Origin of the sequence: Sorangium sp. So ce295 (genome assembly GCF_051527405.1) — a bacterium.
Lineage (GTDB): Bacteria > Myxococcota_A > Polyangia > Polyangiales > Polyangiaceae > Sorangium > Sorangium cellulosum_B.
The window spans coordinates 173015-230685 of the sequence record NZ_CP150324.1 but is presented as its reverse complement, the minus strand read 5'-3'; the positions used below and the strand labels follow the sequence as shown (position 1 = coordinate 230685).

The following is a 57671-nucleotide window of genomic DNA, read 5'->3' as shown; positions in this document are numbered from 1 at the left end:
AGATCGTCCTGGCCTCGAACCGCTTCTGGCCGGAGGCCTCGGCGAGCAGATCGGCGGTCTCCTGGGTCAACGCGATCGCCTCGGACCAGTCGCGCGGAACCTGCGGCTTGCCGGCGGCCTCGATAAGGAATCGCCCTTCCTTCGCCGAGAGGCCCTGATCCTTGACGTAATACGCCTCGATCCACGCGTCCGGGTGCGCGTAGGCCCACAGCTGGGCCCTGGCCCGCCACTTCGCATAGTCGACCAGCGCGGCCGCCTTGTGAGCGTCCTTGAGCACCTCGGCGCGCACATGAAGGAAGCCCAGGTTGTCGCGGACGCCGTGCGCGATCGACGAGGCGCCCTCGGCGCGGTACTCGTTGAGATAACGCAGCAGGGTGACGCCGGACAGCGGCGCGACGTCGACCTGGCGGCTGGTGAGCGCCTCCTTGAACTCGGTGCTCCCGAGCTGGACGAGCGTCACGTCCTTCTGCGACAGCCCGGCCTTCTTCAGCACGCGCAGCACGAGCGCGCCCTGCGCCTGCCCCGGCGAATACGCGATCTTCTTGCCGCGGAGGTCGTCGATGGACGCGACCTGCGCGCCCGGCGCGGTGGCCAGATCGTAGATGGGCTTCTCCCGGACCTGCACGGTGAGGATCTTCACGTCGACCCCGGTGAAGGTGGCGTGGATGGGCGGCGTGTCGCCGACCGCGCCCGCGTCGAGCACCCCGGCGCGGAACGCCTCGATGGTCTGCGGTCCTCCGCTGATGTTCTGCCAGTCGACGCGGAAGGGCAGCCTGTCGATGTCGCCGGAGAGCTGGAGTTGCTTCTGCACCGTCGGATCACCGATGCTGAGCCGCGTCTCGCGCGGAATCTCGGCCGGGATCGGGGCGTCCGGGGCGAGCGTGACAGCGGCGCTCGCCTCGCCGTCGCGCTTGCACCCGGACGAGGCAATCAGCGCAGGAAGCGCGGAGAGCGCCGCGAACGTCGCGAGTGAGCGAATCCTGTCGATGAACGAGCGCAGATGGACCTCGGTGCGCGGCTGGAAGCGGTGCCGTTTCGCGGATGCCCAGGCGCCGCCCTGCCCGCCGCCCAGCCGGCGGGGGAGAGGAGCGCTCGGGAGACGCCGGGATGGGCCTCGCCGAGCCGATGGCTCGCGGCCCGTCCTCGGGATCGTCTCGCCCTGACCAGCAACGCCCATGCCGCCGCGCCGCTCGCCCGTGGACGGCGCCGTCCAGCGGCCCGCGCCCGCCGTCGCGCGGCGCCCGACGGCCGCGGGGCGGCCGGGCCAAGGCCGCGTTGCTTCCCCAGCAACAGCCGGTGGTGATCCGCTGCTCCGGCGCGAGCACGGCCAGCCTCCCTCCGGCGGGGGCAGGCGCGGAGGGGGCGGCCCGCTACCGCGCCGCGGCGGGGGCCTCGCGCCGCCCCTGGACGCCGAACGCGTCGAGCAGGTAGTCGCGGAAGGCGCGGATCTTGGACGGCAGGAAGCGCGTCCCCGGGTGGACGAGGTACAGGGAGGCGGCGCCGTGGATCGCGTAGTCCTTGAGCACGGGCACGAGCCGCTTCGCGTCGAGGTCGCCCCGCACGTTGATCGCGGGGACCAGCGCGATCCCGCCCCCGGCCAGCGCGACCTCGCGGCAGAACGAGAAATCGGAGGCCGAGATCGCCGCGCGCACCCGGAGCTCCGCGCGATCGCGGCCGTCGCGCGCGCGCGCCGACAGCGCGATCGTCGCGTGCCCGCGCGCGGTCTGGGCGAGCAGCAGCCGGTGCCCCGCGAGGTCCTCCGGGCGGCGCACCGCCCCGTGCTTGCGGAGGTAGGAGGGCGCCGCGAACAGGCCGACCTCGATGTGCTGCAGCTTGTGGGCGATGAGCGACGAGTCCGGGAGGCTCGAGGTCGCGCGCAGGGCCACGTCGACCTGGTGGGCGTCGAAGTCGAGGAGCGCCTCGGTGAGCAGCAGCTCCAGCGAGATCTCGGGGAAGCGCTCCGCGAAGCCGGCCGAGAGCGGCGCCAGGATGCTCAGCCCGAGATCGAACGGCGCCGTCACGCGCAGGTGCCCGCGCGGCCTCGAGCGCGCCTGCTGCACCGCCACGTTCGCGTCCTCCAGCAGCTCGAGCGCCCGGCCGACGCGCATCCGGTAAGCGAGGCCGTCCTCGGTGGCCTGCACGAGCCGCGGGCTGCGGCGGAGCAGCTCCGCCCCGAGCGCGTGCTCCAGGCGCGTGATGCGGCGGCTGACGCTGCCCTTCGTCTCGCCCAGCGTCCTCGCGGCCGCCGTGATCGATCCGAGGTCGACCACCAGGCAGAAGGCCCGCAAATCGCTCACATTCGCGTCGATCGTTTCCGTTTCTGCAACCTGGCGTTTCATTTCAGGGTCATTGTACCACTCCCGGAAACGACCTAGGGTGAACTCATCATGGATCGCCGGGCTGCATTAAGGCTCCTCCTTGCCGCGGGCGGGGCCGCACCGATCGCCGGCGCCTGCGGGCGCTCGACGTCGACCGCGCCCGGCGCGGCTCCGGCGTCGAGCGCCACGTCCACCGCGGCCGAGAGAGGTTCGATGTCCGACACCCAGCACAAGGCGCGCGAGGGGCGCATGCCGGCCCTGTTCCTCGCGCACGGCTCTCCCTTCCTGCTCGACGATCGCGCGTGGGTCGCCGAGCTCGCCGCCTGGGCGCAGGCGGTGCCGCGCCCCACGGCGATCCTCATGATCTCGGCCCACTGGGTGGACGCGCCGGTCACGCTCGGCGCCACCGAGGCCGTGCCCCTCGTCTACGACTTCTACAACTTCCCCGAGAAGTACTATCAGGTGACGTACCCCGCGCCCGGCGCCCCCGCGTTCGCGCGGCGCGTCCGGGAGCTGCTCGGCCCGCTGGGTCCGGTCGCCGAGGCTCCTCGCCGCGGGCTCGATCACGGCGCTTATGTGCCGCTCGTCTGCATGTACCCGGACGCGGACGTCCCGGTGCTCCAGATCTCTTTGCCGACGCTCTCTCCAGCTCCGCTCCTCGAGATGGGGCGAGCGCTCGCGCCGCTCCGCGACGAGGGGGTGTTGATCGTCGGCAGCGGTTTCTTGACCCATAACCTCCGCGCGGCAGACTGGCGCGGAGATGCGGTCGCGCAGCCCTGGGCCACGGAGTTCGACGCATGGTGCGCCGAGGTCCTCTCTCGCCGCGACGTGGGCGCGCTCATCGAGTACCGCGCCCGCGCGCCGGGGGTGCGGATGGCGCTCCCGACCCACGAGCATTTCGTGCCGGTCGTCGCCGCCATGGGGGCGTCGATCGACGTGAGCGAGCCTGTGCAGTTCCCCATCACGGGGCTCACCTATGGCTCGTTCACGAAACGTTCTGTGCAGTTTGGCTGACCAATAAGGAGATTGTCTCTCATGTTCACCGCTCGTTTCGCTCGCATCGCCCTCCCCGCCGCCCTCTTGCTCTCGCTGGCAGGGTGCGAAGATCCGACCAAGGACAAGCCCAAGGCGACCATCTCGACCGCCGTGCCCGCGCAGACCCAGGCCCCCGCCGCGCCCTCGGGCCCCGCCGAGACGCTGCCCCTCGACGTGGCCGCCTCGACCATCGGCTTCGTCGGCTCGAAGGTCACGGGCAAACACGAGGGCAAATTCGAGAAGATCTCGGGCTCGATCACGCTCGCCGGCGGCAAGGCCGCGGGCGGCAAGCTCACCGTCGAGGCCGACGCGTCGTCGGTGAAGAGCGACGCCGAGAAGCTCGACGGCCACCTCAAGTCGCCGGACTTCTTCGACGTCGAGAAGTACCCGAAGGCGACGTTCACCTCGACCGAGATCAAGGTCGGCGGCGAGAAGGGCGCGACGCACACCATCACCGGCGAGCTCGATCTGCACGGCGTGAAGAAGACGATCACCTTCCCCGCGACCATCACCGAGGGCGCCGATGCCGTCTCGGGCAGCGCGGAGTTCGTGATCAACCGCAAGGACTTCGGCATCGTCTATCCGGGCAAGCAGGACGACCTGATCCGCGACGACGTGCTGCTGAAGCTCTCACTCAAGGCCCCCCGCAAGCAGGGCTGAGCGCCGGCCGGACAACCGGGCGCGCTGCCCGTGGACACCGCGCTCCGACGACGCAGGTGCCATGGCGGCGCGCCGGCGTGCGAGACGCCGAGCCATGACAGGGTGCCCCTCCGCTCAGCTACCGCGATCCTGCCGCGCAGCGAAGCGGCGCCGGGTTAGCCGACGCGCTCGCCCAGCACCACCGCCACATCGTCCTGCAGGTTGCCGGACGGAAGAGTCACCGCCTGGATCAACGCCTCGACCGCCGTAGTCACGTCGCCCGTACGCGCAAGAGCGTTGATGGTCGCAAGCGACGTGTACTTCAGCAGGCCGTCGGTTGCGACCAGGAGGCGCCCCGAGAGCGGCTGGCGGGGAATGATCGCGGGCCTGCACGCGCCGCTGCCGACCAGCGGCTTGCGGCGCTGCCCCGCCGTCAGCTCGATCGGTCCGCCGGGCGTGACGAGGAGCGCACCAGAGTCCCCCACGCTGGCGCCCCAGAGCTCGCCTCGGCTCACCTGGACCACGACGAGCGTCGTCTCGCCACATCTGGGCTCCGCTTCCAGCTCACGGTCGAGCTGGCTGAGGCGCTCGCACCAGCCGTCCGGGTCGAGCTCCGTCTCGGCGCCGAGCGCCGCCATCGCGCTCGTCGCCGAGCGGGCGGCGGCCGCACCGCCCGAGAGCCCGCCCGCCCCGTCGGCGATGACCACGGTCCACCGATCGCCACGGCAGCTCAGCTCGAGGCGATCCTCGTTCGCACTGCCTGCCACGCGGCGTGACCAGAAGCGCATCCAGCCAGAGGAAGGTTCGAGCCGCTCGGGCTCGCCGCCGACTTCCGAGAGCGTGATCTCTATCGCATGAACAACATTGTCCCGGAACCAGAGGGCCGCGCCGTCGCCAAGGCCGCATTTCGAGCAGCCGCTCTCGACGAGCCCGGGGACTGTGACGAGCCCGCCCACGTTCTTTCCATCATCGCTGAGCGGCGCCGGGCGCCCCGGCGGATCGAACCAACAGATTCGGTCACCGATCCTGTACTCGTGCTGCCGGCAGTAGCCATACTTGTACTGGACGCGCCACTCCTGGAAATATCCACAGCTGGGGCAGTCCGCTCGGGCGATGACGATGTCGAATAGTCCCATGACGCTTAGTTTGGCTAACTGATCACGGATGTCTCTCCACCAGCATCGCCGTGTGCGCGAAGGAAATCAGCTATTCCGGGTCCTCGGCGCACAGCCCTGGCGGATCGGTCCACCGAGCGAGCCCCATGCAGCCTGTCCGTCACGCTCTCGGCCCCGAGGCCACCACCCTGTCCGACAGCTTGATCCAGATGCCCGACATGCGAACAAGCTCTCATCACCCCTCGAGCTGTAGCCTGTCATCATAGGGCCACAGATCATCGTGCGGCTTCATCGTGAAGATGAAACAGCGGTTGGTGAGCAGCTCGACGCGCTCCTCCCGCGTCAGGCCATCGTCATCTTCGACCGTTGACTCCAGCGTGCCCAGGTCGCGCTTACCGTCGACGTTGTAGTACAACCTCTGGCCCACGCGATAGTCCCTGCGGAAGGCGGTGCGCCACTGCGAGTTGCTGCCCCAGCCATGGGAGAGGTCCTGCTGGGGGCGGTTCTTCCGCCGGTACGCCCAGTACATGGTAGATGACTCCGCGACGTCCTTGCGGATGATCTCGCGGCCGCCGCGCACGCGCGCTCCGGCCCGAGAGAAGAGCATGTCACCGAGCATCAGGCACGGCCAGGAGCAGCTGACGAGCGATACCGGCTGACGGCGGTCGTCGGCGTACTCGACCGCGACGATCTCGTGATGGAACGGCGAGAACGAGGACGCCTGGACGATGGTGAGCCCCAGCGCCTCCGCGAACGCGACATACTCGGCCTGCGAGATCAGCGGCCCCGGCCAGTCCGATCCGTCCGCCGTCCCGCGCTGAAATCGCAGCAGCAACGTGTCATTGACGCGACTCAAGGCATACAGCCGCCACAGGTCCTCGACGTCCACGGACGGGATGGGGCTTCCGCGCCGGGAAGCGAAGGAGCAGAGCCAGATCCGCTCGCCGGCGCTCGCCGCGAGCCAGGGCGCGAGCACGTCCGGGTAGAGCGAGCCACCGTCGTACTCGAGGAGCGAGTCATAGAGCTCACGGTAGCATGCTTGTGCGCTGTGCATTGCGTTCCTCGATACCCCTGGCGATACTGTCGTTCAGGTGCCGGTGCCAGGCCGAGCGTGGCGTAGGAGGGCGTCATCCGCGACGGCTTGTTGGCAGCGTCACCGGCCTCACGTAGGCTCCTGTTCTCGCGGGCCAAATACTTCGTCTATGCGGGCTTGGAGTAGCCTCTTGGCGTCGTCACGAAGCGGCTCACCATGAGCGCTGATAAGATGGCGAAACGGCAGGTCGGCGAGGCGGCGAAAATCAGGAACATCGGGTGTACACGCCTCTCGCCAGGTCGCGGGGATGTTCGCCGCACCGATCAACCCTTGAGCGAGGAACAGCGCGCCTGTTTCATCGGAAAAGAATGGATCGACGTGTGACCAGTTCTGGACGGCATCACAGGTAATGAGGATCCCGCCCTCCCGCGGGAGCAAAACGGCGGCTTCAGGGAACCGCGACGTCGTGAACACGAATACGATGCCTCCGTGAGCGGGAAACGGGCCCCCTGCCGCGAGCGCTCGGTCGGCAGGTCGGCCGTCGGCCGCGGCTGACTCGGGGAGCGCCCACAGGGTGGCGCCGTAACGATCGCGATAGAAGGGATCATCTCGGCCGTGGAACGCGCCGAGCCGCACGATGTGGCGGACCTGGCCGAGGGCGTCGAGCTGGCGCAACCCTTCCTCGGTCAGTCGCACGGTGTTCACGAGCGTGAGCTCTCCGTCGTGTCGGAGCACGGTCATCGTGCGGCTCGTCTGGAGATCGATCCCGGCGTGGTGAGTCCTGTTCGTACCCACGACGTAAAAGACCTCTGGGAATGCGCCCTGTACCTCGCCATGCGGCCATGCGGGGCTGTACTCGAGCATCTGGAAGGCTCCGGCGAATGATCTGGCGCTCAGCGGGGGCGCGAAGCGCTGCCCGATGGAACACCTTGTTGAACTGCGTCTTCGGTCAGAGGGGTCAGCTCCCTGGTCATCATGATCCGCGGCGAGACGTTGAACCCCTGCCCCTCATACAAAGCGATCGCTCGCTGATTGTCCGGTCGCACCATGAGATGGACGGCGTTCACGCTGCGCTCCCGCAGGTGTTGTACGGTCGATTCCAGCAGGGTCCGCCCGAGGCCCCGCCGTCGTGACCCAGGCTCCACGAAGATTTCTGTCACGAAGGCATCACGCCCCGCGAACTCAAGATCATACCCGAACGTGGCCAGGCTATAACCGACGAGGGGGCGACGCGCGCCGACACGCGCAACCAGGATCAGCCCGAGGTCCTTGTCGTTGAGCACACGGTGCAGAGCGGGAATCATGGCCTCGGGCCTCCAGGGGATGCCCTCGGCCTCGTTGAAGGCGACCATCAACGGAAGGATGTCGTGCGCGTCTTCACTCCTGGCAAGGGCTATTTCTTCGAGCTCTTCCATGTTCGTTCACCCGCTCCGCTGTCTTGGTCCGCATGGCGCCGCGCCTCGGCCGGGCCACGCCTCCTGAGCTGTCCGCACGTAACCGATACTACAGGGGTCTGCGGATTCTGTCAGGCCGAGCCTTGCATCTGCCGAGCGCGGTCCTTCCGCGCCACGATCGTGCTCGCCGCGCCGGTCTTGGCCAGGGCGTGAGAACGATGCGCGCATGCTCTACAGCGACGTCTCTCGACACGCCCTCTGCCTGCTCGCAGCCGTCTCCGTCTCCACGCTCGTCGCCGGCTGCGCCGATGACGAGGCCTTGCCTCCGCACGAGGGCGATCCGGTCTGCACCGGCTGGGGCGACGAGGCGCCTGCCGACGGCGTCCTCGAGCTGCCCCGCCCGACCGGCCCGCACCCGGTCGGCACGCAGATCCGCGCCCTCACCGACAGCGCGCGTGGAGAAGAGGCGACGGAAGATCCCGACGACCGCCGGGAGCTCATGGTGCAGCTCTTCTACCCGGCCGATCCCTGCGGCACAGGGCAGATCGCGCCGTACCTGTCGCCGGAGGAAGGCGACAGCCGGCGCACGACCGGCGGCCTCCCGGCCGAGGACGGCTTCGAGGCGCGCATCCTCACGCACGCGCGCGTGGGCGTGCCGGTCGCCGGGGGCGGCGCGCCCCACCCGGTGCTCCTCTTCTCGCACGGGTTCGGGATGCTCCGCGCCGACTACACGAGCCTCCTCGAGGACCTGGCGAGCCACGGCTTCGTGGTGGCCGCCATCAGCCACACCTACGACACCGAGCTCACGGTGTTCCCCGACGGCCGCGCCGTGCCCTTCGGCTCGGTCGTCCTGACGCCGACGATGGACGCGTCGGAGGAGGAGATCGAGGCCTTTACTCAGGCGATGGGCGAGCACGTCGCGGTCTGGGCCGACGACGCGCTCTTCGTGCTCGACGAGCTCACAGCCGCCGCGCAGGACGACCCGGGCGGCCTGCTCACGGGCCGGCTCGACCTCGAGCGGATCGGCGTGCTCGGCCACTCCTACGGCGGCGCGATGGCCGCCGAGGTATGCGCCCGCGACGACCGCTTCGACGCCGGCCTCGACATCGACGGCAGGCTCTTCGGGCCGCAGGACGGCGCCGGCGGCAGGGGCCTCGCGCAGCCCTTCTTCATCATGCTCGCGGCGGACCACCCCGACGATCCGAGCATCGACGAGACCTACAACGCGCTGAACGGCCAAGGCTACCGGGCGCGGGTCGAAGACGCCGCCCACCTCACGTTCTCGGACCTGCCGATCGTCGTCGAGCACTTCCTTGGCGAAGGCGTCCTCCCGGAGCTGCTCGGCACGCTCGATCCGGCCCGCGCGGTCGAGATCACGAACGCGTACACGCGCGCCTTCGTCCAGGCGCACGTGCGCGGCGAAGCGGCCCCGCTGCTCGGCGGCCCCTCACCGGAGTACCCGGAAGTGACCTTCGAGAAGCGGCCCTGACACCGAAAGAGCCTGCTGAGCCCGCCCGTCCATGCGCCGCGCCCGCCCGTCGCGGCCCCGCGCCCGCTCGCCGGCCCCGCGCCCGCTCGCCTGGGCGCTCTGGAACGTCGAAGATGTCAACCCCCCATGTCCGCGGTACACCCACGTCGTGGGCGCTGTAGAGTCGATCCCCGGAGATCGCCGCCGTCCTCAAGCCCCTGGAGAGGTTCATGCTGACGAAGCTCAACGAGCGTGAAGCCGTCGCGTCCTGCGAGCGCTGCTGGGAGCAGGAGATCGTCCCCGCGCTGCACGACTACATCCGCATCCCCAACAAGTCGCCCGCCTTCGACCCTGCCTGGCGCGAGAACGGCCACATGGACAGGGCGGCGTCGCTCATCGCGGCCTGGTGCGAGGCGCAGCCGATCCCCGGGCTCACGGTGGAGGTGGTGCGCATCGGGAACCGCACGCCGGTGATCCTGATGGAGGTGCCGGGCACGCGCGACGACACGGTGCTGCTCTACGGGCACCTCGACAAGCAGCCCGAGATGACGGGGTGGCGCGAGGGGCTCGGCCCCTGGGAGCCCGTGCGCGAGGGCGACAAGCTCTACGGCCGCGGCGGCGCCGACGACGGGTACTCGGCCTTCGCGTCGCTCGCGGCGCTGCGCCTCCTGCATGAGCAGGGGATCCCGCACGCGCGCTGCGTGATCCTCATCGAGGGCTGCGAGGAGAGCGGCAGCCCGGACCTGCCGGCCTACATCGACGCGCTCGCGGGGCGCATCGGCAAGCCGAGCCTCGTCGTGTGCCTCGACTCCGGCTGCGGCAACTACGACCAGCTCTGGACCACGACGTCGCTCCGCGGGCTGCTCCAGGGCACGCTCGACGTGAACATCCTGCGCGAGGGCGTCCACTCGGGCGTGGGCAGCGGCGTGGTGCCCTCGAGCTTCCGGATCCTGCGGCAGCTCCTGTCGCGCATCGAGGACGAGCGGACCGGGCGCGTCCTCGTGGACGCGCTGCACGTGCAGATCCCGGAGGAGCGCGCGGCGCAGGCGCGGGCCGCGGCCGACGTGCTGGGCGAGTCGGTCGTGTGCGAGCTGCCGTGGGTGAAGGGCGCGTGCCCGGTGACCGGCGACACGGCGGAGCTCCTCCTGAACCGCACCTGGCGCCCCGCGCTCTCGGTGACGGGCGCCGACGGCCTGCCGCCCATCGCGGGCGCGGGCAACGTGCTGCGCCCGTTCACGAGGGCGAAGCTCTCGATGCGCCTGCCGCCCCGCCTCGACCCGAGGAAGGCGGCGGCGGCCCTGAAGGAGGCCCTGGAGAAGGACCCGCCTTACGGCGCGGAGGTCCGGTTCCACGTGAGCGAGCCGTCGGCCGGGTGGGACGCGCCGGCGACGGCGCCCTGGCTCGAGGCGGCGGTGCGCAAGGCGTCGAAGACGTTCTTCGACCGGCCGGCGATGGGGATCGGCGAGGGCGGGACGATCCCGTTCATGGCGATGCTGGGAGAGAAGTTCCCGGAGGCGCAGTTCCTGATCACCGGCGTACTCGGACCGCAATCGAACGCGCACGGTCCGAACGAGTTCCTGCACCTCGGCATGGGGAAGAAGCTGACCTGCTGCGTGGCGAGCGTGATCGCGGACCACGGGGCACGCGGGCGCTGAGGGGCGCGGCGGCGCGCTTCGCAGACGCGCGCGACCGCGGCGGGGGCGGTCGCGAACGGGAGCCCGCGCGCGCCGCCCGTTGCCACACTGTTGCCACACCGTTGACACACCGCCAAAATCGCCGTGTGCTGGTGCCGAGGAGAACATCGTGATGGCACAATTTCGATATGCCGCGCTCTGCCTCGCTGCGCTCTGCGCGGCAGGCTGCGGTTCGAGCGACGAGCCCGGAGATACGGGCACGCCGGGCTCGGGCGCGACCACCACGTCTCAGAGCTCGAGCTCGAGCTCGAGCTCGAGCGGCGCAGGCGGCGACCAAGGGGGGACGGGCGGCGGGACCGCGACGACGACCGTCGTGGTGAACGAGATCTCGGCCAAGGACGGCGACTGGATCGAGCTCGGCAACCCGGGCCCGGGCTCGGCCGACCTCGGCGGGCTCGGCCTGTGCGACTCCGACGACAGCGGAGAGCCCAACACGGCCGACGCGCTCAGGTTCCCCGAAGGCACGCAGCTCGCCCCGGGCGCGTACCTGCTCATCGTCGGCGACCAGCTGCCCGAGGACGGCCCTGGGCCCCACACCGCGTGCCTGCAGGACGGCGGCCCGAGCAGCTGCTTCTACACGACCTGGAAGGTGAGCTCCTCCAGAGGCGAGACCGTCTACCTCATCTCCGAGAGCGACCAGGTGCTCGCCGAGTTCAAGTACCCGATCGAGGCCGCAGCAGATGGGGAGACGTGGGGCAGGTTGCCCGACCTGACCGGCGAGGGCGCCGTCACGGCGCCGACCCCTGGAGAAGAGAACGCGGCGCCCTAGCTCGGCCCGCTGGGAATCCGGAGAGAGAGAGAGAGTCAACGCAAAGGCGCAAAGACGCAAAAAGGAAAAGGAATGAGTATGGGACATCTTTGCGTCTCTGCGCTCTTGGCGCCTTTACGTTCAACTCTCTCTCTGCACCGAACCGCGATGCGCCTGTCACCGACGTCCGCGATCGAGATCCTCCGCGCCCCGCTGCCGCTGCCGGATCGCCTCCGGGCGTCGCGTCCGGACGGCGGGCCTGCACCAGGCGCCTTGGCGCGCTGGGCGGCGCCGGCGCTCTCGCTGCTCCTGTCGGCTTGCGGGGCATCGGATCCACCGCCGGTGCGGGAGACGGGCTGCCCTCGTTGCACCGGGGCCGCGCGGGTCGGCGCGCTCCCGAAGGGCGACATCGACGAGTGCTCCGGGGTCGTCGCCAGCGGGCTGCACCCGGACACGCTCTATGTTCACAACGACCACGGCGATGACCCCCGCTTCTTCGCGATCGGGTTCGGCGGCGCGCTGCGGGCCGAGGTGACCGTGGCCGGCGCGGCCGCGGTCGACTGGGAGGACATCGCGCGCGGGCCCTGCCGTTCGGGCGGGGGCAGCTGCCTCTTCCTCGCGGACATCGGCGACAACGACGGCGAGCGCGACAGCTATACGATCTACGGCGTGCCGGAGCCGGACACGCTCGGAGGAGGGCCGCTCGCCTCGACCGCCGAGGTGTTCGTGCTCTCGTACCCCGACGGAGACCACGACGCGGAGACGCTGCTCATCCACCCCGCCACCGGAGCGCTCACCGTCGTGACGAAGGTCAACAAGGGCACCTCGAGCGTCTACGAGCTGCCTGCGCTGCCCGCCGCGGGCGCGCCGGCGACGCTCGTCCGGACGAGCTCCATCGAGCCGCCCGCCGGGAGCGCGCGCTTCACCAGCGGCGACGTCCACCCGGACGGCACGGGCGTGCTGCTGCGCACCTCATCCCACGTGTTCTACTACCCCATGACACCGGATCAGACGGTGGCGCAGGCGCTGGCCGAACCGCCCTGCGTGCTGCCGTCGCCCGACGAGGAGCAGGCCGAGGCGATCACGTGGGTTCCCGGTGGATGGGACTACGTGACGGTCGGTGAAGGGAAAGAGGAGCCGATCCACCGCGTGTCCTGCCAGGCGCCCTGAATGGCACCCGAGGTGCCGAGTCCGCGCCGGTCGTTGCTCGCGGCCCGATGAGGACACGGCTTCTCGGTGAACGAGGCTTTCGGTATCCTCATCCTCCTTCCACCACCGAGTCCGCAAGGAGGACCCTCATGTCGCAACACAGGAAGGCTGCGGCCGCGCTGCTCGCCATGGCGCTGCTCGATGCCGGCTGCGCGTCCCCCGAGCAGGACACGCCCTCCGGCGCGACGGGCGGCGGATCCACCTCGGTCAGCTCCGCGTCCAGCGCGAGCGGCGGAGCGTCGTCGAGCGAAGCCAGCAGCGCGTCGACAGGCCAGCCGCCCGTCAATCCGGGCGAGGTCGACTGCCGCACCCCCGGTGACGGGAAGACCACCCTGGCCTTCGTCAACAAGTGCGACCAGCCGCTCCAGTTCCTGGGGAGCAGCATCGACGGTGGGGAGCTCGGCCCGGGGCAGTTCGCGTGCCGCGACGTGGGCACCAGCGAGGAGCCGCTGTCGTCCCTGCGCTACTGGGCATACGCCGGGTCGGACCCCGGCGGCGGCCGACACACGCTGGCCGAGATGACCCTCAACACCGATTTCAACGACTTCGATTGGTACAACATCAGCCACGTGGACGCGCACAACCTCCCGATGGCGATCGTGCCCGTCGGCCTGCCGGACTGCCGGACGCTGTCGTGCCCGACGAGCCTGCTCGCAGCGTGCCCGGAGGTGGGTCGCTACAAGGACGCGGGCGGCGCGACGATCTCCTGCGTGAGCCCTGACCGGGACGATCCCGCGAACCCCGTGGCCGCGTACTTCGAAGAGCAATGCAAGGACGCGTATTCGTGGTCCGGGGATGATCAGGAGTCGATGGCCGCCTGCGCCGGAGAAGACTACGATATCGTGTTTTGCCCCTGACGTGCTCCCTCACGTCGCGTGCTGCACCCGCACGTCAGGGCCGGCGCACCGCGGATTGGCACCCGAAAGGCCGCTCAGAGGGTGATCCAGAGGCCGGCGAATACGTGCTCGCCGCGGGGCGCCGGGCGGGTCACGGCACCGCGTGGCCGTCGACCCGGAGCTGGAACAGGAAGTACGGCGGGATGCAGGCGCCCTCGCCCGAGCTCGTCCTGGCGCACACGTAGTCCTCGCGGCAGGGCGCCTCGCTCGAGCAGCGCCGCAGGCCCGCTGGGGTGACGTGGCGGCTCAGGCACTCGGTGAACACCGTCCCGCGGGCGAGGCAGCGGTTGAACGGGTCGAGCACGGCGATGGCGCCGCAGACGCCCTCCTCCGGGAGCGCGACGCAGCTGCTCGTGCACATGCCGCCGGGGAACCCGACGGGGCTCGTGTTGCACACCGCCGCGAGCGGGCACGCCCCGCGCTGCGCCGCCGCGACGCGATCGCGGTGCGGGTCGGCGTGGGGGACGACGGCGCCGACCTGGCACGGATCGCCGACCTCCGGCGCCGCCGGCAGGCAGACACCGACGGTCGCGCGGTCCTCCTCGGGCGCGTCGTACGCGGAGCACACGAGCCCTTCCGCGCAGGCCCAGGCCGCGAAGCTCGGGTCGCCCAGCCCGCAGCGCGCGCCGTACCCGCCGCGCGCGCCGTCGCCTCGCTCGGGATACGGCACCTCGTCGTCCGGGGCGGCGCCCCGAGCGATGGCCTCGACCACCGCCCGCCGGCGCGGGAGATCGCCCGCGAGGTGCGCGGACTCGACGGTGAACAGCGCGTCGTGGACGCGGCCGGGGGGCTCCTGCCCGAGCAGGTGGAAGCCGGCGACGGACCCGCTCTGGTGGCACCCGGGGCAGGTCATCTGGTCGAGCCGCCGGAGCAGCCCCTCCGGCGAGCGGACGCGCGAGAGGCCGCCGAAGTCGACGCCCGCGAAGTCGCGCGGCTCGAACAGGACACGGAAGGGCCGGTTGGCGCGGCGCGCGAGCCCGTGGGGCGTCGCCGACAGCGCCTTCGTGGCGAGGAACTCCTCGGGCAGGAGCGCGGTCCCCTCGTCGAGGCGCGCGAGGTTCTCGGGGGCCGATAGCCACGCGCGCAGCCGCTCGCGCCGCGCCGGGTCGCGCGAGAGCCGGGCGACGTCGGGGGTGTTCTCGAGGGCGAGCGGCGCGTAGCGCCCGGCGCGGGCGTCCCAGCGGAAGGCGCGGAGCACGTACTCCGCGTGCCCGCCGAGGTCCGGGCGCACGGTGGAGGGCCAGCGGACGCTCTGCAGGTTCACGACGAGCCGCGCGAGGTGCGCGCGATGGGCGGCGCCCGGGGCGAGCGGGCCCTCGGGCGAGGTGAGAAAGCGGACGAGATCCGGCCCGGAGAGCGCGCCGGCGCGCGACCAGGCCTGCGCGAGCCGGCGGCACGAGCGCGCGTCGCCGGCGGGCGCGAGCAGCTCGAACGACGCGGTCATCGGGAGGCGCGAGGCGGCGGCGGGGGCCGGCGTGGCGACGGAGGCGCCCGCAGCGGACGTGGCGCCTGCCGCGCCGCCCGGGGTCTTCGCGGCGTAGGCCAGCCGGTACACGAGGCGGGTCTCTCCACAGGCGGAGGCGTCGAACGGGCGGCGATCCATCCGGTTCACCACGCCGATGAGCTCGAAGCGGGCGCCCTCGGCCGAGAGCCACCGCTCGTCGAAGAGGCGGTGCGCGTGGCGCGCGATGCTCGTCCCGCTCCTCGGATCGGCGCGCTGGACCTGCCGCAGGTCCTCGGCGAGCACGCGCGCGATCGAGGCGAGCTCGGCGGTGCGGGAGAGCGCGGAGAGCGAGGCCGGCGCGCGCGGCGCGCCCGTGAGCACCGAGCCGAAGTCGAGGCCCGCGGCCTCGAGCTCGGCGAGCACGGCAGGGTCCGTGAGGAGCAGGAGAGGCCGCGCTTGCGGCGGGGTTCCCTGCGGCGCGGCGGCGGGCTGCGGCCCTCCCGCGGCGAAGCCGCCGGAAGCGGCCGGAGAGGGCGGCGCGGCGGGCGGCCGCCCCCCTGCCCTCCCGACATCCTGGCGCGCCGCGGAGGGCCCCTCGGATGGCCACCACGAGCACCCGGCGATGCCGGCGCTGGCCACCAGCGCGGCGAGGGCGAGGGCGTGACGGAGGCGGCGGGGGCGCACGCTGCCAGGCTACACCGGCGCGCGCCGCGACGATCTCGAGGCGATCTTGACGGAGCGAGCAAACCGAGCCGGGTCGCGGTCGACGTACCCACACGGCGTGTGGATACTGTTCCCCATGCAGCACGCCGCGCTCGCGCGCCGGCTCCGCCACGTTCGCGCGCCTTCCCCGCTCCACTTCCCGGAAGAGGCCCTCGTGCCGGAGACCAAGCGCCACCTCGAGATCAGGACCCTGCTCTATGTCGTGCTCAAGACCTTCGCGGATCGCGCGTCGATCGGATCCGACCAGTTCGTCTACTGGTCCGCGTCGGATCCGAGCCGGTGTCTGGCGCCGGACGCCTTTGTCCGGCTCGACACCCCTGACACACCGTTCGGCTCCTGGAAGACGTGGGAGCGTGGTGCCCCTGAGCTCGCCGTCGAGATCGTGAGCGAGCACGACTCGGATCCGCAGACGTGGGCCGACAAGCTCCGCAAGTACCATGAGCTCGGCGTGCTGGAGCTCGTCGCGTTCGATCCTGACGCCGCGCCAGGAGAGCGGCTGCGGGTCTGGGATCGCATCGACGACGATCTGATCGAGCGCGTCGTCGAAGGGGAACGCAGCCCATGCACCGTGCTCGATCTGCACTGGGTCATCGCCCCTGCCGCAGGCCAGCCGGCGGCGCTCCGTCTCGCCCGCACCCCCGACGGGGCGGAGCTCGTCCCGACCCCTGAGGAGGCGGCGCGACGCCGCGCCGAGGCCGAGCAGGCCCGCGCCGAGGCCGAGCAGGCCGCCCGCGCGACGGCGGAGCGGCGCATCGCCGAGCTCGAGGCCGAGCTGCGCCGACGAGGCGGCTGACCCCGTCGGGTGAGGGGAAGCGCTGCTGACGCCCGGCAGAGGTGCGAGGAAGCGCTGCTGACGCCCGGCAGAGGTGCGAGGAAGCGCTGCTGACGCCCGGCAGAGGTGCGAGGAAGCGCTGCTGACGCCCACGGGTCATCGGGGCCGTCGGGCGCGCGCAGGCGCGGAGGGCGCCTCGATCCAGCGGCGGAAGAGGCGGGCCTCGCCCGGCGGGAAGAAGGCGGTGGGCGGCACCTCGGCGTGGTAGCGCCGGAACGCGGCGCTGAAATCCGCAGGATCGCGGTCGAACCACGCCTCGGCCTCGGGCGAGCCGCGCAGGAGCCGCTCGAAGCGCAGCCGCGCCACGAGCAGCGCCGACATCCTCACGCCGTCCTCGTCCGCGCCGAGCAGCGCCTTCCGGAGCGCGGGCGGCAGCGCCGGATCCTCGGCCGCGGCGCGCAGCGCGGCCACGGGATCCTCGGCGGTCATCGCGCGGGCCACGAGCGCTTCGTAGCGCGCGTGCGCCTGCGCCCCGCTCAGCCGCGCCGGCCGCGCCGCCGCGCCCTCCGCTGCCCCGCCGCGGGCCTCCCCTGCCCCGCCACGGGCCTCCCCTGCCCCGCCACGGGCCTCCCCTGCCCCGCCACGGGCCTCCCCTGCCCCGCCGCGGGCCTCCCCTGCCCCGCCGCGGGCCTCCCCTGCCCCGCCACGCGCCGCGCGCCCCGCCGCCCCGCCGCCGGCCGCCTGCGTCACCCGCGCCTCCCGCGCCGGCCGAGCGCGCGCCGCGCGCGGCGGAGCTCCTCCCGCACGGCGGCCGCGTCGTCCGCGCCGTGCACCGTGCCCTCCATGCGCTCGAGGGTCACCCCGCGCAGGTTCGGGCAGCGCGGCGCGACCTCGTCCAGGAGGCGCCACACCGGCTCCGGCACGGCGTCGTCGTGGCCGTCGAGCCGCAGCACCCGTCCCGAAGGCAGCCAGCCCGGATCGCTCGGGCCGCCGCCGGAGAGGTGGATCTCGATCACCCGGGCGAGATCGAGCCGCGCCACGTACTCGGCCGGATCGAAGCCGAAGTTCTCCGCCATGGTGTGGACGTTGTGCAGGTCGAGCAGCAGGTGCGTCCGCGGCGCCCTCAGGATGCGCTCGAGGAAGCGCGGCTCGTCCAGCGGATTGCCGAGCACGAAGTAGCTGACGCTGTTCTCGACGCCGACGTCCTCCACGACGTCCTGCATCGCCCGGAGCGCGCGGCGGGCGACCGCGGCGCTGTGCGCGCTCATGGGCATCGGGAGCGGCAGCCCGGCCGAGAGCCCGGCGGGCGCGCTGATCCCGAGGTGATCGGTGTACCAGCGGAACCGGAAGATCGCGTGGTCGCGCCGGAGGGCCGCGAGCCAGCGGGCGCGCCGGCCCGCGTCGGCGGCCGAGGCGCCGCCGAGCGACCAGCCGACGCCGTGGGCGACGAACGGCCGGTCCGACCGGCGCGCGAGCTCGGCGAAGCGGCGGTGAAAGCCGTTCTCCTGGAGATCGGCCTCGGCGGCGTCCGGCACGCGCCAGAGCGTCTCGGGCGCCACCTCGTAGTAGTCGGCGTCGCGCAGGATCACCTCGGCCAGCAGGTCGAGGAACGCCGCGTCGGGCTGGAGCGTGAGGCCGACCGGGATCAACGCGTGGATGCCCCGCGCCCGTCGATCGAGAAGAAGTACAGGAAGCGCCGTGACTTGGAGGGCACGTGCCCCATGCCGCAGGCCATGAGCCCGCTGTCCTTGGCCCCCTCGACGTCGATCCCGCAGCCGCTGGCGATCGCCCACTGCGCCCCCGCGGGCGGCGCCTTCACGAGCCGCGCGCGCACGCTCGCGGCCCGGGCCTCCACGTCGCGCGCGTCGGCGCCAAGGCCCTTCCGGAGCAGCGCCCCGAGCGCGCCGATCCGCTGCGCGGCGATCGTGTCGTCGTGCTTCAGCTGCTCCTCCCGGCCCCCGGACGCCATGCGGCGCATTCCGTCGTAGCTCGGGAGCGCGACGTCGAGCTGCGTCGCGACGACAGGCACCTTGTCGGTCCTGACAGCCACCATGAGCGGCTCCCCGTTGCCGGCGCCGGGCACGAGCTTCTTCAGATCGGCCATGGTCGCGCAGACGACCTCGACGCCCGCGAGCGGGGCGAGATCCCCGTCCGCGCCGAAGTTGAGCAGCTCGCCGAACGCGTGGCCGCGCTCCCACTTGGCGCTGTCGTCGGCAGGAATGACGAAGACGAGCAGCGCCCTGCTCGCCTGCCGGGCGCGGCGGAACGCGGCCGAGACCTGGACCAGCGACCCCGCGGCGGCCACCGGCTTGCCCGTCTCGTCGCACGCGGCGCCATCGCCGAACGCGTCGCGGATGAACGCGGGCCACGCGGTGGCCGCGAGCCCTGCTGCAGTCGCTCCCAGCAAATGCCTGCGCTTCATGGTCACTCCTCACCGCCGTTCCCGAGCAGCCCGCTCTCCGCCTCGCCACGCCCCGAGGGCTCGGGCGCGAGTGGCGCGAAGGCCTCCCAGCCCAGCTGCATCAGCCTATCCCGATCCCGGCCCAGCACGATCGGCGCCGCCCCCGCGGATCGCAGCGTCACGCGATCGCCCGCGGCCGAGTAGTCGCCGGTCGCGACCACCTCCCCGGTGCAGCGGTCCTCGAGCGTGAAGCCCCCGGACGCGTCCAGGAGGAGCGTCCGCAGCCCCGCGGCGTAGAGGCCGACCAGCTCTGCCTCCGCGCTGCCAGGCTCCAGCGCGCCGCCTCTGGCGGCCGCAGGCACCGCGGCGAGCGCGTCCAGGGCGTCCTGCGCCGCCGAGGGCGCGAACGCGGCGGGATCGCCGGGATCGCGCTGCGCGTCCGGCAGGGCCTCGAACACGCCCTCGGGCGGATCGAGGAAGGAGCCACGCTCCAGCAGATCCGGCGCTGTGAGCGTCCACATGCCGTCGCGGCGCGGGGAGATCTCGCCGCCGACGAGCGCCGCGAGCGCCGCCGCGGCCGCTTTGCTCGCGTGCAGCGTCAGGCGGTCGTCCCGCGCCTCCTCCCCCAGCGCGAGCCATCGGATCTCGCCCTCGACGCCGCGGACGTGCGCGAGCATGCCCCCGCGCAGCGCGATCCGCTGCGCGCCCTCCGGGCCGCGCAGCACGGCCGTCTCTTCCACGTCGAGGGCGACCGGCAGGATCGGCGCGCCTTGCCAGCCGTCGCTGGCCACGGTCCAGCGAGCGCGCGCCGCGGGATCGAGCAGCACGTACGCGGTCGCGTCCGGAGCGTCGATCGGCTGGGCACACCCGGCGGAGAGCAGCGCCGGACAAAGAAGGGAGAACGCAAGGAAGAGACCACGACGTCTGGGCATCGGGCGGAACCTCCGGGGAGCTGAGACGCCCCACGGCGATGAAAGTTTCATCGACCACGAGGGCCGCGCCCAGCCCGTGATCGCCCGGGGCGAGCCCCGAGCGGCGAGGGGCACGGCCCTCCGCTTCACCTCCACGCCGTGCATCGGTATAACGAGGTAGCCATGAGCGCCGACCCGTCAGGCCTGAGACGGCCCAGGCACCCGATCCCCGAGTTCGTCAAGACCGCGCTGAACGAGCGTGGCCTGATGAATGCTTACAAGGCGCGCCCTGCCTACCAGCAGAACGATTATATCGGTTGGATCAATCAAGCAAAGCGGCAGGACACCAGGGAGAAGCGCCTCTGCCAGATGCTGGATGAGCTCGAAGCCGGCGGTGTTACCATGAACATGAAGCATCCGGCATCGGAGAAGACGTGAGTTATCCCGCGGAAGGAAACAGCGAGTCCATGTTGGCCTACGTGTTCTGGCACTGGAGGCAACCGCAGGCCGCCGCGGGCGAGTACGAGCGCCGGCAGCGCGCCTTCCACGCGGCGCTCGCCCGAGCGCCCGCGCCGGGCTTTCTCCGGTCGTTCAGCGTCGGGCTCTCCGGGGCCCCGTGGGCGGCCGGCGGCGGCGACGTCTACGAGGACTGGTACCTCGTGCAGGATTTCGGTGCGCTCGGCGCGTTGAACGAGGCCGCGGTCTCCGCCAGCCGGTCGGCGCCGCACGACGCGGCGGCCGCGCTCGCCGGCGGCGGGGCCGGGGGCCTGTATCGCCTGCGGGGCGGGGTTGCGCTGAACGCGCCCGGCTACGCCCACTGGTTCGGCAAGCCCGACGGCGTGTCCTACGGTGAGCTGTTCGCCCGGCTCACGCCGATCCTGGAGCAAGCGAGCGCCGGCCTGTGGATGCGCCAGATGGTGCTCGGACCCGGCCGGGAGTTCTGCTTGCATGCGGCGACCTCCGTATCGCTGCCCGCGCCGTTCGATGCGCTCGTCCTCCCGCTCCGGCCAGCCTGGCCGGCGCTCGACGACACGGGCATGACGCCGGCGCGCTGAGGAAAGCCGCGACGCCGCTCGAGGGGGCGTTCGATCGCGTCTAACTCGAGCTCTTCTCCCTCGTGCGGCGGGCCCTTGTCGACCTCGGCATGCCCGAGTCGCTCGTCGCGCTGGCCCGCTGATACGACAGCGCCCGACAGCAGCGAACAGCACGAGCGCTCCGAGGGAGGCTTGCCGACGTGCTCCCGCGTTCCGTGTACACTACGCGCCATGAACCGCTTCCTGCTGATGAGTGTGCTTGCTTTGTCCGCGTGCAGCCCCGAAGCTCGGGACTTCGCTCCTGGGAGCTCCGACGCCGCGAGCTCGGGGACCTCCGGCGGGGGCGGAGGCGTCGCCGTGGCCGCGGCGGGGACCGGAGGCGACGACGCGCCCGGCTGCCAGGATGGCCTGTCCTTCTGCGGCGGCGCCTGCGCGGACAGGACCTCCGATCCGGAGCACTGCGGCGCTTGCGGCCATTATTGCCTGGGAGCGCCGTGCGTGGCGTCGCGCTGCCAGCCCCTCCTCCTGGCGTCGGGCGGCGTCGAGCCGACGGACATCGTGGTCGACGACACCACGGCGTACTGGGTCGATCCCGTCGCTCGACAGGTGATGACGGTGCCTGTCCGCGGCGGCAATGCGGAGTTCCTCTTCATGGGAGACCCCCCCTTCGCCCCCCAGAGCATCACGCTCGACCCCTCCAGCCAGATCTATTTCACCGACTCAGGCCTCGAGATCATCATGATGGCGACGTACGAGGGCGATTCCACGGTCCTCGCGGACGGACAGACATACCCCATGGGCATCGCGGTCGACGCCGAGAACGTCTACTGGACGAGCGCCGACCAGGGCACCGTCATGAAGGTGCCCGTCGCGGGCGGCGCCCCGGTCGCGCTCGCGGAGGGGCAAGACTCGCCGCTCGGCATCGCGGTCGACGCGACCCACGTCTACTGGGTGAACGAAGGAGGCACGGTGATGAAGGTGCCTGTCGCGGGCGGCGCCCCCAGCGCGATCGCGGACGGGCAGGTCAAGCCGCAGGACATCGCCGTGGACGCCGCCGCCGTCTACTGGACCAATGACGGAGGCACCGTGATGAAGGCTCCGCTCGAGGGCGGCCCCCCCTTCGCGCTCGCGGAGGGGCAGCGCAACCCGCGGAAGCTCGCGATCGACGCCGAGAGCGTCTACTGGACGAACGACGACGGCACCGTGAAGAAGGTGCCCATCGGAGGCGGCGATCCCGAGACGCTCGCGACGGGGCAAGATCATCCGCTGGGCATCACCGTGGACGCGACAAGCGTCTACTGGACGAACAGCGCCGCAGGTACGGTGATGAAGCTCCCGAAGTGACACCCCGCTTGCCAGGGGCCCGGTTCGAGCGCGACGATCGGCGCCTCCATGAAGCGCGCCGCCCTCCTCCCGATCGCCCTCGCCACCGCGTGCGCCGGCCCCCCGGCCCCCCAGCGCGCTCCCGTCGCGCCGCTGCCCGCGGCGCCGCGCCCCGCCGTCGCCGCGCCCGCGGTCGTGGCGGCGCAGCCCGCGAGCGCGCCGGCAGAGCTCACCTTCGTGCTGAGGATCGCCCATCCGAAGCGGACCTGGGCGAACGCCGCGCAGCTCGTGCCGAGCAGCGCGCTCATGTTCACCATGGGCTCGACGGAACCCACGCGCGTGCTCGAGGGAGCGGTGGGCCCGGACCTCGCCGGGATCGTCGATCTCGACAGGCCGATCGACGTCGCCTTCCTGGGCACCACGGGCGCTCACGCCGTTGCCTCCCTGTCGGTCGCGGAGCAGGAGGTGCCGCGGCTGGCCGATCGCTTCGTGCTCAAGGAGCTCGAGGAGCACCCGGGCCTGTTGCGCGTCGAGCGCGCGCGTGACGCCGATCCCGACGAGGAGGCGCCGCCCTGGGCCTGCGCCTTCGATCCGGGCGAGCGGCGGGACGGCGCGCGCCTGCTCTGCGGCGAGGACGTGGAGGACATCGAGGCCGCCGCGGCCTACCTCGTCCAGGTCGTGGCCCGGGAGCCGCTCGACGCGGACGCGCGGATCGAGCTCTCGGATCGGACCCTCCGCCAGGCCGTGGAGGAGGCGAGCGCCGCGGACGAAGCGGACGAGGACGACGGCCGCGCCGGGGCGCTGGGCGAGGAGCTCGCCGCGGGGTTCCTGCGCGACATCGAGCGGTTGAACGTCGACCTCACGTGGGGCCGCGCGGACATCGAGGTCGGCCTCACGCTGCGCTTCGCGGGCCGGCGCTCGCCCCTCACGCTGGCCCTCGCGCCGGCCGCCGCGCAGGACGCCGCGCCGCCGCCGGCGTTCTTCCGCCTCCCGGCCGACACGGCGGTCGCCTTCCACACGCAGGGCGCGTCGCGCGCCGAGCTCACCCCGCTGCGGGAGGCCGTCTTCAAGGCGCTGCGCGACGACATGATCGACGACGGCTACGACGGGACGCGGCTCGATCAGGTCCTCGCTCGCCTCGAGACCCTGGCCCTCACGGGCGGCCCCCTCGTCGTCGGCGCGGGCGCGAACGGCGCGGCAGCGGAGAAGGCGCTCGCGGCCTACCAGCGCGACAAGGGCGCGCCGCGCGCGCGAAAGGCGGCGCGCCTCGCGCTCCAGGGGTGGGTGCTGGCCTCGGTCGAGGAGCCGGCGCAGACCTGGATCTCCGGGGTGAAGGAGCTCCTCCAGCGCGGCGATGAGCTCGACAGGTTCAAGCGGAGCGCGCCGAAGGACGGAAACACCGCTCAGGCCGCGGGCAAGCCGAAGAAGGACGACGAGGACAAGCAGAGCACGACGCACGCGATCGTCCGCGCGCCAGCCTCGCTGCCCGCGGGGACGCTCCACGTCGAGCTCCGCTCCAAGCCGCTCACGAAGGACGCCCCGCCCGCGCACACGACCCACCTCTATGTCGTCCCCGCCGGCCAGCGGACGTGGCTCGGGACCAGCGAGGACGACGCCGCCCTGGTGGCTCGGCTGCGCGTCGCGGTGGATCCGGCGCGCGACGAGGGCACGCTCGGCGCGGCGCCGGACATGGACGTGCTGCGGAGGCGCGGGACGCTGGCCGGCGGGCTCTTCTCGCTGGTCGGCTTGACGCTGCTCGCGGCGAACGGCGACACGCCCGAGGCGCTGGACGAGGCCGCCAGGGATCTCGCCGCGCTCGCGGCGCTGCCGGCGCGCGGCGGGGTCGCCGTCCCGCTCGCCGTCACCTCCGAGGTGCTCGGATCCGGCGCGGCCCGCGTCGACGTCCGCGTACGGCTGACCCACGCCGGGATCCAGGACGCGATCGCGCTCCTCGCCCGCTGACGTCGACCCACGGCGCGAGAGGCCCGGACCGCGCTCGTGGCAGCGTCACATCGAGATGTTGATCGTGGGCGACTGGTCCGTCGTCCAGGCGCTGACGCCCGGGAAGTAGGTCGTCTCCTCGTCGCCGCCCCGGGTCGTGTGGATCTGATACCGGCGATTCGCTCCGCAGTTGAAGAGCGCCCCATAGACGACCGATTTCGTCTGACCGGCGCCGACCGACTCGGACGAGGTCTTCGCGAGCTTGTCCCACGTGCCGCCGGACACCTTCACCTTGCTCTCGTCCCAGTCGACCGTGAACGGCCGACTGCCGGAGTTGTGCACGCGCACCGTGATCTGGCAGCCGGCCACCGCGTCGTTCGGCGCGCTCGCGGCGATCGCGGCGCCGATGGGCAACGCGAGGGCAGCGGCGATCAAGGTCCGGCGAATGAGCACATGTCGTTCGAACATCATGGCGAGTTCTCCTGGGGTGGCGCTGCCGTCGATTCATCTCGACGGCTCGCTCGCGCAGGGACCTCAGCAACCGGCAGGCCAGAGGCGAACTCGCGCCGAACCGCGAAGATTGAGCCTCGTCTCGGCCGCGCGCCGCCCGCCTCCGCTGCGCGGAGGTGCTCGCGCCGCGCCCTCGGGCGCCTGCACGCGCCGCTGGCCAGGAGCGCCGCGGGTGACACATCGCCACGAGGGTGTCACGTGACACCCTGTGGCAGGTGAGCCAGCGGCCCGGCGCGCCTCGCCGTCAGCCCCACCCCTCCAGCACCAGCTTGCCCACCGCCTGCCCCGACTCGATGCGGGCGTGCGCGGCGCGCAGGTTCGCCGCGCTGATCCGGCCGAAGTGCTCGCGGCGCGTCGTGCGGACCCGCCCCTCGTCGACCCACGCCGCCACGCGCGTGAGGATCGCCCGCTGCGCGGCCATGTCCGCGGTCTCGTAGAGGGACCGCGTGAACATGAGCTCCCACGCGAAGGTCGCGCTCTTCGACATGAGCTTCCCGAGATCGAGGGGCGCCTTCGCCTCGACGATCCCCACGATGCGCCCGCGCGGCGCCACGAGATCCGCCATCGTGTCCCACCACGCCTCGGTGCTCTGCGTGTTGAAGATGAGCTCCACGTGCTGTATCCCCGCGGCCTCGAGCTGCGGACGGAGCGGCGCCCGGTGGTCGACGAGGACGTCCGCGCCGAGGGAGCGCGCCCACGCCCGGCTCTCCTCGCGCGAGGCGGTCGCGACGACCCGCAGCCCTGCGGCCTTGGCGAGCTGCACCACCATCGAGCCCACGCCGCCGGCGCCGCCGAGGACGAGCACGGCGCTCCCCGCGTCGCGCCCCTCGGGGTCGACGCCGAGGCGCTCGAAGAGCCCCTCCCACGCGGTCAGCGAGGTGAGCGGCAGCGCCGCCGCGTCGGCGAACCCGAGCGACCGCGGCATCGGCGCGGCGATGCGCTCGTCGACGAGGTGCACCTCCGCGTTGCTGCCCGGCCGCGCGATGCTGCCGGCGTAATAGACCTTGTCTCCCGGCCGAAACACGGTGACGTCCGCGCCGACCGACTCGACGATGCCGGCGGCGTCCCAGCCGAGGACGCGCGGCGGGTTCTCGACCCGGGGCTTCGGCGCGCGGACCTTCACGTCGACCGGGTTCACGGCCACCGCGCACACCCGCACGCGCAGATCGCGCGGCCTCGGCGCCGGCTCCGGCAGCTGGAGATCGAGCAGGCTCTCGGGGTGCTCGATGGGAAGGTAGCGGTGGACTCCTACGGCATGCATGGTGTTGCTCCTCTGCGGGACCGGCAAGAGGCCCCGTCACGCGCCGCAAGGTGACCCTCGCCGGCGCGACGGACAATCCACCCGCGGCGACGAAGATCTGTGAACGCCGTTCACAGATCGCCCCGGTCGCATCCTTGCCACTGCCTCTCTCCGAAGGTACCATCTGTTACTGCTACGGCATGCGAAGAGGCTTACTCCCGTTTCTCTTGTTCATGAGCGCTGGCCTCGCGTGCCAGCCGGTGCCCTCCGGGTCGGACACGGGCGTCGAGGAGCCGCTCCCTGACGATGGCAGCGACCCCGACCCGCTCTGCCCCGGCCCCGTCGAGCCGGACACGAAGAAGGCGGCCCTGCCTTCTTCCTTGCGTGGGAAAGCCGCCCAACCTACTTCTTGGTGCGAGAGCCGTCTCCGCTCGAACAGCTCGAGGAGATCACCATGCCATGGTATGTCTATTTCGCGTACTTCTTCGGTGGGGCGTTCCTCGCCAATGCGCTCCCCCACCTGATCGCCGGCGTGTCCGGCCAGCCGTTGCAGACCCCGTTCGCATCACCGCCGTTCAAGGGGTTGTCGCCGCCGGCGGTGAACGTGGCCTGGGCGCTGGCCAACCTCGCCTTCGCGTACCTCTTGCTTGTGCGCGTCGAAGCCCTCGACCTCCGGAGCTGGTCTGACGTGGGTGTCTGCTTTCTCGGGTTCGGCGCCATGGCCCTCCAGTGTTCTCGTTCTCTCGCTCGCCTTCGCGAGCAGGCCCTCCCCTGACCTGCCCCGTCGCGAGGCGGTCCCACAGGAGCTCGGCGCACCGCCTCTCAACGTGCGTCGTCAGCGCCGCGCACGAGGATGACGCGGGTCTTCGACAGCCCGTCGTGCAGGCCCACGGGCGCGTCGCCCCGCTTCAGGAACGTGAACGCTTCGAAGGGGATGAACCGGCACAGGGTCCGGATCGCGATCCGACCGAGGCCTGCGCGGCTGCCGTCCTCCATCACGACCCGCGTGCCCGTGACGAGCTTGCCCAGCGTGGCGCCGAAGATCGCCTCCATCGAGACATAGTACGCGAACATCATCACGAGACCGAGCAACGTATCGTTGACCTGCTCGAACACCTCGGCGCCGCCGAGGAGCCCCAAGATCGCGCCCGCGAGGAACGTGAACAGCATCGATCCCATGTAGTCGACGATGAGGTTCGCGAACCGCCGGCCGCCGCTCGCGAGCCGCAACCGCGAGCGCTCCTCCGGTTGCAGCGCCGCGGGCGCGTCTGCCCTGGGTGCTTCGTAGGGGTTGTAGCTCTCGGCGGGCTGGGCGGTCGGAGAACTCATGAGACCTCTCGATGCGGGTTGGGTGACGTCGCGGCGCAGCGCTCGAGGGCAGACTGCCCCCGGAGTCGACGCGCCCAACCGCATGCTACGCCCCGCAGGCGACGGCGTGAAGACAGCCCCTTCGGCCCGGCGATGAAGGAACGATCAAACCGGACACGCTTTTCGGAGCGTGGACGGATCGCAAGGGCGACCGGCGGCGCGGCGCCGGATCGAGCTCACCGCCGAGCACGAAGTCGACGCTCCCCGCTGCCTTCGTCCTACACGGCGTCCCGGCCAGCGGAGAGCACGAGCTCGTCGGCCTCGCGGAGGGAAGCAGCCAGCCTGCGGCTTCAGAGATTGATGACCAGCATGGTCACGGCTTCGCCGTCGTCGTACACGATGTCGGGCCTTTCGTCCCCGTTGAGGTCGCCGACACCGAGAGACAGGCCCTCCCGGCTGTTCGCCTCGTCGAAGGTGTGATCTTCGCCGAACGCCGTCCCCTCGCTGACGACCAGGTGGATCACGCCGTCCATGGCCCAGTTCGCGACGACATCGTCTCTCCCGTCACCGGTGAAGTCGGCCATCGCGGTCCTGGCATGGTGATTCGCCGACACCTGGTGCTCGGGCCCCTGGGTGAAGCCGCCCGCGCCGTCGCCGACGAGCACGCGCAGCCTCCCGTCGAGCATGGCCACGACCAGGTCCTGGTCGCCATTGCCGTCGAAGTCCCCGACGGACACCGACGACGCCTTGGAAGGCATCGCGAAGGCGGTCGGTGAATCGAGGCCCCCCGCCCCGTCTCCGAGCCAGACGCTGACCTTCCTCTGGTCCCAGTGAGCCGCCGCCAGATCCTCGTTGCCGTCGGCGTCGAAGTCCCCCACGGCGAGCGCAACCGGAGAGTCGGCGGGCACCGTCGCTGCCGCCACGAACCCGCCCGCGCCGTCCCCCAGGAAAATGGTCACGTCCGAAGCACCGCCGGATGCGAGATCTTGATGCCCATCCCCGTTGAAATCCGCGGTCGCCAGACAGAGCGCGCTCGCCGGATCGATCTCGACCGCGGGCAGAAACGTCGCTCCCGGCCCTCCCACGGCGAGCGACAGGCCCCACACCTCCGCCGCAACGTCGGGATCGCCATCCTCGTTGAAGTCGGCGACGACCGCCGCGGCGTAGTAATCCCTGGGCGGCAGCGCCCAGACGGGCTCTTCCAGCCGCCCCGTCCCCTTGCCGCGCATCACGCCCAGCCCCTCGCCCGAGCCCCCGCCGACATTGCCGAGGAGGACGTCGGCGCGGCCGTCCTGATCGGCGTCGCGGACGAAGATCTCGGTCAGGCTGCCGCCCTCGAGGGGCTCGGAGACGCGGACCTTCTTGACCGAGCAGACCGCGTTCAGCGGCGATTGGCTCGGGTTCGGGACGAGGCGACAGGTATCCTCGGCGTCGTAGACACCGTCCCCATCCTCGTCGAAGAACCTGTCGATGTCCGGCACCTCGGCGGTCGAGCCCAGCTCCTCGAGCCGCTCGCCCAGGAGATCCTTCACTTCATAGCGATCCAGCGCCGAGGCCGCGCCGGCGAGCTCCGCGACGAGCGCGGGGTCGAGCGCGCCGTCGCTCGCCAGATCGAGCGAGAGCTGATTCACGAGCTCCTGCATCGTCGCGTCGACAGAGCCGTGCTCACCCGCCTCGAGGAGGGCAGCCTCGAGCACCACGGCGCCGACGGCGAGGAGGTACGCATTGGCGTCGCCGTCGCCCCCGAGAGCGTTCATCTCGACGCCGCCCGCGTGGGGGTCGAAACCTGCCGGGCCGATGCCGAGCGCTGCGCGGAGCTCACCCTCTGCCTGCTCGACCGCAGCCGCGAGATCCCCGCTGCCCTCGGCGAGCCGCCTGGCCCGCTCGTAGCCGAGGTGCGTGATCAGGTTGACGTACGCGGTCTGCTCCGGCGCATCGCCGGCAACGTCGAACAGCGCGCGCAGCGTCAGCGGGGCGCCCGAGAGGCGGCCGGTGACCTCGTTGTAATAGAACCCTTCGCTCACGATCGAGACCGGACCGGGGTGAGCGAGAGCCACTTCAAAATGTCCAAGGTCGTCGCCCGTCGCCGTGATGAACGTCTGTCCCGTCGGGGTCAGGTCATGACCGAGGACCGAGATCACCACCGACGAGCCGACCACGAACGGCCCCTTCTCGACGGCTCCCGTGAGCTGCACAGGCCCCGCGCCGCCCGTCCCTCCCCCGGTCGCGCTGCTGCTCGCGCCCGCGCCACCCGTCCCTCCCCCGGTCGCGTTGCTGCTCGCGTCCACGCCACCCCCGGTCGCGCTGCTGCTCGCGCCCGCGCCGCCCGTCCCCGCCGCGCTGCCGCTCGCGTCCACGCCGCCTGTCCCCGTACCGCCGGCGGGCGAGCCCGTCGTCCCGCCCGCCTCCGGGCTGGAGGGCGCTGTTTCCCCACCGCATGCGCCCAGCAACGCAGAGACGGCAACCGCAAACAGGGCGCGATTCGACCTCATCGTCATGCTCTCAACCTAGCATCGCAAGCAGCGAAGCGTCGCGATGGCCGCCAGTTACCGCCGCCCCCCGCCGCGCGACGAGCTCTTTCCCGGCGTCGCTGTCGCCCGTGACGCGCGGGGCATCCTTCCGCGCGAAGAACGCTCCCGGCCGAGCGAAATCCCAATAGGCTCACGAGTCCGCGGGCATTGTAGGGCTGACGGAGACGTGGCGAACGCGGGCGTCCGGAGGGCGTTCCGGGTGTCAGCCGTGCGCCATATCTATTGAGGCAGGAAAAATACGACCATGACAAAGCGCGTGAGCCGAAGAATTTTCCTCCGGGGGCTGGGCGGAGCTTGCGTCGCAGCGCCGTTCCTCGGCTCGATCCTCGACCGCTCCGTGATGGCGCAGCCGGCCACACCACCGAAGCGGCTGATCGTGATGTACACGCACTATGGCTGCATCACGACGCGGTGGTTCCCGAAGAAGTCCCACGGCCCGCTCACCGCCGCGGACCTCGAGTCGACGACGCTCAAGCACCTCGCGCCTTACGTCGACAAGCTCCTCATGCCCCGAGGCATCCGCGCGATGAACGAGTGGACCGCGACGATGGTTCGGGGGCAGGGGAACGATGAAAACACGCAGGTGAACGGGTCGTACTTCACTTGCCACCCGGTCACTCCCAACAGCAACGACCCGTTCAGCTTCAACACGGCGACGAAGTTCTACGCCTTGCCGACCGGTCCCTCGCTGGACCACGTCATCGCACGGCAGCTCAGCCCGCAAGGAACTCCGTTGCTCATGAACACGATCGGTGGGAATGACAACTCTCAGTCGGCGATCTCCTACTCCGCCGCCGAGACCCTCTTCAAGGGCCTCGACGCGCAGCAGGCCTTCAGCAGCCTCACGGGCCTCTTCGAGGCGGGGAAGCCGACGTCTCCGGACACCTACGCGGCGATGCGCGGCAAGAGCGTCCTCGACATCGTGAGGGAGGATCTGCAGACGCTCGAGCGGTTCGACATGAGCCGTTCCGACAAGCAGAAGCTCGCAGCCTGGAAGGAGCTCCTCCACGCGACAGGAAACGTTGTGGTCCCTTCGCAGTGCAACACGTCCCTCGCCACGGCGCTCGGCGTGACGCAAGAAAACATCGACCTGACGAGCACGGTCTCGTACTCCGAGAAGCTGACGCAGCGAATCTCGGACAGCCTGGACGGAGCCGACCTCTATTCGAACCTCGCCGTGCTCGCGGCGGCGTGCAACGCGAACCCCGTCATCTTCCTGAAGTACCCCGCGGCTTACAGCTTCAAGGGGCTCGGCCTGACGCAAGAGGCCGCCGGTCTCGCGAGTCGCCTGGACCACGCGGGCATGACGGGCACCTGCGTCCCCGGTGTGATCGACATGATCCTCACGATCGACGACTACTATGCGAGGAAGTTCGCCCACCTCGTCGGGCAGCTGAACCGTATCGACGAGGGCGACGGGACGCTCCTCGACAGCTGCGCGGCCGTCTGGTTCCAGGACGCGTCGGACGGCTGCGCCCGCAACCTCAACAACCTGCCGATCATCCAGGCCGGCAGCGCCGGCGGCTATTTCAAGACCGGCTGGGCCGTGAACGTCGATGACGGCTCGCCCGATCTCACGACCGGCAACAGCGAGATCACGTGTGCCGACGGCACGTCGGACCGGGTCGACGCGATCTCCCAGGAGACGGGGACCGATCCGTCGCTCGCCAACGCGCCGATCAACAAGTACTTCTGCAGCCTGATGAACGCCCTCGGGGTCAAGGCAGGCCCGGATGGTTTCCCGGCAAAGGGCGGTTCGGCGCCGGTGACCCACTTCGGCATGTACGACCGGACGGAAGACTTCATCGGTGGCGGGACCAATCCCCCCACCATCCACGATCCAGGCGAGTTCGCCGCGCTCAGGGCAAACTCCTGAGCGGTCTCCCTCGTCTTCATCGGCCTCGGGACCGCCGTGCTCCCCGAGCCCTCCAGCGACCGCGCCGACGCCCCCGGAAGCCGTAGGCACCCAATCGCTGATCGATCTCACCCCCTGAGCGTCCTACCTCGAGCGCTGCTGGAGCCGGCCCGGCAGGCGCTCGCGCCGAGAGCACGAGCTCGTCCACCTCGCGGATGGAAGCAGCCAGCCTGCGGGTTCAGAGATTGATGACCAGCACGGTCACGGGCTGGTTTCTGCGCGAGCTGCGGGAGCGATTCGGCCTCAGCGGCGAGGAGCTGAGCAAGCGATTCGGCCGGACGCCGAGCAGGGTGAGCCGGCGGCTAGCGCTGGTCGCGGAGCTGCCGGAGTCGGTACACGCGCACGTGCGCGCGGGCTCGATCGGCGCGCTTGCACCGTGACATGTCACGCCGGAAAACCCTCTCCGCGAGCGACGTCGCCGGTCGCTGCGCGCCCGGCTCCGGAGACATCGACACGCTTCGCGGTCTCGGGCATGGTCGAGACCGATCACGTCGTCTCCCCCCTGGCGCCATAACCCTGCGATGGGGTGGCCCCATGACCCTGCGACGTGGCAGCATGCATGCAGGCAGCATCGCGTTTGGATTTCTTAGCCCCACACGCCGCCGAGGTTCTCTTTCCCTTTCCGCCCCGAGACCGCGGTCTCTGGAAACCGATGACTCAAGGAGGAGCGCCATGATGCGTTTCGATTCCCCGTTCCAGCGCTGGCTGTTCATCTTGTCTACCTTGCTCTTCTGCGGGGTGCTGTCCACGGGCGGCGCCGGCTGCGCGCTGGGCCCCGAGCCGCCCGCGGGCGACGAGCTCCGGCTTCGCTTCCCCGACCACGCGCTGCAGATCCTCGGGGGCGGCGAGGCATTCGTCGCGGTCGACCGCGGCTTCGCGCTCGCCTCGACCGTCGGATTGGCCGGCGACGGCGAGATCGAGGCCTCGCTCCAGCGACGCGGCGGGCTGCACGCCGCGCTGCCGGCGCGCGGCGAGGGGGAGATCCGGTTCCATCTGCCCGGCGGCTTCGAGGCGCGTGTGCGCGAGATCGGCGCCGAGGGCGAGGGCGTTATCGCCGAGCAGGCGGTGGCGTTCCGGCGCGAAGGCGGCACGTCGTTCTGGTCGGCGATCGAGGAAGGCTACGAGGAGTGGCTGCTGCTCGACGCGGGCGTCGCGCGCGCGGGCGCTCCCGCGGCCGCGTGGGAGGTCGCGGGCGCGACCCTGAGGCAGCAGGGCGACGCCGTCGAGGTCGTCGACGAGTTCGGCGCGCCGCGGCTGCGCGTGACGGCGCCGGCCGCGTTCGCGCGCGGCGGTCGCCCGATCGCCGCGCGCCTCGCGGTGCGCGGGGCGACCATCGAGCTCTGGGCGGACGCGGGCGGCGAGCCCGCGCTGGTCGACCCCGTGTGGGCGCCGGCCGGCGCGATGAGCACCGCGCGCCACGGGCACTCTGCAACGCTGCTCCAGCACGGCGACGTGCTCGTCGTGGGCGGGTACAACGGCGCTCTCCTGGCGAGCGCCGAGCTCTACAGCCCGAGCACGAACACCTGGTCATCCGCCGGATCGGTGGCCGCCGCCCGCCGCTACCACACGGCGACACGGCTGAACGACCACAGGGTGCTCATCGCGGGCGGAAACGGGGCCTCGAACGCGCCAGTCGCGAGCGCCGAGCTCTACGACCCGAGCACGAACACCTGGTCGACGGCCGCGCCGATGGCCGCTTCGCGCGAGGGGCATACCGCGACGCTGCTCAACGATGGCACGGTGCTGGTGACCGGCGGGCTCACCGCCGGCAACACCTACGTGGCCAGCGCCGAGATTTATAATCCCGCGACCGACACCTGGTCGGCGGCCGCACCGATGACCCAGGGCCGTGGCGAGCACACCGCGACGTTGCTCACGAGCGGCAAGGTGCTCGTCGCGGGCGGGCGCAACGGCTCCTACCTCTCGAGCGCGGAGCTCTACGATCCGAGCACCGGCGCGTGGTCGTCGGCTGGATCGATGAGCACGCCCCGCAATCAACACGCCGCGGCTCGGCTCGCGAGCGGCAAGGTGCTCGTCACGGGCGGCTACAACCCCTCCTCCAACAAGCTCGCGAGCGCCGAGATCTTCGATCCGGCAGCACCCTCGTGGACGGCGGCCGCTCCGATGGCTGCCCCCCGCACCGGACACACTGCGACGCTGCTCTACAATGGCGACGTGCTCGTGACAGGAGGGGCCACCGGCATCACATCGACCGCGACCGCCGCCCTCTACAATCCGGCGGCCGATGCGTGGACCTCGGTTCCAGCGATGAGCGACGAGCGCAGCGGGCACACCGCGACGCGGCTCGGGAACGGCAAGGTGCTCCTCGCGGGCGGCCTGGGGTTTGGAATCTTCACGAACGTGTACCTGTCCAGCGCAGAGCTCTATGCCGATCCGACCACGACGTGGGCTGCCACGACATGGACGATGGTCACGCCGATGAATGACGCTCGAGCCGAGCACGCAGCGATCGCGCTCGGCAACGGCAGGGTGCTGGTGACGGGGGGTGGCCATGCGCCAGCGGCCAACCGCGCCGAGCTGTACGATCGGGTAACCAATACCTGGACAGCGGCCCCTCCCATGGCAACTGGGCGAGATGAGCACACGATGACGCGGCTCCCGAACGGCAAGGTGCTGGTCGTGGGAGGCCACGGGACGTCCGCGTCCAACGCCGCCGAGGTGTACGATCCGACGACCAATTCATGGTCGCCCGCGGCATCGCCGCACGCCGCCCGAGTCGGACACTCGGCCACGCTGCTCCTGAACGGCAAGGTGCTGGTCGTGGGTGGGTTCCTGCTCGACGCTCTCACTGCCCCAGTCGCGCTTTACGATCCGGCGAACAATACCTGGTCGCCTGCCGCGCCGGACGGCGCCACCCTCGGCAAGCATACCGCGACGCGGCTCACGAGCGGCGACGTGCTGGTCACGGGCGGTAACGGCAACGGGACGCTGTTGGCCAGGGCCATGCTCTATCATCCGGCGACCGACAGCTGGTCGCCCGCGGGCAGCATGAGCGTCCCGCGTTGGTATCACACGGCGACGTTGCTGAACAATGGCGACGTGCTGATCGCCGGAGGTGCCAACGGCCACAACTATCTGTCGAGCACCGAGCTGTATCATCCGGCGACGAACAGCTGGTCAGCCGGACCGTCCATCGGTATCCGCGCCTACCACACGGCGACGCGGCTCGCGGACGGCAGGGTGTTGATCGCTGGAGGCTATACGGGGACGTCTCAGGTGGCGACAGCCTGGCTCGTGAATTCGACAGGAACGACTTCGGCCCCCACCGGCTCGATGAACCAGGCACGAAACAGCCATACAGCGCTCCTGCTCGGGAACGGCAAGGTACTGGTCACAGGCGGAGTATACTCCGGAAGTCTGCCGAGCGCCGAGGTCTACACGCCCTGACCCCGGCGAGGCCCGCGCATCCCCGCGGGAGCGAGGCCGCGCCCCGCTCCTGTCGCTGCCCGCGGCGCTACGCGGCCAGACAAACTCATGATCGACGTCGACGACCCGTCGCCGATCACCCCAGGCCCGGGGCTTGACAGCTGGGCCCGGTCCGGGTCCATGCCGCCCGAGGAGCTGCGATCCGCCGTCACGCCCCCCTCAAACAGCACCCGCGCGATCAGCCGACGCGCGATCGGCCTTCAAGCCGGCCGAAACGTCGTCCCGCTTGCATCGGCTGCCCGTTCCTGGCTACGCGTCCATGCAAGGAGGGTCCCGATGGCAACGACCGCTGTTCTCCAGTTCCTGCCTGACTGGCAGCACGCGCAGCAGGGTCCGATCGAGCGCGGGGGGAAGCTCAGGATCGAGTATGAGCTCAGCCGCCTGTCGCGCTGCTTCGCGACGTGGCGCGGCGCCGAGATCGGCGAAATCACCGCCTACGTCCGCTTTCACCCGCGGGGCGCGATCGTGCAAGGGAGCGTCGTCGAGGAGGTGCGGGCCCCGGGGAACCCGCCCGGGCACGTCGTCGCGCACAGGCCCGCGGCCCTGGAGATCTCGGTGCCCGACGACGCGACCCAGGCGGAGATCTGGTTCCACGGTTTCTCTCAGACCAGCCGCCGGTGCGAGGCGTGGGACACGCGCTTCGGCGACAACTACTGGTTCGACGTGGGCGGCCCGCCGCCGCGGATCCCGGCGCAGCCGGTCCTCTACCGCGCGGGGGCGCAGCGGCGCCCCGACATCACGAACGTCCGGGCCTTTCGGGTCTCGAAGGTCTACGCGTTCCCGAGGCCCGCGCAGGGGCCGATCGCGGGGACAGACATCCAGATTCACCTGGACCTCGACGCGTGGGTCAGCCATTCGGCGTGGGGCGCCAGCGCATGGATCGATGTCCACGTGTTCGACGGCCACGACGCGCTCGTCCACGCCGAGACGATCCCGCTTTCGTATACCGGGTGGGGCCCGAACCAGCAGTTCAGCTTCGCCGGCAAGATTTTCCAGGGATCCACCGCGACGCCGGGCTCGGTGTCACCGCGGCCGGACGCGCGCAGGGTGCAGCTCCGGCTCTATTACGAGATCGACGGCCAGGTGTTCACGGATGGAGTCCTGCACCAGGCCGAGCTCCCCGAGGACGCGCTGCTCTGATCGGCGCCGCGCCGGCTCGCCGCGGGAGAGCGCCCCATGCTAAGAGGGCGTTGCCATGGCGAGCCGCTTCTACGTCACGACGCCCATCTATTACATCAACGACGTCCCGCACCTCGGCACCGCCTACACGACGATCGCCGCGGATGTGCTGTGCCGCTACCACCGGCTGCGCGGCCACGAGAGCCGCATGCTCACCGGCACGGACGAGCACGGCCTCAAGATCCAGCGCGCCGCCGAGGCGCGCGGCGTCGCGCCGGGCGCGCACGCCGACGAGATCGCCGCCGTCTTCCGCGCCACGTGGCCGAAGCTCGGCTGCGCTCCCGACGACTTCATCCGCACGAGCGAGCCGCGCCACAAGAAGGCCGTGCAGGAGCTCTGGAGCCGGATCAAGGCGCGCGGGGACATCTACCTCGGCCACTACGAGGGGCTCTACTGCGTCGGGTGCGAGGCCTACTATACCGAGAAGGACCTGGAGCAGCCCGGGAACGTCTGCCCGCTGCACAAGAAGCCCGCCGAGAGCGTCAAGGAAGAGAGCTACTTCTTCCGCCTGTCCAGGTACGGAGACGCGCTGCTCGATTATTACAAGCGCAACCCGACCTTCGTGCAGCCGGCGAGCCGCCTGAACGAGGTGGTGAGCTTCGTGCGCGAGGGGCTCCAGGATCTGTCGGTCTCCCGCACCACGTTCGAGTGGGGCATCCCCGTCCCCGACGACCCGAAGCACGTCATGTACGTCTGGTTCGACGCGCTGGCGAACTACATGACCGCCCTCCGGGAGCCGGAGGACAACACGCGCTTCTGGCCCGCGGACGTGCACCTCGTCGGCAAGGACATCCTGCGCTTCCACGCCGTCTACTGGCCTGCGTTCCTGCTCTCGGCCGGCTACGGCGAGGCGGAGCTGCCGCGCCAGGTCTTCGCCCACGGGTTCCTCACGTACAGCGGGCAGAAGATGTCGAAGACGCTCCGCAACACCATCAGCCCCGTCGAGGTGGCGTCCGCCCTCTCCGAGGCGGCCGCGGCGGCCCTGCCCGGCAGCCCCGGCGCGGCGGACGTCGGGGTGGACGTGGTGCGGTATTGCCTGATGCGCGCGATCTCGTTCGGTCAGGACGGCGACTTCAGCCTCCAGGACGTGCTGTCGCGGTATGGCTCGGAGCTCGGCAACGCGCTCGGCAACCTGCTGAATCGCGTGCTCCCGTTCGCCGAGGAGGTGCCCGCGAAGGGGGCCTCTGGCCCGCTCGAGGAGGAGCTCGCCGGGGCGCAGCGGCAGGCCGCGGCGGCCGCGGCGACGGCGTTCGACGCGAACCAGCCGACGCGCGCGCTCGACGCGATCTGGACGGTGATCGCCGCGGCGAACCTCTACATCGACAAGGCCGCTCCGTGGGTGGCCAAGAAGACGGACCCGGCGCGCCTCGGGACGATCATCGCGACCTTGATCGAGCAGCTCGAGGCGATCAGCGTGATGATCTCCCCCGTGATGCCGGTCGTGGCGGGCAGGATGCGCGAGCAGCTCGGGCTGCCGCCGATCGCGTTCGAGGAGGGCAGCGATCGCTGGCCGATGGCGCTCCCCTCGCGAGCGCCGGGCGAGAAGCTCCGCAGGGGCTCGCCCATCTTCCCGCGCCTCGAGAAGGAGAAAGAAGCCGAGCTGCTCGCCCGGTTCGCCCCGCCGCGACCGGACGTTGAGCCGGGGAAGGCCGATGCGAAGGCCGCGCCCGCGGCGAGCGGCGGCGCCGAGGTGGCCGCCCCGCCGGCGCGCCAGGGCAAGAGCCCTGTGGCGTTCGACGATTTCGCCCGGCTGGATCTCAGGATCGGCGTGGTCACGAGCGCTGAGCGCGTGAAGAAGAAAGACCGGCTGCTCGATCTGCGCGTCGACACCGGCGACGGCGCTCCTCGGCGCATCATCTCGGGCATCGCGGCGAGCTACGCCCCGGAAGAGCTGGTCGGCAAGCGGGTCGTCGTCATCTGCAACCTGCCGCCGCGCGACTTCGGCAAAGGGCTCGTGTCCGAAGGCATGCTGCTGACCGCCGAGGTCGAGGGGCGAGTCCGCACCGTCACGGTCGAGGACGCCGCGCCGGGCACGCCTGTGCTCTGATACCGCACGCCGGCACGCGATTCGCAACGCAGCGACACGAGGGGAGCGAAACACCGGCCTCCCCGGCCGCGCGGCGCGATCGCGATCGCAGCGCCGCGATCGTGCTTTTCGCGCCGGTGGGCAGGGGACCCCCGGGGATGCAGGTCCGCGCGCCGGGGGGCGTGCTAGAACTGGTCGATGCGCGCTTGCCTTGGCACGAGGAGGCGGTGAGCATCTCCCTGCGGGGGCGCGATGCCGTGGCCCTGGCCATGGCGGTCGCGGCGCACGCCGCGATCCTCGCCGCGCCGAGGCCGGAGCGGCCTCCGGAGGGCCCTTCCGAGCCGTCCGCGATCGTGGATGGCATCGATTTCGAGCTGGAACCACCGGCGCCCCAGGCCGCAACCACGGCGCCGGCCGGGAGCGAGCCGGAGGCGGCCGGCGAGATCGGCAAGGCCGCGCCGGCCGAGAAGGCGCAGGCGCCCGCGCCGGGCGCTGCAGCGGCCAAGGTCGCCTCGGTGGAGCGCGCTAGGCCGGCGCCGGCCGCCCCCGCCGCCGAGCCGAAGACCGCGCCGCCGGAGACCGCGCCGCCCGCCGCCGGAGCCGCCGCCCGGCCTGCGGCCGAGGCCCCCGCGCCCGCCGTCGAGGCTCCCGGCGCATCCGCGCCCTCCGCCGAGGCCCCGGCGCCCGCCGCAGAGGCCCCGGGAGCCCCGGCGACGGCGCCGCCCGGCGACGAGTACGGCGGGGCACCGCCCGCCGAGGGCGGGGGCGTCGCGCTCGCGCCAGGGCTCGGGACGCCCCTCTGGAGCGTGCCCGGCGTGCTCCCCGGCCCCGACGCGCCGCGCGCCGCCCCGACGGCCGCCCCGCGCGCTCGCCCCGTGGATCCGGCGATCGCGGGCACGGTGCTGAACGAGACGCTGCACAGCAAGGACAAGAGCGTGGGGATCAGCGTCCCCGCCGCGGGCGCTGTGGCGAGCACCCTGGCGGACATGGTCCGCTCCTCGGCCGCGCCCCTCGACGCGCGGGCCACCTTCGAGGTCAAGCTCGGCGCCGACGGCCAGGTCCTCGGCGTCCGGCTGGTGAGCGCGTCGGCCGGGGACGGCCCCACGTGGGATCGCATCGTGGACGGGGCCAAGGGCGCGCTCGCGGGGAGCGCGCTGCAGATGGGGCCTGACCGGCAGCCGGTGACCGTGACGGTCAAGGTCCAGTCCAAGGTGCAGTATCCGTCCGGCAGCAAGAAGAAGCCCAAGGCGGAGCTCGTGTGCGCCGAGGAGGTGCTCGAGCAGCTCCAGCTGGCGATGGAGGATCCGAGTCGGCTCGGCCAGCTGCGCGGCCCGGGCGACGGGGCGCCGCCGGCGGGCGACATGGATGAAGAAGAGCGAAAGAGGAGGTTCTGCATCCCTGTCGGGCTCCGCGCCAAGGGTGATCTGTCCGATATCGGGGCGCACAGGATCAACGTGGTCTCGGCGTCGTTCGCGGTGAAGCGCGAGGGCGAGCGCGCCCTGCCGCACGAGGACATCCTGCCGATCGACACGCGTGTTCCGTGGGCGCCCAAGGACCCGAACAAGACGAAGCTCCCGCCGCCCAAGAAGAAGAAGAAGTGGAAGAAGAAGAAGGAGCCTTGAGGGCCCCGGCCTGCTCACACCCCTGACGGGCTGCAAAGTGACGCTACGGGCGCCTGGGGTCGATCACGTACTCGCGCTCGCGGTACTCGAAGTAGTCGAAATCGGCTGGGCGCCCGGCACCCGACATGTCCTGGCACGCCATGCCGACGAACGCACCGGTGAAGTTGGGAAGGCCGGGCGCAGAGGCCTCGTCCGAGAGGATGCTGGCGTCCAGGTGCTCCGGGAACCAGCTCCAGTCCGCGCCGTTGAGGCTGTAGGCGAAGTAGAGCCGGTCGTGGTCGAGCTCGGCGCGCAGGTGCACGGGCGCGGTGCCCGGGATGGGGACGGGTGCGGTGAAGGCGTCCGCCATGACCCCATCCGGAATCGCCGACATGATCCGGAGATAGCGCCCGACCGTCTCCTCGTGCGAGATGTGCAGGTAATGGAACTTGCTCGCGTTGTAGTAGCAGATGAGCCCGGCCATCTGCTGATAACGCTCGGGCGCGAAGTCGACCGACGTGACCGCCGTGTAGCAGTGCGCCTGCTGGCGACGCGCGACGAGCGACTGGCGGAACAGGCTGCCGAGCGTCTCGCGGCCATAGAGCCGGAGATGACCGGGACGTGCGGTGAGGCTGAACAGCTCGTCGGGGTAGGGCGAGCGCAGCCACTGGAAGTCGATCGGCAGCTGCGGTGAATCGAAGTCCTCGCGCGCGGCTCGGGCGGGGAACGGATGCGCGGGCAGGCCGGGGGCTGGGACCTCGACGCGCGGGACACCTTCACCATCGGCCGTGCGAAGCCAGCCGTCGTCCGACCAGACCATCCTCTGGATCGCGGTCTCGCGGCCGAGCGTCGAGCGCCCGCGGTTCGGGATGGGACGGCTGCACAGGTGGACCATGTACACGTCGCCCGACGGCGTCTCGCAAAGGTCAGCGTGGCCCGCGCGCTGCAGCGCGACGTCGGCGCGAGCGCGCGAGGTCAGGATGTACGTCTCGGGGTGCAGCTCGTACGGGCCCGTGAGGTCACGGGAGCGCGCCATGGTGACGGCGTGGCCCTGGTACGTGCCGCCCTCGGCGGTGATCAGGTAGTAGAAGCCGCCGCGCTTGTAGATGTGCGAACCTTCGGTGTAGCCGATCGACGTGCCTTTGAAGATGTTCGTGACAGGCCCGATGAGCTTGCGCTCGGCGTGCGAGTACTCCTGGAGCACGATGCCGGCAAAGCGAGCGCGGCCGGGCCGGTGGTCCCACAGCATGTTGCTCAGGTACTTGCGGCCGTCGTCGTCGTGGAACAGCGAGGGGTCGAAGCCGCTCGAGTTGAGATGAACGGGCTCCGACCACTCGCCGTCGATGGTGGGGCTGGTCACCAGGTAGTTGTGGAAGTCGCGCATCGACGCGCCGGACGCCCCACCGACGGTGGTCCGGCCGTAGCGCTTCACGTCGGTGTAGATCAACCAGAACAGGCCATCCGCATACGTCAGGCACGGCGCCCAGACGCCGCACGAATCGCCGTCGCCGAGCAGGTTCAACTGGCTCGCGCGGTTGAGCGGGCGCGAGAGCAGACGCCAGTGCACGAGGTCGCGCGAGTGGTGGATCTGCACGCCGGGGTACCACTCGAAGGTCGAGGTCGCGACGTAGTAGTCGTCGCCGACGCGGACGATGGACGGATCGGGGTTGAAGCCCGGCAGGATCGGATTGCGGATGACGGGATCAGGCATGGATGAATGGCTCGCCGGCGATGGTCCAGAGGACGATCGCGCCGAGGATATCGAAAGACGAAGCTGCCGCCGCCAAAAAAGAAGAAGTGGAAGAAGAAGGAGCCTTGAGGGCCGCGTCCCGCGCCCGGGGCGCCGCCGGGCGGCCTGAAGCGGCGCCTCCCGCGGTCAGAAGCCCCAGACGAGCGGGACGACGATGACGGTGGTCGCGAGCACCAGGAGCTGCAGCGGCAGCCCCACGCGCGTGAAATCGTTGAAGCGATAGCCGCCCGGCGCGATCACCAGGACGTTCACCGGAGAAGCGATCGGCGTGGCGAACGCCGCGGAAGACGCGAACGCGACGCCGATGAGCAGGGGCTCTGGCGCGAGGCCCAGCGCCTCGGCCAGACGGACCGCGAGGGGGGCCACGAGCAAGGCCGTCGTGGTGTTGGAGAGGACCATCCCGATGGCCGAGGTGAAGAGGACGAGCAGACCGAGGACCACCGTGGGCCGCGCCCCCGTGAGGAGCTGCTCGACCGCGGACACGGCGGCCCCCATCGCCTCGGTGCGCTCCAGCGCCGTGGAGACGGGGATCATCCCCGCGATGAGCACGACGCTCTCCCAGTTCACGGCGCGGTAGGCGTCCGCCGGGCGCACGCACCGCGCGAGCACCAGGAGGACCGCGGCGAGCAGCACGGCGACCACGTTGGGCAGCCACCCGAACGCCATGATGACGAGCATCCCCAGGGTGACCCCCACGGCGGCAAGGGCGCGCCCGCGATCGACGAGCACGGCGCTCGGCGCGTCGGGCTCGGCGACGAGCACGAGATCCCGCCGCTCGTCGCGGAGGTTCCTCAGGTGCTTCTGCCGCCCTTTCACGAGGAGCGTATCGCCGGCGCGGAGCTTGAGATCGCGCAGCTCGGGCGTCGCATGGAACACCGGCAGCGATCCTCCGCCTCGGCGGATCGCGAGCACGTTGGCGCGATAGCGATCGCGGAACTTGGCTTCCCGCAGGGTCTGTCCCGCCAGCCGGGAGCGCCGCGGGAGCACGACCTCACACATGGACTCTTCGTCGGGCAACGAGAAGACGGGGCGCTCCGGGAGCGCTTCGAGCTCGAAGCGCTCCGCGAGCGCGGCGATCTTGCTGTCGCTCCCGAGCACGCGCAGCTCGTCGCCCACGACGAACACCGCGTGCGGAACGACGCGCTTGGCCAACGGGCCACGAGGCCCGTCGTGCGCGATCCCCACCACGGTCACGCCGAAGTCGGCGCGGAGGTTCGCGGCGCCGAGCGTGAGGCCGGCGAGCTTCGAGCGCGCGGTGACGCGCAAGGCGCGCAGCGACGTGCCGAGCTCGTAGTCCATCGCGAGATCGTTCAGCGTGAGCGAGCGCGGCGCGCCCGCGTCCGCCGCGTCCGCCTTGCCAGGGAGCAGGCGACGACCGAACGACACGACGTAGGCCACGCCGATCACGAGCACGGCGAGGCCTGGGACGATGAAGCTGAAGAAGCGGAATGGCTCGCGCCCCGCCTCACGGAGGGCGTCGCTCACGAGGAGGTTCGGCGGCGTGCTGATGAGCGTCAGGTTGCTCCCGAGGTGCGCGGCGAACGCCACGGGCATGAGGAGCCTCGCGGGCGCAATTCCACGCTTCAACGCGAGGGTCCCCACCACCGGCAGGAGGATCGCCACGGTCCCTGTGGAGCTCATGAAGGCGGAAAGGAGCGCCGTCGCCCCCATCACGACCACCATCACCCTCGCCTCTCCCGTTCCCGCGACGCGCTCGAGGCGGTGACCCAGCCAGTCGGCGACGCCGGTGTCCGTCAGCGCGGCCCCCACGATGAACAGGCCAGCTATCATGAGCACGGCCGGGTTGCTGAACCCGGCGAGCGCGTCCGAGACCGTGGTGACGCCGGAGAGGGTGAGCGCGAGCAAGGACATCATCGCCACGACGTCGAGCCGCAGGCGATCGCTCACGAACAGGACGATCGTGGCCCCGAGGATGGCCAGCGTGAGGGCAGCTTCCGGCATCATGCGGCGGCGGAGCCTAGCCGAGGGGGCCGCAGAGCCAACCCCCTATCGTCTCACCGCCTCACAGCGCTCACGCCACCTTCCCCTCGGCGGGTCGAGCCGGCGCGCGCGTCCAGGCGCCGCCGGAGCATGCTTCGCTGCCGCGCCGCTCAGGGCAGCTCCAGCACGAACGTGGAGGGGCGCGCGATCAGCACGTCGCACGGCGCCGAGCGCATGACGGATTCGGCCACGCTGCCCAGGAGAGCGCGCGAGATCCCCGAGCGCCCGTGCGTGCCCATGATGATGAGATCGGCCTTCCATCGCCTGGCTTCGCGGCCGATCGCGTCCCTCGCGTCGCCGCGCCGGACCGACGACTCCCACGTCACGCCGAGCCCGTCGAACGAGTCGAGGAGGCGCCGGAGGCCGGCGCGCGCGTCGTCATGGTATCGCGCCTTGTAGGCCGCGAACTCCATCGAGGGGAGGGCGAGCGCCATCCTGTCCTCGAAGGGCACGCGGTAGGCGTGGATCGCCCGGATGCGGCTCACCTCGGGGTCGATGACCTTCGTCGCGAGCGCGGCGCTCCGGAGCGCGACGTCCGAGAGCTCGACGGCGAGCAGCGGTCGCCTGTAGGCGCCGGCGGGGGCTCCTTGTACGACGAGCACGGGAGTGTCCGCGTGACGGACCGTGAGCTCGGCCGCCGACCCGAGCAGGAGATCGAGGATCGGGCGCTCCCCGCGCCTGCCGAGGACGATCAGCTCCGCGCCGTGGCTGCGCGCATGACGGATGATCTCGACGAACTCTCTGCCGACGAGCACGCTCGAGACGACCTTCAGACAAGCGTTCCCCGCGCCTCGGGCGACATCGAGGGCGCGGGCCGCGATCTCGTCGAGCGAGCGACGCGCGGCCTGCTCCGCGCTCTCGCCCTCCGCGGGCGAGGCGGGCGCCGGCAGCACGTGAACGAGGCGCAAGGTGCTGCCCGCCGCGAGGGGGAGGCGCGCGGCGCGCTCGATCGCCGCGAGAGCCCCCGGCGAGAAATCGGTCGCAGCAAGGACGTCGCCGAGGCGAGCCTCGCGGCGCGGTGTGCTCGTCGTCCGGCCGTCGCGCTGGGGGGCCGGCTCCGCCTGGGCGGGCGAGCTGGGCGGCGTCGTGGGCTTGGCGTTGGTGCGGCGCATCGGCTCGTCGCGTAAACACAGCAAGCCACGCGCCACGCGTCGCGGCCCGCCCTGCGCAGGGCGCACGTGCCGCCGAGGGCCTGCGAGGCACCGAAGACGCGGAAGATGCACCGCGCCACGTAAGGATTGCGCTCGCGGTGGCGCGGAAGAACCTGATTGGCCAGAACGGTGGTACCGGCGTCCAGGTGCCCTGGTCGATGTTCCGTCTCCCCTGACGCGAGGGGCCGCGCCGCTGGCTCGGTGGACGGCCCCGACCTGTCATCCCCGTGATGGGAGGCCGACGCTGGCAAGGTAGGCTTCCAGGGCCGGTGCATGATCGGACGACACGATGGCGCCGATATACCCGTCCGGCCGGACGAGCACCCAGTCGCCGGGCGACACGCCATAAGCAGCGCGGAGATGGCCGCCATCATCGACGATATCGCCGCGCGGCCCGACGGCGTGGATGTGAAGTCCCGGGCGCGGCTCGACGGCCGAGAGCCGGTCCGACCCGTAACCCAGCAAGGTCCACTGCGGCCCCTGGAAGAGCTTGAAGAGCCGCGTCGGCATCCCCGCCACGCCACGGACGGGCGCGTCCGGCGCTCGGCCGCCCGCGACGATGCCGCCGCTGCGTTTCGGCTTCTCCATGGCCAGCGACGATTCCGGGTATCCGAGATCGAGCTGATGCACCTCGCGACCGCGGCGCATGTCGCCTCGCTTCGCCGCGTCCAGGAGCTTCGTCGTCAGGCCGAGCGTCTCCGCGGCGATCGGCCGGCGCTCCTCCTCGTAGGTCGCGAGCAGCGCCTCCGGCGCGCCTGCCAGAACGGCGGCGAGCTTCCAGCCGAGGTTGTAGGCATCCTGCACGCTCGTGTTGAGGCCCTGCCCACCCGTCGGCGGGTGGATATGCGCGGCATCGCCGGCGAGGAAGACGCGCCCGTCCCGGTAACGGTCGGCGAGGCGCGCGTTCATCGTGTAGGCGGAGGCCCAGGAGACCGAGCGGATCACGATGTCGCCTCGGCCCGTGCGGCCCGTGACCATCGCTGTGAGGCCTTCCGCGGAGAGATCGACATCACCCTCCAGAGGAATCGGCGCCTGCAACTGGAACATATCGGTGCCGACGAGCGGGCACAGCGACATCTGCTTTTCCATCGACCCTTCGTTGAAGCGATGCCAGGCGGCCCTGCTGAGTCCCTCCAGGACGACGTCGGCGACGACCGCGCGCACCCCCAGGGTCTTGCCGGGAAAGCCGATCGCGAGCGCGTGCCGTACCACGCTGCGGCCGCCGTCCGCTCCGACGAGGTAGCGGACGCGGACGGTCTCCTCGCCCGCCGGGCCGGCGATGCGGGCGTCGACCCCCTCGCCATCCTGCTCGAAACCTTTCAGCTCGCGACTGAACTCCGGGTATTTCCCGAGCTCCGCCAGACGCTCGCGCATCACGGCTTCGGTCAGGAACTGAGGCACGAGGAGCGCCAGGCGATAGGGCTCGCCAGGCGTCGGGTCCTGAGGCTCCATGATCTGCGACTCCTCGTAGCCTCCGTCGTCGCGATAGACCCGCGGGGGTGGGTACAGGCCGCCTGCCGCAACGACGCGGTCGAGGATGCCCAGATCCTCGAACACCTCCTGGCTGCGCGGCTGGATCCCTTTGCCCCGCGAGCCGCGAAAGGGCCCGTCCTGCCTGTCGATGAGCCGGAACGCAACGCCCCGGCGGGCGAGCTCGATGGCGAGGGTCAACCCAGCAGCACCTGCGCCGACGATCAGGACATCCGTTGAAAAAGTAGATTCCACAGCGAGCTCCGCTTTGTTGGACCGCGTTTCAGATATGTGTATCATGCATATAACCGCGCCCTCCGGAGCGTCAAGGAATTTGTGCAAAATACACGCATCGCAAAAAAGAAACTCCGCGAGCTCCACGGAGCCATGGTCGATCTGGTCGCGCTCATGAACCAGCCGCAGCGCGATCAGGCGCTGCTCGCGGAGGCAGGCATCTCCCTGGATCAAGCCCTCTTTCGGCTGCTGGTGGGGATCGAGCGCTTCGGGCCGATCGGCGTGGTCGAGCTCTCGAACCGAGCCGGGCGCGATTACACGACCGTCAGCCGCCAGGTCGCGAAGCTCGAGAGCCTGGGGCTGATCGAGCGTCGACCGAGCCCGGCCGATCGTCGCATCCATGAGGCGGTGATCACCGACAAGGGGCGGCAGATGACCGACGCCTTGGACGCCGCGCGTCAGAGGATTGCGGCCCCTATCCTCGCCACGTGGAGTGAGGAGGACTTCAGCGACCTGGTGCGCCTGATGCGCCGGTTCGTGGACGACTTGATGGCGCAGTCAAGCGGAACGGACAAGACCTGAGGTGGTCGCAGGCCTCCTGCGGCGCCGCCTTCACCCGGGGCACGGCGTGTGCGCCCCCGCGGCGTGCACCGCGGCGCGCCTCCCCGGCTCGAAGCGGATAGGCAATCGCGCCGGACCGTGCACGATGATCGCCTTGCGCGGCTCCCACGGCTCGTCGCTCGCGAGCCGGAGGCCCTTCAGCCGGCAGAGGAGATCCGGCAGCGCGATCCGCGCCTCCAGGCGCGCCAGCGCCGCCCCGATACAGAAGTGGATACCGTGGCCGAACGCGACGTGCGGGTTGGGATCGCGCCCGATGTCGAAGCGGCCAGGGTCGTGAAATTGATGCGGATCCCGGTTTGCGGAGCCGATCACGGGCAGCACCAGCTTCCCGGCCGGGATCACCTGGCCGTGCACCTCGACGGCGCGCCTCGTCTCGCGGAACACCATCTGCAGCGGCGAGCGGTGGCGCAGGACCTCCTCGATCGCCGAGGGCAAGAGCTCGGGCGCCGCCCGGAGGCGGAAGAGCTCCGCCGGGCTCTCGAGGAAGCACATGATCGCGTTGTCGATCAGGTTCGTTGTCGTCTCGGTGCCCGCCGCGAGCAGGAGCTGGAAGAAGTTCAGGATGTCTCCCTCGGTCAGCCGCTCGCCGTCCACCTCGGCCTCGACGAGCCGGGTCAAGAGGTCCTCCGCCGGCGCCCTCCGGCGCACCTCGATCAGGTCCGCCAGATACGCCTTCATCTCTTCCTTCACCACGGCGTGCTCGCTCACGGCCCTCGCCGCCTCCTCGCCGCCGGAGATCGCGTGGCTGAGGTTCACGATCACCTCGCTCCAGCGCAGCAGCCGCGCCCGGTCCTCGGAGGGAACGCCGAGCATCTCCGCGATCACCATCGTGGGCAGCGGCCCCGCGTAGTCCGCCGCGAGGTCCATCTCCCCGCGCTCGATCCACGGATCGAGGAGATCGCGAGACAGCTCCCGGATGCGCGGCTCCAGGCCCGCGATGGAGCGCGGCGTGAACGCCCGCAAGATGATGGATCGAAGCTTCGTGTGGCGCGGCGGGTCGGAGAAGACGATCCAGTCCGGCGCCTTGCCGGTGGGAGGCGTCACCGCGGAGCTGAAGGCGTCATGATCGGTCAGCGCCCGCTTCACCCCGTCGTAATCGAAGACCATCCAGAGATCGAGCGGCGCGACATGGAACACGGGAGAGCCGGTCCGCAGCTGATCATAGAGGGGATAAGGATCCCGCCGCATCTCGTCCGGGAAAAGGTTCATCGTCGAAACCTCCGTCGTCTGGAGTCGCCGGTGGCAGCCGCCCTTCGGAGACGATGGTAATCGATGCCCCCCACGAGATGGAGCGCTGGAACGCGCGTCCCGCGCGGAATGCGCCAGTCGACACGACCCGGACGGACGCGGCGCCCGACCAACGCGAGCCACCGGCGGCCCCGGATGAGCCCGCGGCGCCTGACGTAGCGAGTCCCGGGCGGCGCCTGACACGGGTCCTCCCGCGCGGACGCGGGAACCGGTCGGGGCCCGGCGCCCGTACCCAGGCCGAGACCTCGACGCGCCGGCGCCGCTCGGTAGCGCAATGCCCGCGTCTCCAGGCTCGAAAGGACATGGACCATGCGTATCGCCTCCTCGTTTGCCGCCGCCGCCCTCGGAGCTTCCTTTGCCCTCGCCGGCTGCATCGCCGACACGTCCGATCCCGAGCCGCTCGACGGAGAAGGCTCCGCGCAGGAGGACGTGGGCGAGGCCGCTGCCGCGCTCGGCAGCTGCTACGGCGCGCCGTGCACCGGGCAGGACCCTGGCGCGACCGGGTGCGAGGCCGACGCGGTCACGCGGGCGTCGAGCGACATCATGTCGGGCGCCACCGCGGTCGGGAAGATCGTGATCCGGTACTCGGCGAGCTGCAACGCGGCTTGGGCAAGGACCGTCGTGGCGAGCGGCAGCTCGTATCTCCGGGCAGAGATCACGAGGAGCTCGCCCTACGCGACGAGCCAGGCCGAGTCGACCTCACCGATCGACGCGCTCCGCTCGCCCATGCTGGCCGTCACGCCAGGATCCAGGTTCACCGCCGTTGGCAAGATCGGCTCGAAACCTGGCATCTTTCAGTTCAGCGGCACCGTCCGAACGAACTTTTGATCCCACGGTGAACCCGGGCCTCCGGCAACGCAGCGCCGGGGCAGCGAGCACCGCAGAGCCCGCCGGCCGGGGCGCGCCGGCGCGCCCCGGCTCGATCCCGTCGATACCGCCGCACCGAGGCCGCAGTGCTGATGTCTGTAGGCCTCAATCGGCCCGCCGCAGAGCCGCCTGGAGCCGCGAGATCCCAGACAAACCACCCGCCCCACGCGACGGCGGGGCGTGCACACGCCTTGCATAGACCGCGCTGCGACGCGCTGCGAAGACCGGCTCGCAGGTGAGCCGCCCTGTCGAGGCCGATCCGAATTCGGACGGCCGCCCATCGAAAAGTCCACCGGTAGCGTCCCGCGAAGCCTATAAGACGGCCCGGGAAACGCGGCGTACTCGACGATCATCCGCGTCGAGTGCGCCGCGTTTCCCCCAACTTGCCTGCGCGCCGGAGCAGTCGACGGCCGCTCGCCCAAAGCACCCAAGGTGATCCTGCGCATGAGAGCCCCCTTGCCCCCTCGATGGATCTGCGGCGCCGCCGCCCTAGCCGCGGCGGCGTGGGCCGCGCCAGCGTCCGCTCAGGAAGCGGGACCGGCGCGCGGCCTCGCCCTCAACCGCTTCAGCCCCGCGCCCGCCGGCGACCGGATGTTCGGTGTGCCGTCGCCGTACGCAGCCTCGCCGAACCAGGACGGCAGCGCGACGCTGCACGTGATGCTGCTCGGCGACTACGCGCACAACCCGCTCGTGCTCACGCGGCAGGGCAGCGACGAGCACCTCGGTGCGATCGTCGGCCACCAGCTGTTCCTGCACCTGAACTCCTCGCTCACGCTCTGGGACCGGCTGCACGTCAACGTCGACCTGCCCCTCGCCGTGCTGCAGCAGGGCGACAGCCCCGCGGCCGAGGGCCTCTCGTTCAGGTCGCCGAGCGACGTGCAGCTCGGCGATCTCCGGGTCGGGCTGCGCCTGCGCCTCCTCGGCGATTACTTCGACCCGTTCCAGCTCGCCGTCGGCGGCTTCGTGTGGGTGCCGACCGGCGACCGCGACGGCTCGTTCGTGGGCGAGGAGTCGGTCCGCGGCCTGCCGCAGATCCTGGCCGGCGGCCGGATCCCGGGCTTCGTCTGGTCGGCCGCGGCCGGCGTCGATCTGCGCCCGGCGCAGACGTTCGCGCAGGTGCGGCAAGGCCTGATGTTCAACGGCGGCGCGGGCGTCGGCCTGCTGCTGGGCTCGGAGGAGCAGCTCCAGATCGGCCCCGAGGCGACCGTGTCGACGGTGCTGGAGGACCCGGAGGCCCGCAACACGAACGTCGAGGCGCTGCTCGGCCTGCGCTACCGCTTCGCGCCGACGCTCCGCGACTTCGAGCTCGGCGTCGCCGCCGGCCCCGGCTTCACCTCGGGCATCGGCACCCCGGATTTCCGCGCCGTCGCGATGCTCGCGTACTCGCCCGAGGTCCGGCGCGCGGACCCGGACCGCGACAAGGACGGCATCGTCAACGAGAAGGACGCCTGCCCCGACGTGCCCGGCGTCGGCGACCCGGATCCGAAGAAGAACGGCTGCCCGCCGTCCGATCGCGACGAGGACGGCTTCCTCGATCGCGTCGACGCGTGCCCGGACACGCCCGGCATCGCGAACGACGATCCGAAGAAGCACGGCTGCCCGCCGCCCGGGGACCGCGACAAGGACGGCATCACGGACGACGTCGACGCGTGCCCGGACGAGGCCGGCCCGGCGAACGAGGATCCGAAGAAGCACGGCTGCCCGCCCCCGCCCGACAAGGACGGCGACGGCGTGATCGACGCGGAGGACGCCTGCCCCGACATCCCCGGTATCCGCACCTCGGATCCGGCGACGAACGGCTGCCCCGGCGACCGCGACGGCGACACGGTGCGCGACGATCAGGACGCCTGCCCCGACATCAAGGGCAAGCCCGATCCGGATCCGACGAAGAACGGCTGCCCCGTCGCCGTGCGCATGACCGAGACCGAGATCGTCATCCTCCAGCAGGTGCAGTTCGACACCGGCAAGGCGACCATCAAGAAGGTGAGCGATCCGCTCCTCGATGAGGTGGCGAGTGTGCTGAAGGAGCACCCGGAGATCACCAAGATCGAGGTGCAAGGGCACACAGACCCGCGCGGCGGACGCGCGTACAATATCAAGCTCAGCCAGGCGAGGGCCGAGTCGGTCATGAAGGCGCTGGTCCAGCGCGGCGTCGAGGCCGAGCGGCTGGCGTCGAAGGGCTACGGGCCCGACGTCCCGATCGCGGACAACGACACCGACGAGGGACGCCAGCAGAACCGCCGCGTGCAGTTCAAGATCCTCGAGAAGAAGCCGAAGCAGCAGCAGGAGGCGCCGTGAAGAGACGTTGGGTCATAGGTAGTCTTGTCGGGCTCGCCTGCGTGGGCGGGCAGCGCGGGGCCGCGCACGCGGCGCCCGAGTTGCGCGAGCAGGTCGACCAGCGGGGCGACTTCATTCTGATCGGGAACACGCTGGGCCACGAGTGCGGCAGGGACGACATCGACTCGCCCGTTCTGGGCGACATCGGTGCCTGCGGGAACAACATCGGCGACAGCGCGCCCGACACGTACTGGCGATCCGACTCGCCCGGGGAGGGCGACGCGGAGGCGAGCACCAGCATCACCGCCGCGCAGGCGCGCACCACCGCGGTGCTCCAGGTGCCGGCCGGCGCGACGGTCACCCACGCGTACCTCTACTGGGGCGCGCACCTCGGGACCACCGGGGACGCGGACCTGGCCGTCACGCTGGAGCGGCCCGGCACGGGCAGCTTCTCCGAGGAGGTCACCGCCGACGACAGCGTCAGGACGATCAGCTCGAGCCGCGTCTACTACCAGTCGGTCGCGAACATCACCGCCCTCGTGCAGGAGCACGGGTCCGGCGCGTACCGGGTGAGCGGCGTCAACAGCGCGAGCTTCACGAACAACAACTTCGACAACCACTTCGCCGGGTGGTGGCTTGTCGTGTTCTACGAGCTCGCCTCCGAGCCGCCGCGCAACCTGGCGCTCTTCGACGGCCTCGACACGGTGGCCAGCGGATCGACCCAGAACACAACCCTGGACGGGTTCCTGGTGCCGAACGCGGGCTACGACGCGAAGATCGGCATGGTCGCGTTCGAGGGGGACGTGGCCCACGCGGGCGACCAGTTCCTCTTCAACGGGACCGCGCTCGGCAATACGCAGAACCCGGCCGACAACTTCTTCAACGGCACGCGCTCTTACTTCAACGCGCCGGTGTCGAACGTCGGGGACCTGCCGCAGCTCGCCGGGACCGCGGGGAGCATGGCGGGCATGGATATCGACGTCTTCGATATCACCTCGCTGGTGACCCCGAGGCAGACCTCGGCGCCCATCGTGGCGTCGAGCAGCATGGACCTCTACTTCCTCGCCGGCTTCATCACGTCGATCTCGACCTTCAGGCCGGACTTCACGTCCTCCTCGAAGTCGGCCGTCGACGTGAACGGCGGGCTGCTGCTCCCGGGCGACCAGCTCCAGTACACGATCGAGGTCGTCAACAGCGGCAACGACGCGTCGAGGGGCACCGTGCTCACCGATCCGCTGCCCGCGGGCGTCAGCTACGTGCCCGGCTCGCTCTCCATCGTGGCGGGCGCCAACATGGGCGCGAAGACGGACGCGGCCGCCGACGACCAGGGCGAGTACGACGCCGGGACGCGCACGGTCCGCGTGCGGCTCGGCACGGGCGCGAACGGGACGGCGGGGGGGTCGATCCCCGCCGGACAGTCGTCGCGGGTGACCTTCCGGGTGACGGTCAACGCCGACGCCTCGGGGGTCATCGCGAACCAGGCGATCGTCCGCGCGGCCGGGCAGCAGGGCGCGCCCGAAGAGGACACGCCGACCGACGGCAACGGCCCGACCGACGGCGTGCCGCCGACCGAGGTCGTCATCGACGACTGCGAGACCGACGCGCAGTGCGCCGCGCCGACGCCTCACTGCGATACGGCGGCGGAGCCCAACGAGTGCGTCGAGTGCCTCACGGACGCGCACTGCGGGCCGCTCTCGCCGACGTGCGATCCCGACACGCACGCCTGCGTCTGCGAGCCGACGGGCGCCGAGGTCTGCGGCGATTCGATCGACAACGACTGCGACGGCGTGTTCAACAACGGCTGCGACTCGGACAACGACGGGATCGACGATCCCGACGAGGTCGAGGCCGGCACCGACCCGAACGACGCGGACAGCGACGACGACGGCGTGGTCGACGGTGATGAGCCGGACTTCGGTGAGGACTCCGACGACGACGGCCTCATCAACGCGCTCGACCCCGACAGCGACAACGACGGGCTCTATGACGGCACCGAGCTCGGCCTGCCCTGCGACAACGCGGCCACCGACGCCGCCGCGGGCCATTGTCGTGCCGACGGGGACGCCGGCGCGACAAAGACCGACCCGCTCGACGCCGACACCGATGACGGCGGCGTGCCCGACGGCCACGAGGACTTCGATCTCGACGGCGTCGTCGACGCGGGCGAGACCGATCCGAACGTCCGCGCCGACGACGTGCCGCCGACGGACACCGACGGCGACGGGCTGAGCGACGATCTGGAGGAGACGATCGGGAGCGATCCGAACGACGCCGACACCGACGACGACGGCGCGCTCGACGGCCAGGAGCCGAACCCCGCCGACGACACCGACGGCGACGGCCTCATCAACGTGCGCGACGTCGACAGCGACAACGACGGGCTCTTCGACGGCACCGAGCTCGGCCTGCCCTGCGACAACGCCGCCACCGACGCGGAGGCGGGCCACTGCCGCGCCGACGCGGACGAGGGGGCGACCAAGACCTCGCCGGTCGACCCGGACACCGACGACGGCGGCGTGCCCGACGGCCAGGAGGACCTCGATCTCGACGGCGAGATCGACGCGGGCGAGACCGATCCGAACAACGGCGCCGACGACGGGACGCCGGCGGACAGCGACGGCGACGGGCTGATCGACGTGATCGAGGAGGAGATCGGCACCGACCCGAGCGACGCCGACAGCGACGACGACGGCGTGATCGACGGCGACGAGCCGAACTTCAGCGACGACCACGACGGCGACGGCCTCATCAACGCGCTCGACCCCGACAGCGACGGCGACGGCCTGTTCGACGGCACCGAGCTCGGCCTGCCCTGCGACAACGCCGCCACCGACGCGGCCGCGGGGACCTGCATCGCGGACGCCGACCCCGCGACGACGACGCACCCGCTCGACCCGGACACGGACGACGGCGGCATCTCCGACGGCGCGGAGGACGCGGATCACGACGGCGCCATCGACGAGGGCGAGACCGATCCCAACAACGGCGACGACGACGCGGTGGACGAGGACCGCGACGGCGACGGGCTGCCCGACGCGGAGGAGGAGGCGATCGGGAGCGATCCGGACGACGCCGACACCGACGACGACGGCGTGCCCGACGGCCAGGAGCCGAAGCCCGGCGACGACACCGACGGCGACGGCCTCATCAACGTGCGCGACGTCGACAGCGACAACGACGGGCTGTTCGACGGCACCGAGCTCGGCCTGCCCTGCGACAGCGAGGGCACCGACGCGGAGGCGGGCCACTGCCGCCCCGACGGCGACGCCGGCGCGACAAAGACCGACCCGCTCGACGCCGACACCGACGACGGCGGCGTGCCCGACGGCCAGGAGGACGTGAACCTGAACGGCGTCGTCGACGCGGGCGAGACCGATCCCAACGTCGGCGAGGACGACGGGACGCCGGCGGACAGCGACGGCGACGGGCTTGTCGACTCGCTCGAGGACGAGATCGGCACCGACCCGAACGACGCGGACAGCGACGACGACGGCGTGGTCGACGGCGACGAGCCGAACTTCAGCGACGACCACGACGGCGACGGCCTCATCAACGCGCTCGACCCCGACAGCGACGGCGACGGGCTGTTCGACGGCACCGAGCTCGGCCTGCCCTGCGACAACGCGGCGACCGACGCCGCCGCGGGGACCTGCATCGCGGACGCCGATCCCACGACGACGACCAACCCGCTCGATCCGGACACGGACGACGGCGGCGTGACCGACGGCGTGGAGGACGCGAACCACAACGGCGCCATCGACGCGGGCGAGACCGATCCGAACAACGGCGACGACGATCAGACGGCGTGCCGGCAGGACAGCGACTGCGGCGGCGCGACGAGCGGGATGATCTGCGAGGATCACGCCTGCGTCGAGGGTTGCCGCGGCAGCGACGGCAACAGCTGCCCGTCCGGCGAGGTGTGCAGCTCGACCGACAGCACGGCGGGCACCTGCGCGCCCGAGAGCGACAACGACCCGACCGGCATCTTCGCCGAGGGCAACGGCTTCTGCGCCGCTCGGCCCACGCCCGCGGGCAGCACCCGCGGCGCCGCCGCGCTCCTGCCCATGCTCGCCGCCCTCGCCGGCCTCGCCCTGCGCCGGCGCCGCGCGGGCCGCTGACCGGCGGAGTGAGAGGCCCACGGCCGCGCGCCGCCCCGCCCACCTGGCGGGGCGGCGACCCCTCCAGCGGCCGCGGGCACCTCTCACCGCGAGCGCCCTCTCAGGGGCGCCGAGATCCCCCACCCGCTCCTCTACCTGCACCCTGCGTTCGCCCTCGCCCCCTGCAGCGCTGGGCGCCAGCGTGTAAGTTTCTTGTCCACCTGTAGCCGTCCTCCGTAGCGTACCGCGCCAAGGAGAACGACCATGGAGATGCTGCTCGCCAGCGAGCGCCGCGCCACGCGCCGCGCTGCGATCGTGGAGTGCCAGGCCGTGCGCGAGCGGGGCTTCCGGCTGCTCGGGACCCGGGCGATCGACCTGTCGATCGACGGCATGCTCGTGCTGACGAGCGCCCGCCCGCTCACGGGTGAGCCGGTGATCGTCTCGTTCCGGATCCCGGACACGAACGTCTGGATCGACGCGACGGCGACGATCGCGCGCACGCTCCACGGCCGGCGCCTGGGCGACCCGGGGCGCGCCGTGGGCCTGCGCTTCGACCCGCTCGACAGGGCGTCGAGCCGGCGCCTCCGCGCGGCGCTCGAGCATTTCCCGCCGACGTACCCCTACCGCGCGCAGCGCGTCGACTACGCGGCGACGGCCGCGATGATCGCGCTCGGCTGATCTGCGCGCCCGAGCGACCGAGCGGCCCTGACGCCGCCGCGGGGCAGCTCCCCGCGGCGAGAGATCAGAGCGAGCGAGGGGGCTCGACGTCGGCGACCGGGAACTCGGCCTTGAAGCCGGACAGCCGGACGGCGAACACCACACGACCCTCGTCGACGCGCGGCATGCGCGCCGGATCGACGCGCGCCTCGAGCAGGCGCGCGTGGCGGGCGCTCCCGCGCGCGGTCGGCGCGCAGAAGTAGTCGTGCCCGTCGCGGTGGTGCACCAGCCGGCGGAGGCGCGCGGGCACGAGCGCGCTCGTGGCGGGCAGGCTCGGGCCCGCGGCCGCGAAGCGCAGATCGGCGAAGACGTCGCCGCCCTGCGACGCCCGGAAGCGCTCGCTCCCGTCCGCCTCGCGCGCGATCTCGAAATCGGCGTGCTCCTTGGGGATACCCCAGTTGAGCTGGCCGTTCACCACGCTGTCCCACGAGCTGACGTAGATCTTGCTGATGGACCAGCAGAGGCCGCGGCGCGTGCGGAAGCGCCCGGGGATGAACAGGAGCTCGCGATAAGGCCCCACGTTCGACGACGTGTAGTCGAGCGCCATCAGCAGGCTGTAGCGCCCCTCGAAGCGGGGGCGGAGCGCCTCCGGGATGAAGCTCTGCTCCTGGCGCAGCCGCTCCGGGAGCTCGAGCATCACGATGGTCGCGTCGCCAGCCAGCGTCCACGGCGCTGGCGCTGGCTTCACGTCGGGAGGATGACTTCCGGCGCTCTGGCTCATCACGACCTCTCCTTGGACTCGATGGGATCAGGTTATTCGAGCAGATCGATCGCCCCCGGGGGGCGCCGCGCGCTCGCGAGCTCCGATCGCTCGAGGTGGGCGAGGACGGCGAGGACGGCCGCTTCGTCCCACGCGTCGCCGAGGATCTGCAGGCCGATGGGCAGGCGCTCGGCGTCGACGCCGACGGGCGCCGTGCCGGCGGGGAGGCCGGTGAGGTTGCCGAGGAAGGCGAAGCGGCACATGCCGTCGAGGGCGATGGGATCCAGGAAGGCGCGGCCTTCCTCGGCCTGGGCGTAGGGGGGCGCGGTGATCGCCGTCGTCGGGAGCGCGAGGACGTCGACGCCGGCGAGGGCGCGCGCCACCTCGCGCCGCATGCCCGCGCGCAGCCGCGCGGCGTCGATCTGCTCGAGCGCGGTGACGCCCGAGAGGAGGCTGAAGGTGACGCGCAGGTCCTCGCTGATGAGGTCGCGCTGCTCCCTCCAGGCGCGCTGGAACGCCGCGAGCGACTCGGGGCCGATGACGAGGTAGCCGATGGAGGCCGCGTGCCTGGCGAGGGGGATCTTCACGTTGACGAGGGTCGCGCCCTCGCGCTCGAGCGCGCGCAGCGCCCCCCAGCACACGCTCGCGACCGGGGTGGAGGCGTCGCGCCACTCCGCCTCGTC

General features: G+C 71.3%; 47 protein-coding genes (2 of these 47 running past the window's edge). 24 read left to right on the top strand and 23 right to left on the bottom strand.

Annotated features, from left to right (window positions below; all coding sequences use genetic code 11):
• Positions 1-811: the 5' portion of an ABC transporter substrate-binding protein gene (locus WMF11_RS00900; RefSeq protein ID WP_437976104.1), read on the bottom strand. Its footprint begins 101 nt before the window's first position; only the first 811 of its 912 coding nucleotides appear in the window; the start codon lies at positions 809-811; its stop codon lies beyond the left edge, outside the window.
• Between the two features lie 559 nt (positions 812-1370).
• Entirely contained in the window at positions 1371-2297 is a 927-nt protein-coding gene (locus WMF11_RS00895) for a LysR family transcriptional regulator (RefSeq protein ID WP_437906516.1), read from the bottom strand.
• A gap of 234 nt (positions 2298-2531) precedes the next feature.
• Between WMF11_RS00895 and WMF11_RS00890 the strand changes: the two genes are divergently transcribed.
• A complete protein-coding gene (locus tag WMF11_RS00890) occupies positions 2532-3332 on the top strand; it encodes a dioxygenase family protein (protein WP_437976103.1) in 801 nt (266 codons plus the stop codon).
• Positions 3333-3353: 21 nt separating this feature from the next.
• Entirely contained in the window at positions 3354-4013 is a 660-nt protein-coding gene (locus WMF11_RS00885; protein ID WP_437976102.1) for a YceI family protein, read from the top strand.
• 155 nt (positions 4014-4168) lie between these two features.
• Here the strand turns inward: WMF11_RS00885 and WMF11_RS00880 are convergent, their stop codons facing one another.
• The 4 genes from WMF11_RS00880 to WMF11_RS00865 all read right to left on the bottom strand — a co-directional run bounded on the left by WMF11_RS00880 (position 4169) and on the right by WMF11_RS00865 (position 7555).
• Positions 4169-5128 (bottom strand): protein phosphatase 2C domain-containing protein, encoded by a 960-nt coding sequence (locus WMF11_RS00880; protein WP_437976101.1) that lies wholly within the window; start codon positions 5126-5128, stop codon positions 4169-4171.
• A gap of 214 nt (positions 5129-5342) precedes the next feature.
• Positions 5343-6161, bottom strand: coding sequence for a hypothetical protein (locus WMF11_RS00875; protein WP_437976100.1), 819 nt, complete (start codon positions 6159-6161; stop codon positions 5343-5345).
• A 108-nt stretch (positions 6162-6269) separates the two neighbouring features.
• A complete protein-coding gene (locus tag WMF11_RS00870) occupies positions 6270-7004 on the bottom strand; it encodes a hypothetical protein (protein WP_437976099.1) in 735 nt (244 codons plus the stop codon).
• 29 nt (positions 7005-7033) lie between these two features.
• Complete coding sequence (locus WMF11_RS00865; protein WP_437976098.1) at positions 7034-7555, bottom strand: GNAT family N-acetyltransferase; 522 nt, start codon at positions 7553-7555, stop codon at positions 7034-7036.
• 205 nt (positions 7556-7760) lie between these two features.
• Between WMF11_RS00865 and WMF11_RS00860 the strand changes: the two genes are divergently transcribed.
• The 5 genes from WMF11_RS00860 (at position 7761) to WMF11_RS00840 (ending at position 13510) form a co-directional block, all read left to right on the top strand.
• Positions 7761-9023, top strand: a complete 1263-nt coding sequence (locus WMF11_RS00860; RefSeq protein WP_437906508.1) for an alpha/beta hydrolase family protein — start codon at positions 7761-7763, stop codon at positions 9021-9023.
• Positions 9024-9232: 209 nt separating this feature from the next.
• On the top strand, positions 9233-10657 hold the full coding sequence (locus tag WMF11_RS00855; RefSeq protein ID WP_437976097.1) for a M20 family metallopeptidase: 1425 nt from the start codon (positions 9233-9235) through the stop codon (positions 10655-10657).
• 151 nt (positions 10658-10808) lie between these two features.
• Entirely contained in the window at positions 10809-11465 is a 657-nt protein-coding gene (locus WMF11_RS00850; protein WP_437976096.1) for a lamin tail domain-containing protein, read from the top strand.
• A 147-nt stretch (positions 11466-11612) separates the two neighbouring features.
• Positions 11613-12614, top strand: coding sequence for a hypothetical protein (locus WMF11_RS00845; RefSeq protein WP_437976095.1), 1002 nt, complete (start codon positions 11613-11615; stop codon positions 12612-12614).
• A gap of 128 nt (positions 12615-12742) precedes the next feature.
• Positions 12743-13510, top strand: a complete 768-nt coding sequence (locus WMF11_RS00840; RefSeq protein ID WP_437976094.1) for a thaumatin family protein — start codon at positions 12743-12745, stop codon at positions 13508-13510.
• A 130-nt stretch (positions 13511-13640) separates the two neighbouring features.
• Here the strand turns inward: WMF11_RS00840 and WMF11_RS00835 are convergent, their stop codons facing one another.
• Positions 13641-15677 carry a hypothetical protein gene (locus WMF11_RS00835; protein ID WP_437976093.1) on the bottom strand — a complete coding sequence of 679 codons (2037 nt, stop codon included), beginning with the start codon at positions 15675-15677 and terminating at the stop codon, positions 13641-13643.
• A 115-nt stretch (positions 15678-15792) separates the two neighbouring features.
• Between WMF11_RS00835 and WMF11_RS00830 the strand changes: the two genes are divergently transcribed.
• Positions 15793-16509, top strand: coding sequence for a Uma2 family endonuclease (locus WMF11_RS00830; protein ID WP_437976092.1), 717 nt, complete (start codon positions 15793-15795; stop codon positions 16507-16509).
• A 135-nt stretch (positions 16510-16644) separates the two neighbouring features.
• Here WMF11_RS00830 and WMF11_RS00825 read toward each other — a convergent pair whose 3' ends face one another.
• Genes WMF11_RS00825 through WMF11_RS00810 form a run of 4 tightly spaced genes read right to left on the bottom strand, consistent with a single transcriptional unit; the run spans position 16645 to position 19821 of the window.
• Entirely contained in the window at positions 16645-17238 is a 594-nt protein-coding gene (locus WMF11_RS00825; RefSeq protein WP_437976091.1) for a hypothetical protein, read from the bottom strand.
• Entirely contained in the window at positions 17235-18137 is a 903-nt protein-coding gene (locus WMF11_RS00820; RefSeq protein WP_437976090.1) for a DUF692 domain-containing protein, read from the bottom strand. The genes WMF11_RS00825 and WMF11_RS00820 overlap by 4 nt, the downstream gene beginning before the upstream one ends.
• On the bottom strand, positions 18134-18910 hold the full coding sequence (locus WMF11_RS00815; protein WP_437976089.1) for a hypothetical protein: 777 nt from the start codon (positions 18908-18910) through the stop codon (positions 18134-18136). Before WMF11_RS00815 ends, WMF11_RS00820 begins: the two co-directional genes overlap by 4 nt.
• Before the next feature lie 2 nt (positions 18911-18912).
• Positions 18913-19821, bottom strand: coding sequence for a hypothetical protein (locus WMF11_RS00810; RefSeq protein ID WP_437976088.1), 909 nt, complete (start codon positions 19819-19821; stop codon positions 18913-18915).
• Between the two features lie 162 nt (positions 19822-19983).
• Between WMF11_RS00810 and WMF11_RS00805 the strand changes: the two genes are divergently transcribed.
• The 3 genes from WMF11_RS00805 (at position 19984) to WMF11_RS00795 (ending at position 22178) form a co-directional block, all read left to right on the top strand.
• The gene (locus WMF11_RS00805) at positions 19984-20238 is read left to right on the top strand and encodes a YdeI/OmpD-associated family protein (protein WP_437976087.1); all 255 of its coding nucleotides are present in this window, start codon (positions 19984-19986) and stop codon (positions 20236-20238) included.
• Positions 20235-20855, top strand: coding sequence for a hypothetical protein (locus WMF11_RS00800; protein ID WP_437976086.1), 621 nt, complete (start codon positions 20235-20237; stop codon positions 20853-20855). Before WMF11_RS00805 ends, WMF11_RS00800 begins: the two co-directional genes overlap by 4 nt.
• 210 nt (positions 20856-21065) lie before the next feature.
• Positions 21066-22178 carry a hypothetical protein gene (locus tag WMF11_RS00795; RefSeq protein ID WP_437976085.1) on the top strand — a complete coding sequence of 371 codons (1113 nt, stop codon included), beginning with the start codon at positions 21066-21068 and terminating at the stop codon, positions 22176-22178.
• Here the strand turns inward: WMF11_RS00795 and WMF11_RS00790 are convergent.
• Positions 22130-22474: a hypothetical protein gene (locus tag WMF11_RS00790; RefSeq protein ID WP_437976084.1), complete on the bottom strand. Its 345-nt coding sequence runs from the start codon at positions 22472-22474 to the stop codon at positions 22130-22132. The genes WMF11_RS00795 and WMF11_RS00790 overlap by 49 nt on opposite strands.
• Here WMF11_RS00790 and WMF11_RS00785 point away from each other — a divergent pair.
• Complete coding sequence (locus WMF11_RS00785) at positions 22473-24119, top strand: hypothetical protein (protein ID WP_437976083.1); 1647 nt, start codon at positions 22473-22475, stop codon at positions 24117-24119. The two genes, WMF11_RS00790 and WMF11_RS00785, sit on opposite strands and share 2 nt — an antisense overlap.
• 45 nt (positions 24120-24164) lie before the next feature.
• Here the strand turns inward: WMF11_RS00785 and WMF11_RS00780 are convergent, their stop codons facing one another.
• A complete protein-coding gene (locus tag WMF11_RS00780; protein ID WP_437906486.1) occupies positions 24165-24569 on the bottom strand; it encodes a hypothetical protein in 405 nt (134 codons plus the stop codon).
• Between the two features lie 283 nt (positions 24570-24852).
• Positions 24853-25869, bottom strand: a complete 1017-nt coding sequence (locus WMF11_RS00775) for a zinc-binding alcohol dehydrogenase family protein (protein WP_437976082.1) — start codon at positions 25867-25869, stop codon at positions 24853-24855.
• Between the two features lie 391 nt (positions 25870-26260).
• On the opposite strand from WMF11_RS00775, the gene WMF11_RS00770 reads away from it, so the two are divergent.
• The gene (locus WMF11_RS00770; RefSeq protein ID WP_437976081.1) at positions 26261-26623 is read left to right on the top strand and encodes a hypothetical protein; all 363 of its coding nucleotides are present in this window, start codon (positions 26261-26263) and stop codon (positions 26621-26623) included.
• Positions 26624-26670: 47 nt separating this feature from the next.
• On the opposite strand, the gene WMF11_RS00765 is transcribed toward WMF11_RS00770, so the two are convergent.
• On the bottom strand, positions 26671-27177 hold the full coding sequence (locus tag WMF11_RS00765) for an RDD family protein (RefSeq protein ID WP_437906483.1): 507 nt from the start codon (positions 27175-27177) through the stop codon (positions 26671-26673).
• Positions 27178-27506: 329 nt separating this feature from the next.
• Positions 27507-29648 (bottom strand): FG-GAP repeat domain-containing protein, encoded by a 2142-nt coding sequence (locus WMF11_RS00760; RefSeq protein WP_437976080.1) that lies wholly within the window; start codon positions 29646-29648, stop codon positions 27507-27509.
• A 295-nt stretch (positions 29649-29943) separates the two neighbouring features.
• Between WMF11_RS00760 and WMF11_RS00755 the strand changes: the two genes are divergently transcribed.
• The 6 genes from WMF11_RS00755 (at position 29944) to WMF11_RS00730 (ending at position 39876) form a co-directional block, all read left to right on the top strand.
• Entirely contained in the window at positions 29944-31563 is a 1620-nt protein-coding gene (locus tag WMF11_RS00755) for a DUF1552 domain-containing protein (protein WP_437976079.1), read from the top strand.
• A 227-nt stretch (positions 31564-31790) separates the two neighbouring features.
• Entirely contained in the window at positions 31791-31982 is a 192-nt protein-coding gene (locus WMF11_RS00750; protein ID WP_437906480.1) for a hypothetical protein, read from the top strand.
• Between the two features lie 292 nt (positions 31983-32274).
• Positions 32275-35010, top strand: coding sequence for a kelch repeat-containing protein (locus tag WMF11_RS00745; RefSeq protein ID WP_437976078.1), 2736 nt, complete (start codon positions 32275-32277; stop codon positions 35008-35010).
• Positions 35011-35325: 315 nt separating this feature from the next.
• Positions 35326-36189 carry a DUF6209 family protein gene (locus WMF11_RS00740; protein ID WP_437906478.1) on the top strand — a complete coding sequence of 288 codons (864 nt, stop codon included), beginning with the start codon at positions 35326-35328 and terminating at the stop codon, positions 36187-36189.
• Between the two features lie 55 nt (positions 36190-36244).
• Entirely contained in the window at positions 36245-38275 is a 2031-nt protein-coding gene (gene metG / locus WMF11_RS00735) for a methionine--tRNA ligase (protein WP_437976077.1), read from the top strand.
• A 206-nt stretch (positions 38276-38481) separates the two neighbouring features.
• Positions 38482-39876: a hypothetical protein gene (locus WMF11_RS00730; protein WP_437976076.1), complete on the top strand. Its 1395-nt coding sequence runs from the start codon at positions 38482-38484 to the stop codon at positions 39874-39876.
• Positions 39877-39919: 43 nt separating this feature from the next.
• Here WMF11_RS00730 and WMF11_RS00725 read toward each other — a convergent pair whose 3' ends face one another.
• From WMF11_RS00725 to WMF11_RS00710, 4 genes are all read right to left on the bottom strand, one after another.
• Complete coding sequence (locus tag WMF11_RS00725) at positions 39920-41566, bottom strand: glycoside hydrolase family 43 protein (RefSeq protein WP_437976075.1); 1647 nt, start codon at positions 41564-41566, stop codon at positions 39920-39922.
• 165 nt (positions 41567-41731) lie between these two features.
• Complete coding sequence (locus WMF11_RS00720; protein WP_437976074.1) at positions 41732-43570, bottom strand: SLC13 family permease; 1839 nt, start codon at positions 43568-43570, stop codon at positions 41732-41734.
• A gap of 146 nt (positions 43571-43716) precedes the next feature.
• The gene (locus WMF11_RS00715) at positions 43717-44718 is read right to left on the bottom strand and encodes a universal stress protein (RefSeq protein ID WP_437976073.1); all 1002 of its coding nucleotides are present in this window, start codon (positions 44716-44718) and stop codon (positions 43717-43719) included.
• A 258-nt stretch (positions 44719-44976) separates the two neighbouring features.
• Complete coding sequence (locus tag WMF11_RS00710) at positions 44977-46527, bottom strand: FAD-dependent oxidoreductase (protein WP_437979419.1); 1551 nt, start codon at positions 46525-46527, stop codon at positions 44977-44979.
• An 87-nt stretch (positions 46528-46614) separates the two neighbouring features.
• Between WMF11_RS00710 and WMF11_RS00705 the strand changes: the two genes are divergently transcribed.
• Complete coding sequence (locus tag WMF11_RS00705; protein ID WP_437976072.1) at positions 46615-47043, top strand: MarR family winged helix-turn-helix transcriptional regulator; 429 nt, start codon at positions 46615-46617, stop codon at positions 47041-47043.
• Between the two features lie 30 nt (positions 47044-47073).
• Here WMF11_RS00705 and WMF11_RS00700 read toward each other — a convergent pair whose 3' ends face one another.
• Positions 47074-48291, bottom strand: a complete 1218-nt coding sequence (locus WMF11_RS00700) for a cytochrome P450 (RefSeq protein WP_437976071.1) — start codon at positions 48289-48291, stop codon at positions 47074-47076.
• A 348-nt stretch (positions 48292-48639) separates the two neighbouring features.
• Between WMF11_RS00700 and WMF11_RS00695 the strand changes: the two genes are divergently transcribed.
• The 4 genes from WMF11_RS00695 to WMF11_RS00680 all read left to right on the top strand — a co-directional run bounded on the left by WMF11_RS00695 (position 48640) and on the right by WMF11_RS00680 (position 56249).
• The gene (locus WMF11_RS00695; protein WP_437976070.1) at positions 48640-49158 is read left to right on the top strand and encodes a DUF2690 domain-containing protein; all 519 of its coding nucleotides are present in this window, start codon (positions 48640-48642) and stop codon (positions 49156-49158) included.
• Between the two features lie 483 nt (positions 49159-49641).
• Positions 49642-51495 (top strand): OmpA family protein, encoded by a 1854-nt coding sequence (locus tag WMF11_RS00690; RefSeq protein ID WP_437976069.1) that lies wholly within the window; start codon positions 49642-49644, stop codon positions 51493-51495.
• On the top strand, positions 51492-55592 hold the full coding sequence (locus tag WMF11_RS00685; protein ID WP_437976068.1) for a DUF3344 domain-containing protein: 4101 nt from the start codon (positions 51492-51494) through the stop codon (positions 55590-55592). The genes WMF11_RS00690 and WMF11_RS00685 overlap by 4 nt, the downstream gene beginning before the upstream one ends.
• A gap of 243 nt (positions 55593-55835) precedes the next feature.
• Entirely contained in the window at positions 55836-56249 is a 414-nt protein-coding gene (locus WMF11_RS00680; protein ID WP_437976067.1) for a PilZ domain-containing protein, read from the top strand.
• A gap of 64 nt (positions 56250-56313) precedes the next feature.
• Here WMF11_RS00680 and WMF11_RS00675 read toward each other — a convergent pair whose 3' ends face one another.
• Together WMF11_RS00675 and WMF11_RS00670 are read right to left on the bottom strand one after the other, a co-directional pair.
• Positions 56314-57009 (bottom strand): acetoacetate decarboxylase family protein, encoded by a 696-nt coding sequence (locus WMF11_RS00675; RefSeq protein WP_437976066.1) that lies wholly within the window; start codon positions 57007-57009, stop codon positions 56314-56316.
• Between the two features lie 32 nt (positions 57010-57041).
• Positions 57042-57671, bottom strand: partial view of an amidase gene (locus WMF11_RS00670; protein WP_437906465.1) — the final stretch only. It continues 1032 nt past the right edge of the window; only the last 630 of its 1662 coding nucleotides appear in the window; its start codon lies off the right edge, out of view — the gene reads right to left on this strand; it ends in the stop codon at positions 57042-57044.

What these genes read in the sequence shown, in the direction of transcription:
- WMF11_RS00890 (WP_437976103.1), top strand. Translation starts at nt 2,532, where the DNA reads ATGTCCGACACCCAGCACAAGGCGCGCGAGGGGCGCATGCCGGCCCTG.
- WMF11_RS00885 (WP_437976102.1), top strand. Translation starts at nt 3,354, where the DNA reads ATGTTCACCGCTCGTTTCGCTCGCATCGCCCTCCCCGCCGCCCTCTTG.
- WMF11_RS00880 (WP_437976101.1), bottom strand. Translation starts at nt 5,128, where the DNA reads ATGGGACTATTCGACATCGTCATCGCCCGAGCGGACTGCCCCAGCTGT.
- WMF11_RS00875 (WP_437976100.1), bottom strand. Translation starts at nt 6,161, where the DNA reads ATGCACAGCGCACAAGCATGCTACCGTGAGCTCTATGACTCGCTCCTC.
- WMF11_RS00870 (WP_437976099.1), bottom strand. Translation starts at nt 7,004, where the DNA reads ATGCTCGAGTACAGCCCCGCATGGCCGCATGGCGAGGTACAGGGCGCA.
- WMF11_RS00865 (WP_437976098.1), bottom strand. Translation starts at nt 7,555, where the DNA reads ATGGAAGAGCTCGAAGAAATAGCCCTTGCCAGGAGTGAAGACGCGCAC.
- WMF11_RS00860 (WP_437906508.1), top strand. Translation starts at nt 7,761, where the DNA reads ATGCTCTACAGCGACGTCTCTCGACACGCCCTCTGCCTGCTCGCAGCC.
- WMF11_RS00855 (WP_437976097.1), top strand. Translation starts at nt 9,233, where the DNA reads ATGCTGACGAAGCTCAACGAGCGTGAAGCCGTCGCGTCCTGCGAGCGC.
- WMF11_RS00850 (WP_437976096.1), top strand. Translation starts at nt 10,809, where the DNA reads ATGGCACAATTTCGATATGCCGCGCTCTGCCTCGCTGCGCTCTGCGCG.
- WMF11_RS00845 (WP_437976095.1), top strand. Translation starts at nt 11,613, where the DNA reads ATGCGCCTGTCACCGACGTCCGCGATCGAGATCCTCCGCGCCCCGCTG.
- WMF11_RS00840 (WP_437976094.1), top strand. Translation starts at nt 12,743, where the DNA reads ATGTCGCAACACAGGAAGGCTGCGGCCGCGCTGCTCGCCATGGCGCTG.
- WMF11_RS00830 (WP_437976092.1), top strand. Translation starts at nt 15,793, where the DNA reads ATGCAGCACGCCGCGCTCGCGCGCCGGCTCCGCCACGTTCGCGCGCCT.
- WMF11_RS00815 (WP_437976089.1), bottom strand. Translation starts at nt 18,910, where the DNA reads ATGAAGCGCAGGCATTTGCTGGGAGCGACTGCAGCAGGGCTCGCGGCC.
- WMF11_RS00810 (WP_437976088.1), bottom strand. Translation starts at nt 19,821, where the DNA reads ATGCCCAGACGTCGTGGTCTCTTCCTTGCGTTCTCCCTTCTTTGTCCG.
- WMF11_RS00805 (WP_437976087.1), top strand. Translation starts at nt 19,984, where the DNA reads ATGAGCGCCGACCCGTCAGGCCTGAGACGGCCCAGGCACCCGATCCCC.
- WMF11_RS00795 (WP_437976085.1), top strand. Translation starts at nt 21,066, where the DNA reads ATGAACCGCTTCCTGCTGATGAGTGTGCTTGCTTTGTCCGCGTGCAGC.
- WMF11_RS00785 (WP_437976083.1), top strand. Translation starts at nt 22,473, where the DNA reads ATGGGCTCGACGGAACCCACGCGCGTGCTCGAGGGAGCGGTGGGCCCG.
- WMF11_RS00790 (WP_437976084.1), bottom strand. Translation starts at nt 22,474, where the DNA reads ATGGTGAACATGAGCGCGCTGCTCGGCACGAGCTGCGCGGCGTTCGCC.
- WMF11_RS00780 (WP_437906486.1), bottom strand. Translation starts at nt 24,569, where the DNA reads ATGATGTTCGAACGACATGTGCTCATTCGCCGGACCTTGATCGCCGCT.
- WMF11_RS00775 (WP_437976082.1), bottom strand. Translation starts at nt 25,869, where the DNA reads ATGCATGCCGTAGGAGTCCACCGCTACCTTCCCATCGAGCACCCCGAG.
- WMF11_RS00765 (WP_437906483.1), bottom strand. Translation starts at nt 27,177, where the DNA reads ATGAGTTCTCCGACCGCCCAGCCCGCCGAGAGCTACAACCCCTACGAA.
- WMF11_RS00760 (WP_437976080.1), bottom strand. Translation starts at nt 29,648, where the DNA reads ATGAGGTCGAATCGCGCCCTGTTTGCGGTTGCCGTCTCTGCGTTGCTG.
- WMF11_RS00750 (WP_437906480.1), top strand. Translation starts at nt 31,791, where the DNA reads ATGACCAGCACGGTCACGGGCTGGTTTCTGCGCGAGCTGCGGGAGCGA.
- WMF11_RS00745 (WP_437976078.1), top strand. Translation starts at nt 32,275, where the DNA reads ATGATGCGTTTCGATTCCCCGTTCCAGCGCTGGCTGTTCATCTTGTCT.
- WMF11_RS00740 (WP_437906478.1), top strand. Translation starts at nt 35,326, where the DNA reads ATGGCAACGACCGCTGTTCTCCAGTTCCTGCCTGACTGGCAGCACGCG.
- metG (WP_437976077.1), top strand. Translation starts at nt 36,245, where the DNA reads ATGGCGAGCCGCTTCTACGTCACGACGCCCATCTATTACATCAACGAC.
- WMF11_RS00725 (WP_437976075.1), bottom strand. Translation starts at nt 41,566, where the DNA reads ATGCCTGATCCCGTCATCCGCAATCCGATCCTGCCGGGCTTCAACCCC.
- WMF11_RS00720 (WP_437976074.1), bottom strand. Translation starts at nt 43,570, where the DNA reads ATGATGCCGGAAGCTGCCCTCACGCTGGCCATCCTCGGGGCCACGATC.
- WMF11_RS00715 (WP_437976073.1), bottom strand. Translation starts at nt 44,718, where the DNA reads ATGCGCCGCACCAACGCCAAGCCCACGACGCCGCCCAGCTCGCCCGCC.
- WMF11_RS00710 (WP_437979419.1), bottom strand. Translation starts at nt 46,527, where the DNA reads ATGATACACATATCTGAAACGCGGTCCAACAAAGCGGAGCTCGCTGTG.
- WMF11_RS00705 (WP_437976072.1), top strand. Translation starts at nt 46,615, where the DNA reads ATGGTCGATCTGGTCGCGCTCATGAACCAGCCGCAGCGCGATCAGGCG.
- WMF11_RS00700 (WP_437976071.1), bottom strand. Translation starts at nt 48,291, where the DNA reads ATGAACCTTTTCCCGGACGAGATGCGGCGGGATCCTTATCCCCTCTAT.
- WMF11_RS00695 (WP_437976070.1), top strand. Translation starts at nt 48,640, where the DNA reads ATGCGTATCGCCTCCTCGTTTGCCGCCGCCGCCCTCGGAGCTTCCTTT.
- WMF11_RS00690 (WP_437976069.1), top strand. Translation starts at nt 49,642, where the DNA reads ATGAGAGCCCCCTTGCCCCCTCGATGGATCTGCGGCGCCGCCGCCCTA.
- WMF11_RS00680 (WP_437976067.1), top strand. Translation starts at nt 55,836, where the DNA reads ATGGAGATGCTGCTCGCCAGCGAGCGCCGCGCCACGCGCCGCGCTGCG.
- WMF11_RS00675 (WP_437976066.1), bottom strand. Translation starts at nt 57,009, where the DNA reads ATGAGCCAGAGCGCCGGAAGTCATCCTCCCGACGTGAAGCCAGCGCCA.